Below are 44,459 nucleotides of genomic sequence, written 5' to 3'. Positions count from 1 at the left end.
AGCGACTTAGTCTGACGAGCAAGCTTAAGCCGGTAGGTGTAGGCGTAGCGAAAGCGAGTCTGAACAGGGCGTTCAGTTCGTCGGATTAGACCCGAAACCAAGTGATCTAGCCATGAGCAGGTTGAAGGTACGGTAACACGTACTGGAGGACCGAACCCATATCTGTTGCAATAGATCGGGATGACTTGTGGCTAGGGGTGAAAGGCCAATCAAACTTGGAGATAGCTGGTTCTCCGCGAAATCTATTTAGGTAGAGCGTCCAGCGAATACCCCCGGGGGTAGAGCACTGAATGGGCTATGGGGACTCACCGTCTTACTGATCCTAATCAAACTCCGAATACCGGGGAGTACTACTGGGCAGACACACGGCGGGTGCTAACGTCCGTCGTGAAGAGGGCAACAACCCTGACCACCATCTAAGGTCCCTAAGTTATGGCTAAGTGGGAAAGGATGTGAGGATCCCAAAACAACCAGGATGTTGGCTTAGAAGCAGCCATCATTTAAAGAAAGCGTAACAGCTCACTGGTCTAAATAAGGGTCTTTGCGCCGAAAATGTACCGGGGCTAAAGCCATACACCGAAGCTGTGGATGCACGTATGTGCGTGGTAGCGGAGCGTTCCGTAAGCCTGTGAAGGGACAGTCGTGAGACATCCTGGAGGTATCGGAAGTGAGAATGCTGACATGAGTAACGATAAAGGGAGTGAGAGACTCCCTCGCCGAAAGTCCAAGGGTTCCTGCTTAAAGTTAATCTGAGCAGGGTTAGCCGGCCCCTAAGGCGAGGCCGAAAGGCGTAGTCGATGGGAACCACGTTAATATTCGTGGGCCTGCAGGTAGTGACGGATTGCGTGTGTTGTCAGGTCTTATTGGATTGATCTGGCAGCGAAGCGGTTCCAGGAAATAGCTCCTGCATATAGACCGTACCCTAAACCGACACTGGTGGACTGGTAGAGAATACCAAGGCGCTTGAGAGAACTGCGTTGAAGGAACTCGGCAAAATGCACGCGTAACTTCGGAAGAAGCGTGACCTCCATTTAGGCAACTAGGTGGAGGTGGCACAGACCAGGGGGTAGCGACTGTTTACCAAAAACACAGGGCTCTGCGAAGTCGCAAGACGACGTATAGGGTCTGACGCCTGCCCGGTGCTGGAAGGTTAAGAGGAGATGTGCAAGCATTGAATTGAAGCCCCAGTAAACGGCGGCCGTAACTATAACGGTCCTAAGGTAGCGAAATTCCTTGTCGGGTAAGTTCCGACCTGCACGAATGGCGTAACGACTTCCCCGCTGTCTCCAACGCAGACTCAGTGAAATTGAATTCCCCGTGAAGATGCGGGGTTCCTGCGGTTAGACGGAAAGACCCCGTGCACCTTTACTATAGCTTTACACTGGCATTCGTGTCGACATGTGTAGGATAGGTGGTAGACTTTGAAGCAGTGGCGCCAGCCATTGTGGAGTCATCCTTGAAATACCACCCTTATCTATATGGATGTCTAACTGCGGCCCGTTATCCGGGTCCAGGACCGTGTATGGTGGGTAGTTTGACTGGGGCGGTCGCCTCCTAAAGAGTAACGGAGGCGCGCGATGGTAGGCTCAGAACGGTCGGAAATCGTTCGTCGAGTGCAATGGCATAAGCCTGCCTGACTGCAAGACTGACAAGTCGAGCAGAGACGAAAGTCGGTCATAGTGATCCGGTGGTCCCGCGTGGAAGGGCCATCGCTCAACGGATAAAAGGTACGCCGGGGATAACAGGCTGATGACCCCCAAGAGTCCATATCGACGGGGTTGTTTGGCACCTCGATGTCGACTCATCGCATCCTGGGGCTGGAGCAGGTCCCAAGGGTATGGCTGTTCGCCATTTAAAGCGGTACGTGAGTTGGGTTCAGAACGTCGTGAGACAGTTCGGTCCCTATCTGCCGTGGGTGTAGGAATATTGATAGGATCTGTCCCTAGTACGAGAGGACCGGGATGGACGTATCTCTGGTGGACCTGTTGTCGTGCCAACGGCATAGCAGGGTAGCTATATACGGACGGGATAACCGCTGAAGGCATCTAAGCGGGAAACCCACCTAAAAACGAGTATTCCCTATCAGAGCCGTGGAAGACTACCACGTTGATAGGCCGGGTGTGGAAGTGCGGCAACGCATGTAGCTTACCGGTACTAATAGCTCGATCGACTTGATCACTCTCATTTACAATATCCATCGAACGAAGTTCGATAGATATTAGTTTAGTTTATGTCCTTACGGCTGAGCGCCTGACTAACGTCAGGCTAGCCTGCGGACAGCACGCCGAAACATCGGCGACGGCCAGTCGGCCTTGCGAAGCTACGCTTCGAAACGTTTAAACTGATATCGTTTTATTATCTGCACGAAAGACAACCAGCTTCTCATATTTGTGTTCTTCGCCGACCTGGTGGTTATGGCGGAGCGGCTGCACCCGATCCCATTCCGAACTCGGCCGTGAAACGCTCCAGCGCCAATGGTACTTTGTCTTAAGACACGGGAGAGTAGGTCGCTGCCAGGTCTGCTAAGCACACAAATCAAATCATCTTCTCAAACCAATACAAAACAGATTAGTAAGCGCGATGCGCAAAAAATACCAAACCGGTTCAAAATAAACACCCTGGCGCGGGGTGGAGCAGCCCGGTAGCTCGTCAGGCTCATAACCTGAAGGCCGCAGGTTCAAATCCTGCCCCCGCAACCATCTTTACTTGCGATACCCCCGCAGCCTTACCAGCTGCGGGGTTTTTGCGTTCTGCCGCAATCGTCAGGATGCCAGCGAGATCGCCGCGAACGTCGATCTCGATCTTGCCATCCTTAGGCGTCAGGATGATGTCCTCAACCAGCGTGCGCAGAATGTCGGCCGCCTCGACCCGCTTCTCTTCTTCCTCGTGCTGCAAGGCTTCGTAGAGCTGCTGGACCCGCTTGCGGTATTGCACCGCCATCGAGGGATGCAAAAGAGGAGGTGGCTCCTCGGCTTCGGCCAGAAACGCCTTCAGCTCTGCTTTCCGAGCTTCCAGCTGTTTCATATCCTCCACTATGGCCTCGATCGGCCCGCCAGCCTTAATGGCGGTCAACAGCTTCGCCAGTTCACGGTCGGTCTTTTCGATCTCAGCCTCGGCCGAGGCGATGCCGGCGCGGCCTTCCATGCGCAGGCGGTTCATCTCCTGCGTGAACACCTCGCAGAAGCGGGCAAACATGACGGGATCGACGAGCTTGGTGCGCAGCGCGTTCAGCACGCGCGTCTCCAGCTCGTCTCGGCGGATGTTCACCCGGTTGGAGCAGGTACCCTTGTTGCGGGCCGTCGAGCAGCCGATTAGGGTGGCCGAGATCGCGGAATAGCCCCCGCCGCAGCAAGCGCATTTGGTCAGGCCCGAAAACAGATATTTGGGCCGGCGGCGATAGTTCATCGTTCGGACGTCGGCGACGCCGCTTTCGTTGCGCTCGGTGCGGTTCTCGCCCTGCCTCGCCTTCACGGCGTTCCAGAGATCGTCGTCGAGGATGCGAAGTTCCGGCGCTTCCTGAATGACCCATTCCGATTCCGGGTTGGGGCGGGCTTGTCGCTTGCCGGTATCGGGGTCTTTGACGAAACGCTGGCGGTTCCAGACGATCTTGCCGACATACATCTCGTTGTTGAGGATGCCGTTGCCACGCTTCGGATTGCCATTGATGGTGCTGAAACCCCAATCGCCGCCGGAAGGAGCTGCGATGCCGTCCCTGTTCAGGGCAAAGGCGATGGTCTTGGCGGACTTGCCGGCGGCATAGTCGCGGAAGATGCGGCGCACGACCTCGGCTTGTGCTTCGTTGATCGTGCGATCGCCGCGGATCGGTTCGCCGTTAGCGTCCAGCTTCTTCACCACGTCATAGCCGTAGGAATTGCCGCCGCCCGACTTGCCCGCCTCGACCCGGCCGCGTTGTCCGCGCCGGGTCTTGTCGGCCAGATCCTTCAGGAACAGCGCGTTCATCGTGCCCTTGAGCCCGACATGCAGATGCGAGACTTCACCCTCGGAGAGGGTGAACATTTTCACGCCGGAATAAGACATGCGCTTGAAGAGGCCCGCTATGTCCTCCTGATCGCGCGAAAGCCGATCCATGGCTTCGGCCAGGATCAGATCGAAACGCCCGCGCGTGGCGTCGGAAATCAGGGCCTGGATGCCGGGGCGCAGCAGAGACGAACCAGAGATCGCGTGATCGGAATACTCCTCGACGATATGCCAGCCCTGCTTCACCGCATGAAGGCGGCACATGCGGAACTGGTCGGCGATCGAGGCGTCGCGTTGATTATCGGACGAGTAGCGGGCGTAGATCGCGACCTTCAATGCACCTCTCCTTTCGGCATCAGGAGGTGCGCTTTCCCCGTCGCCTCGTCATCTTGACTTCTTCCGCGTAACATTCCCGTGCCGCCTGCCGCGCCAGAAGGTCGACCAGACGCAAAAGCCGCGGGTCGGGATCGCCCCTTGGAGTAAAGGTCAGTTCCGGCTCGTCGATGAGCAGGGATTCGAGCAGCGCTTCGCGCTCGTTCCTTGTCATCTTCGCCGACGCTTGGATTGATCGTGAGGTCATACATCCAAGCATTCACCCAAATATCAGTGTAAGCAATTGACATAACACGCGTATATTGGGCGGCAAATAGCCTGTTCTCGGCGGCTTCGGTGAAGTCTGGCGTATTCCCTCGTACCGCAGCATATGGAAAATACTGGCGCAAATGCACAGTATTCTTCTGCATTACCTCACTGCGGTGGGCGGCCCAAGGCATCGCTGACATCCCTTGTTTGCAAGGCCAATATCGGCTATATGTCAGGATATAGCACGGAGGCCCGTCATGAGCAATGCGGCACAGAAGAGAGCGATCGAAAATTACCGGGCACGCTTGACGCAGCGTGGCTTCAAGCGCTTCGAGGTCTTAGCACTGGAATCCGACCGCGAGCTAATCCGGTCGCTTGCTCGCCAACTGGCGGAGGAGGGGCCGGAAGCGGAAAAGGCGCGGGCTGCGGTCAAGGCGGCCCTTGTTGCAGGTGAGCCGCCAAAATCCGGTGGCATCCTGTCTGCCCTTCGCCGTTCCCCCCTTGTCGGCGCGGATCTCGATCTGTCGCGTCCACGCGAAGAAGGGCGCCGGGTCGATCTGTGACGCGTTATCTTCTCGACACCAACATCATTAGCAACATCGTCAAACCGCAGCCATCCGAAACCCTTCTGGATTGGATGGCTGCGCAGCAGGACGAGGATCTTTTCGTCACTACGTTGACCATCGCTGAGATCCGACGTGGCATTCTGGAAAAGCCGCGTGGGAAAAAGCGCGATGCGCTCGATGCCTGGTTCTCGGGACCGGAAGGGCCACAGGAACTGTTTGCCGGTCGCATTCTCTCGTTCGATGAAAAAGCTGCCCTCATCTGGGCGCGATTGATGGCGGAAGGGAAGGCGGCGGGTCGTCCACGAAGCGGACTCGATATGATTATCGCCGCGATCGCGGGAGCATACGACTGCGTAGTCGTCACAGATAACGAAAAGGATTTCAGGGGGCTTCAGATTGTCAACCCCTTGCGCCGTGGAGCAGAGGGGGAGGAGACATGACAACAGCGGCACCTGTGCCGATAGAATACCAGCTCATTGGCCTTACGGAGGGCGGCGGCGTTGGTGATCTGCTTTCCGGGCTTGATCAGAAGCAAGGGCGCATTCGTCTACAGGCGTTGATCTCGGAATGGCTGCGTATGGAGAATCTCGTCGTCCTGACGGGATCGGGCACCTCGGTCTCGGCAGGCGGCAAGACCATGGCCAACCTGGAGAAGGACGTTCTCGCAACCATTGAAGCGCTGCCCGACCTCCCGCCCTCGATCGCGCCCATCATACAATCGCGGAAGAATGCAGTGGCGTTTGCGGACATTCTCGGTGCACCAATCGGTTTTGAGGCATGGCTGTCCTTCGTCGCCAACGCCTTGGTCGTCGCCGAATCTGCAGGCGCACCGTTTTCTGCTGTCACTTGGCCAGAAACGCCGGCCCCAAATACCGCCGATTTGGGTTGGTTCGTTCGCCGCCTGCGGATCGCCATCTTCGCGGAATGTGCGCTATCACTGCCGGACACCACGTCCGCGACTTCGGCGAAGGGGATCGCACCCCAATTGGCGTTTCTATCAAAACTGGTTGCCCGCGATAGCAATCTCGGGCGAACCCATCTTTTCACCTTGAACTACGACACCCTATTCGAACAGGCGCTGGAACTTCTGGGCGTCCAGTACTTCGATGGGTTCACGGGGCGCGCGGCGGCGCGCTTCGATCCGTCCGTCTATGGGCTCGACATCTATTATCCCGGCGAGGTGGCGGAAGGCCGTGTCCGCCGTTTCGACAAGTTTCTGCATTTCTACAAGCTGCACGGCTCGATCCACTGGTTCGAGCAGGGCGATGAAATGCGCGCCCGTCATCCCGACCTGACGCCTTTCCAGTCCTATGCAGCGAAGAGTCCGGCGGACAAGGCGGCGGCACTCGTGCCACTGGCTGACAAGACGCCCTCGGTAGGCATCCTGCCCACCGCCAACAAGTTCGCGCAGACGCTGACCATGCCCTACGCGCATCTGTTCCGGTCGTTCCAGGTTCGACTCGGCATTCCCCAAACCTTTTTGCTCGTCCTCGGTTATGGGTTCGGGGATGAGCATGTCAGCCGGATCATCGAGAATGCCTTGATGAATCCTTCGCTGGTGATGCTGGTAATCGAACCCAATCCAGAAAGTCCGGTCATCGAACGCATCCGACGCTACAAGGATCTCGGCAAACGCGCCTTCGTTCTCTGCCCCACGACAGATGCTTTCGCCGCCGCGCCTTTCACACTAGCGACGTTCGACGACTTTGCGACCTCGGTGATGCCCGACGTGCAATGGCTCGACGACTTCCTGCGGCTGCGGCGTTTCGAGAAACAGATTGCCTCCTCTGAAACGCCAACCGATCCAAACGCCGGCGTGGGGGCTTAGATGGATAATCCTCGGCTTGTCGGCCATATCGTCTCGGTCCAGGGTTTTCGGGTCAAGGTGGAGTTGCTCCCCGAAACCCGTTCGGCGTTACGTGCCACTCTGGATGGCGTTCAGGTCGCGATCGCGATCAATGCTTACCTGACCTTCTCGCTCGGAGCGGGGGAGACCGTCATCGGCATCATCACCGATCTGGAGGCCCGCGAGGCCTTCGATCCGAACAGCGGCGATGATCTCAGTCTCGAACTGATGAAGCCGCGCCGCGTCGCCAGCGTACAATTGCTGGGCACCATCGAGCATGCGGACGATGAACTCTCCTTTAGCCCAGGCATTTCCGTTCTGCCGACGCTCGATACGCCGGCCGAGATCGGATCGCCCGACATATTACGGGCGGTCTTCGAGATTCCTCCCCGCCGCAATAAGCCGGAAGACTACGAAGATAAGGACTTCGACAGTGACCTCAGAATAGGCTTTCCGACTGGTCAGGCCCGCAACGTCGTGCGCGCTTCCTACAATGACCTGTTTTCGCGGCCCCTAGCTATCGTGGGTAATACCGGCTCGGGAAAGTCCTTCTCCGTAACGAGCTTGATTCAGAAAGCCATGAAGGCGCTGGATGGCGCGGCCGAGGAACCGCACGTCTTCATTCTGGATATAAATGGGGAATACGGCAAAGCCTTCCCAACGGCGGCAACGGCTGCGCGTTTGCCAGACCGTATCTATCTGAATGGCAAGGAGTTCAGTCTCCCTCTATGGTTCATGAATGCCGAAGAAATCTGTGCCTGGCTCAGTGCTGCGGAGCAGACCCAAGAGCCTGTGTTGAAAGATTGGTGGGCGATCGCCAAGGGCGGCGATGCCGCGGCCGCTGTCAACATGAACTCCCTCCAAAACGCTATGAGCGCGCTCGATCAGCTTCTCAGCGAGCTGACCAAGATCAAGAAAAAGGCAGCAGGTTCTCATTGTGATGCTGTGACAGGGCATCTGGCAGATACCGGCATTGATACCGTAGCCTTCGAGGCGCTGTTTCAGAGCCATCGCCTCGCCAACGACTTCAACACTGAGGTCATGAACAACCAAGCCGCAATTGCGGCCGAGGCGGAAAAGCTCAAGGACGCTATCCGCAGTAAGATTGTGGGAGGGAGCGCGACTGCAGAAGCCGGAGTGCGAACAGCCGACTCCCCGCTGCCAATTGGCCGGGCTACCCTGACCGATCCTTCCCTTATCAACCGCGCGGTCTCGAAGGAGGATACGTTTCGCGTTGACGCCCATCTGACGACGCTGAAACTGCGCCTCAAGACTCGTTTGGATGATAAACGGTGGCGGGTCTTTCTCAACTACGAGGATACCGACACGAAAATTGAGAATCTTTCAGGCTGGTTCCGGCGCTTCGGGCTTGGTGCGGCAATGGGACCAAAGGTTTCAGTTCTCGACCTCTCCATGCTCAGCAACGAGGTTCTGCCCTACGCCTGTGCGATAATCGGCCGTGTGTTGCTGGAGGCGCGTGAGCGGCTGCCGGCGGCTTCGCGCTACAGGAATCCCTGGGTTCTGGTGCTCGAGGAAGCACACAATTATGCTCGTCCAGCCAGATCCGATGAGGATCGGGGACATCGCCTTGCGCGTCTTACTTATGAACGGATCGCAAAGGAAGGACGTAAATTCGGTCTTTCGCTTATCATTGCCAGCCAGCGGCCGAGCGAGATCAGCCAGACCATCATCAGCCAATGCGCGAACTTCATCAGCCACCGGCTTCAGAACCCCGACGATATCGACCATTTCCGCCGGATCATCCCCATGCAAGCGCGGCGACTGTTGGATCAGGTGACCATCCTAGCCTCCGGTGAGGCGATTGTTTTCGGCAGTGCCTTCCATATCCCTACACGCGTACAGTTCGACCGGCCTGATCCGGGTCCGTACAGCCAGACTGCAGCTCCGTTCCATGAATGGTCAAAGAGTAGCACGCCATTTCCCCTCGATACCGTGATTGATGCGTGGGGCACCTGACCGGACATTTCGTCGGATAATCCACTGGGCGAGCGGTCAGTCGGGGCAGCACCCTTAGACGTTGATCTCCTCGGCATTTGGGGAGGGGAACGCCTTCCCCCTGGCCGGCGCTGCGGTCGCCGGCACACCCCCTTCTGCGGGGAGCCTCCCCGCAACGCCCCCCTAGAGTGAGAGTGCGGACGGGTTTTGCCGCGACGGGTTGAGGGCCGGAGGAGAGTCTTCCGGCGCCCGTCGCGGAGAAGCGCGATGTCCAGACATGATCGCAGCGTTCGCACCGGCTCGGACCGGACGAACCTCTATGACGAAATCACCACCAAAATCATAGCTGAGCTGGAGGCCGGTCGCGTGCCCTGGGTGCAGCCCTGGGGTACGTCGGCGGCCAAGGCGCCGCTCGGCCTGCCGAAAAACGCCGCTACCTCCCGCAGCTACAGCGGCATCAACGTGCTCATCCTTTGGGGCGCTGTCATCGAGAAAGGCTTTCCCTGCCAGGGCTGGCTCACATTCCGGCAGGCGCTTTCGCTCGGCGGCCATGTCCGCAAGGGCGAGCACGGCACCACGGTCGTCTATGCCGACCGCTTCACACCCGAGGACGAGAAGCGCCGCGCACGCGAAACCGGCGAGGAAGCGCATGCCATCCCGTTCCTGAAGCGCTTTACGGTCTTCAACGTGGCGCAATGCGACGGGCTACCCGACGACATCGCCACCGTGGCGCCGCCGCCACCGCCCGGCCTGATCGAGCCGAGGGTCGAGGCGCTCATCAAGGCGACCGGCGTCGATTTCCGCATCGGCGGCAACCGGGCTTTCTACGTCCCGTCGCAGGACTTTGTGATGGTCCCGCCGCCCCAGGCGTATTTCGAGCCGATCAACTGGCACCGGACGGCGCTACATGAACTCGGTCACTCCAGCGGCCATCACAGCCGGCTGAATCGCGACCTGACCGGCTCGTTCGGCTCGAAGAAATACGCCTTCGAGGAGCTAATTGCCGAACAAATTTCGGCCTTTAGCTGCGCCGCTCTCGGCATCGTGCCGACGGTGCGCCACGCCGATTACATCGGCAGTTGGCTGGAGGCCATGCGCGAGGATGCCCGCGCCATCGTGCGCGCGGCCTCCCAGGCGAGCAAGGCGGCCGACTGGCTGCTGTCCTTCCTGCCGGAAGACGAGCAGCGGCCTGCCACGCCCGAGACCGTTATCGACAGGAGGGCAGCATGATCCTCCTGCCGGACGAGCTGCGTGCGCAGCTTCTCGCCAATGGCCGCCAGCGCGACACCGATCATGTGCCGGTCGTCAAATTCTTCAACCCTCTCAGCGCCGGCGTCTGGCTGGCGACCGAACTCGATGCCGACGGCGACATCCTGTTTGGGTTGGCCGATCTCGGCGAGCCGGAACTTGGCTACTTCTCTCTGGAGGAGATGGCCTCGGTGCGCCTGCCTTTCGGACTCGGCATCGAGCGCGACACGCTCTTTTCCGGCGACTTTCCGATTTCGGTCTGGGCCGAGGCTGCACGGGAAGCCGGCAGCATCCGCCGCGCCGAACGGATCATCTATGCCGCGGCGCGTGCGCGGCGGGAGGGCGTCTGATGCGTTTCCGCCGCTGGCATAGACCCGAACCCTATGGTGACACGTCGCGCAAGCGTGCGGCGTTTCTTCGCAAGCAGCGCCTCGAACGGGAGGCGCTGCCGCTCTTCGCCGACCAGATCGCCGCCGGACAGCACGGCGTCGACGAGGAAATGGCCCGCCGCGCCGTCTGGTGGGACGAGGCCGAACGCGAACGTCGCGGCCAGCGGGCCGCGTGGTGGCGGAAGGGTCGCGCCCGGCTCTTCGCGCTGCCCGACAGGCTGCGCGCCCGTGTCCGCGAGATCTGGCGGACCTGCCCATATCCGGCCGACCCGGCGAGCTTCGCCGATTACCTGCACCAGATCGCGGTTGGCAAGCTCGATCCCTGGCGCCCGCCATGGCAGTTCCATCCGGAGCGAACTGCGCGGATCACCCGCGATCCGTCGACCTTCGGCGAAGCCTTCCGCCGGATCGGCGGCCGCAAGGCCGGCATCGGTTCGAGCGCGCCGGACGTGGACGAGTTGCTTTACTGCGGCAATCTCGGCTCCGGCATCCTGTTTCTCCAGTCGCGGCTGCGCCCGGTCGAAACGGGCGGGAACGTCCACATCGCCGCGTGTCATCACGCCAACGCCGCCCAGCGGCTCGAAATCGAGGTGCGCGGCGCGTGCTCAGATGCCGAGCTGGCGCTGATCGAGCGCCTGGCGCAGGCGACCGAGACGCGGCCCGTCGTGGTCCAGCGTGTCGTCATGGGAGGCCCGTCATGATCGGGCCGACGAAACGCGGACACAATGGCGGGCCGCCGCTTGACGAGCCCGTCGACCGGCGCTCCGGCCAGTGCAAGCACTGCATCCACTGGGACGCGCCGCCGGAAAACGAACAGCGCGCTTATGAATGGTTCCGTCTCGGCCTTTCTAGCCTCCGCGTGAAGCGCCCGTCCGGCACCTGTGATCGCGTGCTTCTGCCCGGTCGCAAAAGCCCCGTGTTCTCGGCCACCTCGGCCGAGTTCGGATGCCTTAACTTCGAGGCGAAGCCGCTCCCCGTCCGCTCGACCGGGGGCGGCTTCGTCACGATCTGGAGGAACGGCCGCATCGCCTGGCAGGGGCCGGAGGAGGATATCCCGCCGCGCTTCCTTCAGGACGTGCTCGATCTCGGCCCGCCTGATGAGGGAGGGCCGCGCGATGATGCCTCCTGATCGTCTGCTTTCGCTGCTGGCGCGCATGGAGGACGCGCTTGCGGATGCGCGGCGCAATCTCGGACTTGCGGAACGCGCACTCAGCAATCGCGCCGGAGGCGAGACGATTCGTCTCCGCCCGAAATCCCGGCACTACCACCGGCGCATGAGCCGGTGGACCGGCGCGGACGAGGCGGAATACCGGCGAGTGTTCGATCGGCTCCTGATGGTTGCGGGGCCGGATCTTGACCGGCTCCGGCGCAAGATCGACCGGCAGGAGGCGGCGATCCTGGCGTTGCGCCGGAAATACCGGGTGAATGCGGAGAGACCGCAGCGCTTCGACTGGTAGCGTCGCGCCCGCGGCCCGGTCGAGAGTGAGAGAGGGGCTCGGGATTTCGTGACGGGTTGGAAGGTCGAGAGAGGGTCTCGGCCGCCCGTCACGGAGAAACCACCATGGCCAAAGCTGCCAGGAAGTCGAAGAAGCCTGCCGTCGCGATGATCGTCTTCTCGCGCTCGCGTGACATTCCCTTCAATCGCATCCGCCTCTCGGACAGCAACGTCCGCGAAACCGACGTCGAGGCCGGTCTCGACGATCTCACCCACGACATCGACCGCCGCGAGGACATCGTGCAGGGCATCAATGTCCGCGCCATCCTTGATGCCGACGGCAACGAGACCGGCGATTTCGAGACCCCGGCCGGCGGTCGGCGCTTCCGGGCGATCGCGCGCCTGGTCGACGCCGGACGCTTTCCCGCCGATGGCCTCGTTCCCTGCCTCGTCAAGAAGACCGACGCCAAGACCTCGGCCGTCGACGACTCGCTCGCGGAAAACATGCTCCGGCTCGGCCTGCATCCGCTCGACCAGTTCCGGGCGTTCAAGCGCATGTTCGACGACGGCATGACGAAGGAGGAGATCGCTGACGCCTATCGCACCACGCCGCGCTACATCACGCAGCGTATGCGCCTAGCTTCGGTCTCGCCGGCACTTCTGGAAGTCTATGCGCGCAATGGCATGCCGCTGGCGATGCTGGAGGCGTTCACTGTCAATCCAGACCATGCCCGCCAGGAACAGGTCTGGGAGGCTGTCCAGCGCTCCTACAATGTCCAGCCCTGGCAGGTCCGCCAGCTCCTGACCGAGACCACCGTTCCAACCGATGACAAGCGCGTGCGCTTCGTCGGCGTGGACGCCTATGAGCAGGCCGGCGGCACAATGCTGCGCGACCTCTTTTCCGAGGACGATGGCGGCTGGCTCGAAGACCTGGCGCTTCTCGACCGCCTTGTTTCGGAGAAGCTGAAGGCCATTGCCGATGAAGTGGCAGCCGAGGGCTGGAAGTGGATCGCTGTCGATACCAGCCATCCCTACGGTTACGACAACGGCCTTCGCGAGATCACCGGCAGCTTCGCCGATCTCACCGACGAGGAGCGCGCCGCGCGCGAGGCATTGCGCAACGAGTACGACGATCTTGAATCGGAATATTCCGAGCACGACGAGCTGCCCGACGAGATCGATCGGCGCCTCGGCGAGATCGAGGCCGCTCTGGAAGGCTTCGAGAAGCGCCCCATCATCTATGATCCTGCCGAGATCGCCCGCGCCGGTGTCTTCATCAGCATCGACCGCGACGGCGAGCCTGTCATCGAGCGCGGCTATGTCCGGGCCGAGGACGAGCCGGTGGCCGATGCCGGGGACGGTGAGAACGAAAACACCATCGTCGCCGGCGGAAATGACGGCGACGTGCAGCGTGCCGTCATCACCATCGGCGGCCAGCCGGCCGAACCCGAAGAGGAGGATGACGACCACGGGATCAAGCCGCTGCCGGAGCGGCTCGTCATCGAGCTGACCGCCTATCGCACCGTCGCGCTTCAGGAAGCGCTCGCCAGCAACCCGCACGTCGCGATGACGGCGCTGCTCCACCGCATGGTGATGGAGCGCTATCATTACTCGGCGCCGACCGGGTGCCTGGAGGTTTCCGTTCGCCACAGGTATCTGTCTTCGCAGGGCTCCGATCTCGCCGACAGCCCGTCGGTCAAGGCGATCGGCGAGCGCTTCGACGCCTGGAAGGCCGATCTGCCTTCCGACGAAGCGGCGCTCTGGGACTGGATCGCTGCACTTGACGAAGCAAGCCGCATGGCGCTTCTCGCCCATTGCGTCAGCTATGGCGTCAATGCGCTTTATGAGCGTCCGAACCCCCATAGCGCCTCCGGCATCTCTCAGCATGGCCTTGATCGTCGCCTTGCCGGGGCCGACCGGATCGCCCGCGCCACCGGCTTCGACATGGTGGTCGATGCGGGATGGCGGCCCACGGTCGAGAACTATCTCGGTCGCGTGACCAAGACCCAGATCCTCGCTGCGGTGCGTGAAGGCGCGGGTGAACGGGCGGCGCAGCTTATCGACCATCTGAAGAAGGGTGACATGGCCAAGGAAGCCGAGCGCCTGCTGGCCGATACCGGCTGGCTGCCCGAACCGCTGCGCCTGGTCGACCTCGATGGTGATGCGGCCGCCGACACCAATGGCGACGTCGAGGCTTTGCCCGACTTCCTCGCCGGCGACGGTGACGACGAGGAAGCAGCGGCTGAAGAAGAGGAAGACCGGCAGCACCTCGTCGCTGCGGAATGACCGCATACGGGGCGGCGCAGGCCGCCCCGTACCGTTTTTCAACTCGCCCGGCCATCGCGCCGGGCATTTTTTATGGAGGCCGTCATGGCTGACCACATCGACATCGGCTTCATCTTTCGCGCCGATCGCGAAAATCCCCCGGACGAGCGGTCGCTGCCCTGGGAGGAGATGCGCGACGGTATCACCGTCGTCGTCGAGCCCAAGCCGCACTGGGCCGATGATTTGCGGGCCTTCCGCCTCGATGCCCGCGAATATTGTTACTATGCCGACTGGAGCCGGTGCGGGGCGCGCGTCCGGTTCTATGGCCATATCGATACCTGTGGCGATGACCTGCTGCTCAAGGCCCGCGCCCTGATCGTCCGCGAGATCGCCGAGGGGCATTGGAGCTGACCATCATCCCGGTCGCGTTTCAGTTTCACCAGCATCCGCCGTCCTTGCCATACCGTGTGGAGCTGGATTCCGTCTCTGGCCTGGAACACGTCGATCCGGTGAGACCGGCATGGGGGAAAGGCTGGCGGGGCGCGGCACCTGCGACGGGATTTCGGCATCCTGTCAGAGGCTGAACACCACCCCCGCTTCCATTCGCTGACCTTGGTCTGAGCCGTTTCCTTGTCAATCAACCCACGAGGGGTCGGCTTACGCGAGCGTGCCGCCCTCGCGGATTCGGACAAGCCGAACGCGCGAGGGTGATTGCAGACCCGTTCAGACACTTCGGGCGCCTGTCGCGCGGGGGATGGTCCCCCGCCTCCCAAGACAGGAGCCGGAACCGATGTCCTACGCAGATGCCACCGCCTTCGCCGCCAGCCTCGCCACCACGCTGATGATTTCGATCGTCGTGTTCCAGGCCGGAGACGGAACCCACGGCGCCTTGCCCGCCGACGAATTCGACGGCGACGACGAGATGGTGAAACTGGAACTCGACCCATGGAGCTGAGGCGCGCAAGCGCCTCGTTCCCGACGGCCCGGAACGCTCAGGTGGCGTCCGGGCCTTCCGCCTTGCGATGGGTTGGTCCATCGCCGGCAACATCGCCGAGGCGGACGCCTTCGGCAGATGAGAGGAAGAGGTTGGGCCCTTGGCCGTGACGGGTTGGATGCTGAGAGAAAGGCTCTCGGCGCCCGTCGCGGAGTGATCCCGATGACCTATGCCAGCCAATCCACCTTCGCCCCGATCGGGCAGGCTCTCGCCGACCGGGTGCTGCCTCGATTTCGGCGGGCGCAGAAGCTGCCGCTGCGCATCTCCTGCCTCGGCACCATCAGCTATGCCGGAGCCGCCGATGCCGATTATCGTGACCGCAGCGTCTCGCTTGGCGAGGCTGCTTCGCCGGAAGACGCCATCGCTCTTGCCGCGCTCCGCGTTTCGCGCGGCGATCTCGGCCCCGGCGGCGATACTGGCTTACGCTTCGAACCGCGCCTGATCGTCATTCAGGACAGCGCGCTCGGCCTTGTGCTCGCCGGGGAGATCCGTGCCGGGGTCATCCTCTGGCGGCAGCCGGTCGCCGGCGACGGCGAGGCCCGCCGCATCGTTATCGAAGCCAGCCGACAGCGCGGCTTGGCCTTCGCCGCCTCCGGCCGGGGCGATCATGCGTCGGCCCGCGTCCTGCGATTCGGAGCGGCGTTGCTGGAAGCGCGGCTGGTCGATCCGCTCTGGCGCGAGACCGCCGCTGAGCTGCTCCGGCTGCCGCAGGCGGCCTGATCCCATTTCCTTCCTTCAATCAGCCCGGCCTCGCGCCGGGCTTTGTCGTTTCAGGAGCCTGACATGGCCGAATACTTCACCCATTTTTCCTGCCTGCTCGATGTGGGGACGCCCGACAACGCTTCCCGCGCCCTCGATCTCTACAATCAATTTTCCGAGGAAGGCGCTTCGGAAGAGCCGCCGTCCGACGGTTTCCTCCTGTCGATCCAGCCCGAGCATGGCGGCACCAAACTCTGGATGCGCGATGACGTCACGGGCGACCCGGAGCGCCTGATTCAGTTTGTGAAGCGTTGCGCCGCAGAATTCGGACTGACCGGCCGCTGGGGGTTTCAGTATGCCAACGCCTGCTCGAAGCCGCGCGTCGACGGTTTCGGCGGCGGTGCTCATGTACTCGATCTCGCTACCGGGGAGACCGTCGCCTGGACCTATACCGACGGCTGGCTTGCCGCAGTGCTGAGTGGAGGTGATCCCAATGCCTGAGATCATCGAAACCACGGTCTATCGGCTCGACGAGCTTTCCGATGCCGCAAAGGACAAGGCCCGCGCCTGGTATCGTGAAGGCGGCTTCGACCATGACTGGTACGATTCCGTCCATGAGGATTTCCAGCAGATCGCGGAAATCCTTGGAATCCGCTTCAAGACCCGCGCGGTCCGCCTCATGGCCGGCGGCACACGTCAGGAGCCTCGTATCGCCTTTACAGGATTCTGGTCGCAGGGCGATGGCGCATCGTTCGAATGCTATTATTCGTATCGGAGGAATGCCACGGCCGAGATCCGATCCTATGCGCCGCGGGACAAGAAGCTGCACGAGATCGCCGACGCGTTGCTGGCGATCCAGCGCCGCAACTTCTACCAGCTTCGCGCCGAGACCAGCCATCGTGGGCACTACTATCACGAGTATTGCATGTCGATTTCAGTCGAGCGCGACAGCCCGACATATCAGGACATGACCGCCGACGCCGAGGAGATCGTCATCGAGGCGCTCCGCGATCTTGCCCGCTGGCTCTATCGCCAATTGGAGCGCGAATACGAATACCTGTCCTCGGACGAGGCGGTCGATGAGACGATCATCGCCAACGAATACACCTTTACCGAAACAGGTCGCCGGTTCGGCTGACGCCATTTGAGCGCCCCCTCTACAGGCGGGGCGCTCTTTTTGTGTCTGCCATGGTCCGGTCGGCAAGCAGGGCCGGCCATGTTGCCACTCGCCCTTCGGCCGCCAGGGGCCGCGATCGGCGGCTTTCGGCGATTTTGGCCGATGGCGTGAGAGTGAGAGCGAGGCCGGGACGGATGTGAGCCTGTGCGGTCAAGAGAGAGCGCTGCGCGGGCTCGATTCTGTCCCGCTCTCCCGAGGCTTCTTCCATGAACATGATCTCCGCATCCGCGGCGGCATCCGCCACCGCGCCGCTTTCGCTTGTCCCTTGCACCGACATTACTGCCGCCGTCTTCGCCGCGGCGCAGATCCTCGTGCCTCATATCGAACGCGGCCAGCGCGTCGATGCCGCCATGCTGCGCGGGGCGATGGAGGCTGCCTTCGGCGCCTCCGACGCGACCGGCCCGTGGAGCTGGAAAACCGCCTACGAAGCCTGCGAGGCGGCAACCGTTCTTTTCCTGCGCAAATACGGCAAGGCGCTTTTCCGTAAATCCACTTCTCCGGCAGCAGTCCTGCCGCAGCTCGCCAAGATCGCCGGCCTCCTACCCACGCATACGCGCCGCTCGGAGGAATCCCAGTCCTACCAGCAATTCTCGACGCCGATCTCGCTCGGCCTTGCGGCCGTGACGGCGGCGGCGATCACTCCGGCCGACCGCGTGCTGGAGCCGTCGGCCGGCACCGGGCTTCTCGCCATCCTGGCCGAGATCGCCGGAGGCTCGCTCGTTCTCAACGAACTCGCCGAAACCCGCGCCGGTCTCCTGTCTCTTCTCTTTCCGGCCCTGTCCGTCTCCCGCTTCGACGCAGCCCAGATCGACGATCATCTCGACACCGGCATTCTGCCATCCGTCGTGCTGATGAACCCGCCGTTCTCGGTCATGGCGAATGTTGAAGGCCGGATGGCTGACGCCGCCTTCCGCCATGTCGCCTCGGCGCTCGCGCGCCTTGCTCCCGGCGGCCGTCTAGTCGCCGTCACCGGCGCCAACTTCGCGCCCGAAGCGCCGGCCTGGTCCGCAGCCTATGGTCGGCTGCAGGAACGCGGTCGCGTTGTGTTCTCCGCCGCGATCGACGGTTCGGTCTACGCGAAGCACGGCACGACCTTTCCGACGCGCCTGACCGTCATCGACAAGGTGCCGGCGGAAGACCCGTCCATATTCCCAGCCGCGCCGGGCGTCGCGCGGGATGTGGCCACTTTGCTTGGATGGCTAGCCGAGCATCTCCCGGCACGCCTGCCGGTCGATCCGACCGTCTCCGTGCCTGTGGCTGCACCTCGCACCGTCCGCGCCTATGTCAACCGGGCGGCCAGGGCCGCGCCGGTCGTGGCACATGCCGAGCCGGAGGGCACTCCGCTCGACTACGAAACCGTCGACTGGAAGCCGGCGGATGCCGGTCGCCTTTCCGATGCGATCTATGAGGAATACGGCCTCCAGACCATCCGGATTTCCGGGGCTCAGGCACATCCGACCCAGCTTGTGCAGTCGGCGGCCATGGCGAGCGTCGCCCCGCCGAAGCCGAGCTATCGCCCGACGCTGCCGGCGAACGTCGTCGAACTCCTGTCCGATGCGCAGCTCGAAACGGTGATCTATGCCGGCGAGGCGCATTCTGATTTCCTCGCCGGTGCGTGGACGGTGGACGACACCCTCGACAAGCTGACCGCTGTATCTGAGGACGCCAAGGATGCCGTCCGGCTACGCCAGGGCTTTATGATCGGCGACGGCACCGGCGTCGGCAAGGGCCGGGAATCGGCTGCGATCATCCTCGACAACTGGCTTCAGGGACGACGCAAGGCGGTCTGGATCTCGAAGTCCGACAAGCTGATCGAAGATGCGCAACGCGACTGGGGTGCGCTCGGCATGGAGCGTCTGCTGGTCACACCGCTGTCGCGGTTCCCGCAGGGCAAGCCGATCACGCTGAGCGAGGGCGTCCTATTTTTAACCTATGCCACGCTGCGCTCCGATGACCGTGGTGAGAGGGTTTTGCGGGTCAAGCAAATCGTCGAATGGTTGGGCTCCGACTTCGATGGAGTGATCGTTTTCGACGAGGCGCATGCCATGCAGAACGCCGCTGGGGGCAAGGGAGAACGCGGTGACGTCGCAGCATCGCAGCAGGGCCGCGCCGGCCTGCGCCTCCAGCACGCGCTTCCGAATGCCCGCGTCGTCTATGTCTCCGCCACCGGCGCGACCACCGTTCACAATCTCGCTTATGCGCAGCGGCTCGGCCTGTGGGGCGGCGAGGACTTTCCGTTCGCCACCCGCGCCGAGTTCGTCGAGGCGATCGAGGCCGGCGGCGTGGCGGCGATGGAGGTGCTTGCCCGCGATCTTCGCGCCCTTGGCCTCTACACCGCCCGCTCGCTCTCCTTCGCCGGCGTCGAATACGAACTGGTCGAGCATGAGCTGACGCCCGAGCAGGTCCGCATCTACGATGCCTATGCCGGCGCCTTTGCCATCATCCATAACAATCTGGATGCGGCGATGCAGGCCGCGAATATCACCGGCGGCGGCGAAGGCGGCTCCGGCACGCTGAACAGGCAGGCGAAATCCGCCGCCCGTTCGGCCTTCGAAAGCGCCAAGCAGCGCTTCTTCGGCCATTTGTTGTGCAGCATGAAAGCGCCGACCCTGCTGCGCTCGATTGCTGCCGATCTGGAGGCGGGCCATTCGGCCGTCATCCAGATCGTGTCGACCGGCGAGGCGCTGATGGAACGGCGGCTGGCGGAACTGCCGACCGAGGAGTGGAACGACGTGCGCGTCGACATCACGCCGCGCGAGTACGTTCTCGACTATCTTGCCCATTCCTTCCCGGTGCAGCTTTACGAGCCCTTCACCGATAGCGAGGGCAACCTGTCGTCGCGGCCCGTCTATCGCGACGGCCAGCCGGTCGAAAGCCGCGAAGCCGCCTCGCGCCGCGATGCACTCATCGCAAAGCTCGTCAGCTTGCCGCCGGTTCCCGGCGCCCTCGACCAGCTCGTCCAGCATTTCGGCACGGATATGGTTGCCGAGGTGACGGGCCGGTCGCGACGCATCGTGCGCAAGCGCGGCGGCAGCGTCACCATCGATCGGCTCGTGGTCGAGACGCGCACCGGCGCCGCCAATCTTTCCGAGACGCAAGCCTTCATGGACGACCAGAAGCGCGTCCTCATCTTCTCGGACGCCGGCGGCACCGGCCGCAGCTACCATGCGGAGAAGTCGGCGAAGAACGCGCGGCTACGCGTCCACTATCTGCTCGAGGCGGGATGGAAAGCCGACACCGCCATTCAGGGGCTCGGCCGAACGCACCGCACCAATCAGGCGCAGCCGCCGCTCTTCCGGCCGATTTCGACGAATGTGAAGGCGGAAAAGCGCTTTCTCAGCACCATTGCCCGCCGCCTCGACACGCTGGGCGCGATCACGCGCGGCCAGCGCCAGACCGGCGGCCAAGGGCTGTTCCGCCCCGAGGACAATCTGGAGAGCCACTACGCCCGCGACGCTCTCCGCCAGCTCTACATGCTGCTGGTGCGCGGCAAGGTCGAAGGCTGCTCGCTCCAGCGCTTCGAGGAAGCCACCGGTCTGAAGCTGATGGACTCGACCGGCATCAAGGACGAGCTGCCGCCGATCACGACATTTCTCAACCGGCTGCTCGCGCTCACCATCGAGCTTCAGGGCATCCTCTTCACAGCCTTCGAGCAGCTCCTGACCGCCCGCATCGAGGGTGCGATTGCGTCAGGCACCTATGACGCCGGGCTGGAAACGCTGCGCGCGGAAAGCTTCGTCGTCGTCGATCGCCAGACGATCTACACCCATCCGCGCACCGGTGCGGAAACCAGCCTGCTGACGATCAACGAGCGCAGGCGCAACCGGCCGGTGACGCTCGACGCCGTGCTGGCCGAACTCGGCGATCCGCGCGCGAAGCTTCTCGTCAACGAGCGCTCGGGGCGCGCTGCCGTTCAGATCCCGGCCAGCAGCATCATGCTCGACGATGGCGAGATCGAGCGCCGCGTCCGGCTGATCCGGCCGACGGAGGCGCACAATATCCCGGTGAGGATGATGGGGGAGACCCATTGGGTCGAAGCTGATCGGGAGACCTTCGCGTCGGCCTGGAACGCCGAGATCGCCGACGTGCCGGAATTCACCGATGCGACGCTTCACATGGTCACGGGCTTGCTTCTGCCCATCTGGAAGCGGTTGCCGAACGATTCGACCCGCGTCTACCGGCTCCAGACCGACGATGGCGAGCGCATCATCGGCCGCAAGGTCTCGCCTGCCTGGGCCGCGAATGCGACCGCAACCGGCGCGGCCGCGATCACGCCGGATGATGCGTTCACCGCCCTGATGGACGGCCGCACCATCCTCGACCTCGCTGAAGGACTTCAGCTTCGCCGTGTCCGCGTCATGGGCGCGTACCGCATCGAGCTGTCCGGCTTCGACGACACGATGCGCGAGAGCCTCACGGCCTACGGCCTGTTCCACGAGATCATCTCGTGGAAGCTGCGCATGTTCGTGCCGATCGATGCCAATGGCCCGGCGGTTCTCGCCAGGGTGCTCGACCGCTGGCCGATCGAGCGCATCGGCGAGAAGGAGGCAGCGTGATGGCCCGTCACGACGCTTCCGAACTGGCATCCCGTCTCGGACGCAATGCCGAGGCGGTATGCCGCCACTACCTGTCGTCCGGCCACCGCGCTGGACGATACTGGGTCGTCGGGAACGTTCAGAACAGCCCCGGCCGCTCGATGTTCGTGCGGTTGACCGGGCCGGAATCCGGCAAGGGAGCTGCCGGAAAATGGACCGACGCATCGACCGGCGAGCATGGCGATCTCCTCGACGTCATCCGCGAAACGCTCGACCTCATCGACTTCAAGGACGTAGCCGAGGAAGCGCGCCGCTTCCTCGCTCTCCCGCATCCCGAACCGAAGAAGACGAGGACTCCGACCGGCAGGACGTCGAACATCGCTGTTTCGCCCGAAGCGTCGCGGCGGCTTTTCGCCATGTCGCAGCCGATCGGCGGCACACTCGCGGAAATCTACCTCAACGGACGGGCGATCACCTCCCTCGCGGGAACCACCGCGCTACGCTACCAGCCGCGATGCTACTATAAGCCGGACGAGCATTCGCCCACCGAGATCTGGCCGGCGATCGTCGCTTCCGTCACCGATCTTCACGGCAACCAGACCGGCGCCCACCGCACCTGGCTTGCCCCGGACGGTTCGGGCAAGGCGCCGGTCGAGTCACCGCGGCGGGCGATGGGCGACCTTCTCGGCCACGGCGTCCGTTTCGGCGTTGCCGGTGAGGTGCTCGCGGCCGGCGAAGGCATCGAGACCGTGCTGTCACCCCGTCAGGTTCTGCCCCACATGCCGATGATGGCGGCGCTCTCCGCGGCTCACCTCGCTGCCATCCTGTTCCCGGCGACGCTGCGCAGGCTCTATGTCCTCAGAGATCGCGACCCGGCCGGGGACGGCGCAAGAGACAGCCTGGTCGCCAGAGCAAGGAGCGTCGGGATCGAGGCGATTTCGGTGTCGCCCACGCGTGAGGACTTCAACGAAGATCTGCGCTGGCGCGGCATCGACGCCCTCCGGGCGACCCTGATGGAGCAGCTTCATCCTGATGACGTCCGCCGTTTCGTGGAAGGGTGAGGGATCGGCGGGAAACAAGGCGCGGTCGAGGCGTCTCCACCTGCCGTCTCCATTCATTATCGGGAGATCCTTTGAAGTCGGAGTGAGCGGCGCCCACGGCCTTCTGAGAGGGCGATCGGCCCACAAACGGTCCGGACAGGCAATGGCCGCGTTCGGGCTATTTTCCGCCGGCGGGGGCGAGCCCCACCTTTGCATCGCGAAAGACAAAATAGCCCGAACCCGGCCATCGGAGCCCTCGCGAGGGCGCGAGGGTGCCAGTCCAGTCCGCCCATGGGCTTCCGACGCCTGCGAAGGCCGCGATGGACGCGGTCTCCAGACAAAGGACGCTCCCGATGACAAACGAAGACGAAAATGCAGGCTTCGAGCCGATGCACACCTCGTCCCCCACCGATCATCTCCTCACCGAACTCCAGCTCTATGGCTGGCGGCCATATCAGGACGAACCTGATCCGAGGCCGCTCCCGGAGGGCAACGCCGTCGCCGCCGCTGTCGCAGATATCTTCGACGCCCTCGTCGCGACGCTCGGCGACACCCGCCTCGAACCCGACCTCGACGAATTGCTCTGGGGAACCGTCAATCTCTTTCACCGCGCCGCGAGCCGGGTCGAACGCGATCTCGACGACAACGAGCAGGCGCAGCGCCGCCTCCAGCGTGAACAGGACGGCAGCGAGGTGAAGTCGGTCGAGCTGGAGCGCCTCACGGCAGAAGGTCAGACCCTGATTGAGCGGCGCAACAGCATGGAACTCTTCCGCGACGTCGCCTCGGAAGCCTTCGAGCACCACACCGGCAGCGCCTGGCGACCCCGTACCGGCTCGATGGTCAACCATCGCAATCTCACCGCCGCGATGATCGACAGCCGCGATTTCCTCGCCGCGAAACACCGGGCCGAGACCGAGGTGATGCTGCCCGCCGGTCCCAAGGTTGCCTTGACCGGAGGCGCCGACTTCAATGATCACCGCCTGATCTGGGCAAAGCTCGATCAGGTCCATGCAAAACACCCCGACATGGTGCTGATGCACGGCGGCACGCCGAAGGGCGCTGAACTGATCGCCTCCCGCTGGGCAGATAGCCGCAAGGTGGCTCAGGTCGCCTTCCGGCCCGACTGGACGAAGCACGGCAAGGCCGCGCCCTTCAAGCGCAACGACGCGATGCTCGACGTCCTGCCGGTCGGTATCCTCGTCTTCCCCGGCACCGGCATTCAGGAGAATCTTGCGGACAAGGCTCGCAAGCTCGGCATCCCGGTCATGAAGTTCGACGGCGGCGCGTAAGCGCCGCCTCTGGCTGTTCCAGCCGCCAATACTTGACTATCGGAGAGGTTGACGGCTCTTATGAAACATCCTTGCAGAACCGGAACAGTAGCATAGTCGCAGGCGGAGCGTATCTACAGGCAGCCTGTCGTGATCCTCAACCGATCATGTGGAGGCTTCCATGTCGCTCATCCTGCTCGCCATCTCTTTAACGATCGCGTTCTGCATCTTTGCCTACAATCTTGCGATCTACGCTTTACCGTTCATGGTTGGGCTGTCCGCTGCCCAATATACCTGGGGCGCCGGAGGTGGCATCCTCCTGTCGGGACTGGCCGCCATCGGCGCGGCGTTGGTTTCGATCGGCCTGGTCATCGCAGTTCTCGGCTTCGCCAGGAATCCGGCTCTGCGGCTGATCGCTCTCGCCGTCTTTGCCGTACCGGCCGTCATCGCCGGATATGCGCTCATCCACGGCGTAGCGAAGAACGCCATCGATCCCGGCCTGATGCTCTACTTGCTTTCCGGCAGCGCCGGCCTGTTCATCGGCATCGCGGCAATGATCAATCTGAATGCCCTCGGCGTGTCCTTGTTTTCACGCTGATCGGGCAGCGCGATCGGGCGCAAACTGAAAAACCCGGCGGCTCGCGCCGCCAACCCCGGTTCCCCCAACAAAAGGCTGTAGCGCCGCCGCTGCGCTTTGCATCCTCCGCCTCCAGTCTACTTCGCCCGGCCGAGGATGTCGGTCATCGGCGCCAGATCCGCGGATCGTGGGCTGTCAATGCTCGCTGCGACCTCCACTTCCTGTAGTGAATGCGAACGCAAAAACCGCACATGCCTTTTCGCAAATCGTCTGGATCGCGCCTTCCACCGCCGAAACGGCGACACGGTGCTGTTCCATGCCTCGGAACCCGATAGCCGCACCATTCTCGTCCCGCCCAGCCTGTCCGGGAGATGACGCGGGGTGGCCGGAAGGGGAGAAGGTCGGGAGTCGCCCCGAACTGCGCAGGTCCGTGAGCCTGCCTGGTCGCTGTTACCGGCAAGGACGATGGTTCTGCTGCGCGTCCCCGTATTCATGCTTTCAAAGGCACCAATCCCTCCGACTGACTGATCCCCTAAGTCCGTTCTGTTTCCTCCAGCAACCCCGGCGGCTCCCAGCCGTGTTGCCGCGCAAGCGCGACTGCCCGCCCCACCTGGGGCCTTAGGGGCAAGCTGCCGAAAGGTTCGGCAGTTGCGGGAGTCTCCCGACGGCCTTGGCCGGGTCTCGTCGGAGGGATGGTCCCTCCGAGAAGCAACGGAGACTTACAATGCAGAACATCGTCATTCTCGCCGGCAACATCGGTCAGGCCCCCGAAACCCGCACCACCCAGGGCGGCACCCGAATCACCCACTTCACGCTGGCCACCTCGCGCCCCCGCTACTCGGACGGCAAGGTTGTCCGGGACGAAAGGGGCTACCGGGTCCAGGATACGGAATGGCACCGCATCACCGCCTTCAACGGCCTCGGCAAGACGATCCAGGAGTATTGCGAGAAGGGAATGAAGGTTCTGGTTCGCGGCCGCATTCACTACACGAAGTGGACGGACCAGCAGGGCAACGACCGCTACGGATGCGAGATCATCGCCGAGACGGTCGACTTCCTGAGCCGGGCGAAGCAGACCGAAAGCGAGGACGGCAAGTTCATCGACGACGATGACATCCCGTTCTGAGCGGGAAACCGGAAGCCCGGCGGCGCGAGCCGCCGGGTTTTTACGCCTAATCACGGCGGAAACATCTGGCCACCGGCCGCCCGACGGGCGGCAGCTATTCGCGGCGACCGAATCAGCCGTCATTCAAAGAGCTGTTTGTACAGCCAATCAGCCATTTCATGCTGGCGAACAGAGTGAAGAACGACTAAAATAGTCGTAGTTCTGGAGTGCGCGTAGGTCCGAGTGGGAGGTGATCATGCATGATCACCGCCCGACAATCACGGGCCGCACGCGCGTTGCTGGGTTGGACGCAGGAGACGCTCGCTGACAAGGCCCGAGTAGCACTGACCGCATTGAAGCGCCTCGAATCCGAAAACGGCCTCGAGGTGTTCGAATCGACGCGCGATCAGGTGCGCCGGACGCTCGAATCGGCTGGGATCGTTCTGCTCTCGACGGACAAGGGCGAAGGGGTGTTGCTCCTGCACGACAGGATCGACTCTCCCCGCCGGTAGGGCGGGACACCGAAATTACCAAATCCTTGTCAAGAAAAGAGTCTATCTCCTGCGGTAAGATAGTTAACGAACGTAATGCGCGTGACTATGGTGGCTTGATGGGACAGGCGACAGACACCTTTCTGGACGAACCACCGTTCAGCGAAACGCTTACATCTTATGATCGCGAGCACATGAAACTCTACATGCGGCTGCTCGATGCCGACCGCGATGGCGCAGACTGGCGCGAGGCGGTTCATGTCCTCTTTGGCCTTGACCCCGACCGCGATCCCAAGCGCTGCCGCTCGATTCATGATGCACATCTCGCACGTGCCCGCTGGATGACCGAACACGGCTATCGCCAACTGGTTCGTGAAAGCCAGCGCGGGCCTCTATAGTGATGCGCAGGGCGCATCACCTGTTGAGGCGCGACTGACTTCCGCAGATCAACCCAAACGGGAATCGTGATCTTCCCAAAGACTTAGACAGATACTTGGGAGTATCGGCGATGACACCTGATGCATCGACCTGGCGTTCTTCGGAATATGACCATCTGGATAAGCTGACCGCGTCCGATCTGGCTTGGGAATGGCTCCGCCGTAACGACGCCTACGACGCGGATTTTGAGGCTTCGGCCTCCGCTCGCGAAGTGCCCGAACCACCGACCGAGCGAATCCGACAGCGGTGGGGGTTGCGATTTCCCGGTCGATCCCCTGATACCGCCGCCGGAAGCTCCGGTTTTCTGGCTCCCGCAGGAGGATACAAGCATTATCGTGCTGACCGAGGCGCCGCTTGATCTTGGCTCACGCATCTCAAGCGTTTTCCCCGAACCATGGCGACGCGATCCGCCATTGGCAGATGACGACGCGGCGTTTCGCTTCGGTCTCGCGAACGGGCAATCGCTCCAGATCATTGACCGCGCCATTGACGGGCACACGCCTTCTGTTGCCGCGATCCCTCTCGGCATTGAGGGCTTCGACCGGATCGAAGCCGTGTATCGCCTTCTCTCGGCTTTGCACGGCCGGGCCATTCCCCCCGACACGCGGCTGACGCGACAGATGCGCTCCCGCCAGCGCCGAATGCTGCGTGCCTTTGACGGATACCGGGCCGGCGCGACGCAGCAGGAAATCGCCGAGGTCATCTTCAGTATCGATCGTCTCGACCGCGACGCATGGCAGGCGTCGGAGGCCCGTCACAAGATCAAGACCCTTCTGCGCGATGCTAAAGCCATGATCGCGGGCGGATATCGAAAACTCCTTCGTCATCGCCGACGACCCTAGCGCGGTCTCGCCCCCTTTGTGGCGGGCGAATTTGATGCCCCCTAACTTCGCCCTGCAACTCGCCGGCTCTCCTCCGCCACCGTGGTCGTTGTCCGCCGCTGATCCGCGACGGCTCTCACCGACACCACGGAGGCTCGATCCATGCCACATGATCCCGTCGTTCTCCCGCCGCGCTTCCTGCGCACCAAGGAAGCCGCCGAGTTTCTCAGCCTTTCGGCGCGCACCCTCGAAAAGCACCGGACCTACGGAACAGGCCCGGCCTATCGCAAGCTCGGCGGCCGCGTCGTCTATGCCATCGACGATCTCGAAACCTGGGCCGCTCGCGGCGCGGTGACGTCGACATCTGATCCGCGCGGCTCCGTGCTGCCGGCGAAGCGCCACGTCATTCACTCCGGGCCGCAGCTCGGCCGCTACGCACGCTGACCGCGGCCGGCTTTCTTCATGGCGGTGCGGCGTCGATCCCTTTCGGAGCGCGGGCAGCTCGATCTGTTCCGCGCGCTTCCCGGCGACTTCGCGCCACGAGACGCGCAGGATCTCATGGCCTATCCCTTCTTCTCCCTATCCAAGACCCATCGCGTTGCTCCGATCGATTTCGTCGCCGGCAACGTGACGATCCGGGTCGAGGCGGTCCCCGATCATGGCATGGCCACGATCTGGGACGCCGACATCCTGATCTGGGCGGCGAGCCAGATCGTCGAAGCCCGCGATAACGGGCTTCGCACCTCGCGGCTGATGGCCGCCACGCCCTACGAAATCCTCACCTATGTCGGCCGGGGCACCAGCTCGCGCGACTATCAGCGCCTGAAAGCCGCCCTCGACCGCCTGCAATCGACCACTGTTTCCACCTCGATCCGACAGCCTGCCGAAGGCCGCCGTCATCGCTTCTCGTGGATCAACGAGTGGCAGGAACGCACTGACCGCAACGGCCGCCCCGAGGGCATCGAGCTGATCGTGCCGGACTGGTTCTACCAGGCCGTCCTCGATGACGCGCTCGTGCTCACGATCGACCGGACCTATTTCGATCTGACCGGCGGCCTAGACCGCTGGCTTTACCGCCTGGTGCGCAAGCACGGCGGCCGCCAGCGCGATGGATGGCGCTTCGACTTCCGTCACCTTCACCAGAAATCCGGCAGCCTGTCGCCGTTCAAACGCTTCGCCTTCGAGCTGCGCGACATCATCCGGCGTCAGCCGCTGCCCGGCTACAGGCTCTTTCTCGAAGCCGAGATCGGTGGGCGCCTGCTGCTCGCCTTCGAGCCGTCTCCGGCCTGTGGACAACCTGTGGATAGCCTCGTGCTATCGGGAACCCGGACTATCGTGCTATCGGGAACCCGAGGCTCGTGCTATCAGGAACCCAAACAGGGTTTAACGCACGGAAACTCCACACGAAATCGCGCCCTTAACTTAGAGTCTAACAAAGACTCTAACCTTAAAGCGCGCGCGCGCGATGTGGAAAACCTCATCCGCGACGCCGCGAGAAGCCTCAGCGCTACCGCCAGGAAGAGCGCGCCAAGCGCGCCAGCCGAGCCGCCACAGACGGCTACAAGCCGCCCCGGTGGGGCCTCTCCATCCACTGATCCCGATACGTCCCGTCTTCCTCTCGATCCACCGGGAGGACGCCGATGATCGTCGCGCTTCTCAACCAGAAAGGCGGCGTCGGTAAGACGACGCTCGCGCTGCATCTCGCCGGCGAACTGGCGATGCGCGGCAAGCGCGTGACCCTGATCGACGCCGACCCGCAGGGCTCGGCGCTCGACTGGTCGCAGCAGCGCTCGCGCGAGAACCTGCCACGCGCCTTTGGCGTCGTCGGCCTGGCACGCGACACGCTGCATCGCGAGGCACCCGAACTCGCGCGAGACGTCGATCACGTTGTCATCGATGGCCCGCCGCGTGTCGCCGGCCTCATGCGCTCCGCGCTGCTCGCCGCCGACCTCGTGCTGATCCCGGTGCAGCCGTCACCGCTCGACGGCTGGGCCTCCGCCGAGATGCTGGCGCTCCTGGCGGAGGCGCGCATCTACCGGCCCCAGCTCACCGCCCGTTTCGTGCTGAACAGCTGCGGCGCCCGCACCGTCATCGCTCGCGAGACGGCCGAGACCCTGGCTGATCACGATCCGCCAGTGCTCGCCACAACGATCGGCCAGCGCGTCGTCTTCGCCGACGCCGCGCAGACCGGGCGGCTCGCGTCAGACATCGACCGGCGTTCGCCCGCCGCGCGCGAGATCGCGGCACTGGCGGCCGAGGTCGAGCGTCTCGGCATCGGGAGGACCGCGACATGACGGTTCTCCCCGAAATCATATTGTCCGGAGACTGCCGCGATCGCATGCCGGCGCGGGGCCCGTTCGACATGATCCTCGCCGATCCCCCTTACGGGGAGACATCGCTCGCCTGGGATCGCCGCGTCGAGGGCTGGCTGGCGCTCGCGCGCGGCGCGCTTGCCCCGACCGGCTCGATGTGGGTCTTCGGTTCGCTGCGCAGCTTCATGGCAACCGCCGACCGCTTCGCCGACGCCGGCCTGCGGCTCGCCCAGGAGATCGTCTGGGAGAAGCAGAACGGCACCGGCTTCCATGCGGACCGCTTCAAGCGGGTGCATGAACTGGCCGTTCAATTCTACCCCGCCGAGACGCCATGGCGCGCGATCTACAACGACCCACAAACCACGCCCGACGCGACGGCCCGCACCGTGCGGCGCAAGCAGCGTCCGCCCCATACCGGCCAGATCGACGCTGGCCACTATGTCAGCCACGACGGCGGGCCGCGCCTCATGCGCTCGGTCATCTACCTGCGCAACTGCCACGGCCGCGCGATCCACCCGACTGAAAAGCCGTCGGCGCTCCTCGAAATCCTGATCCGCACGAGCTGCCCGGAAGGCGGCCTGATCGGCGATTGGTTCGCCGGCTCCGGCTCCGCGGGCGAAGCCTGCCGGCTCTCTGGCCGCCGCTATATCGGCTGCGAGATAGACCCCACGATGGCCGACCGCGCCCGCGACCGCATCGCCACCGTGCTGCCGTTCCATGACGGAGGCGCGTCATGACGGCCCCCGCCGAAAAGCGCGGGTTCGCGCAACGTCCTGCCGATCCGGACGGCTGGATCAAGGCAGGCGACACGCCTCCGCCACGCAATGGTGCAGCCGTGACCTTCACGGCCCGGCTCACCATCGACATTACACCTGAGCTCCGCGGCCGGATCAAGATCGCCGCCTTCAGCCGCGGCGTCACCGTCGCCGACATGCTGCGCGAGCTGCTCGAGCGCGAATTCCCCGACACCCAAGGAGATACACCATGACCGGCAATGCGGCGCTCCGCATCGGCGGTCGTCTGTTGCCGGACGGTCCCGCCGCTTTCACCACGCTCGTCGAGCTCACCTGGATCGAAAAGCGCATCGAGAACTGGATCAGGTTCGGCCGCGAAAGCTACGAGCAGAAACTCGACCGCCGGCACAGGGTGGTCGGCTTCGCGCCCGGCACGGTCTTCTGCCTCGTTCGCTGGGCAGCGAACGAGTACGGAACGATCATCTCGCGCCTGGACATCGTCCGCGCGGTCGATCGCGGCGAGCCGTTCCAGACGCTGCCCTTCGTGCGTCCTGGCGGCGAAATCCTGCTGAAGGTCGAAAGCTGGCCCAAGGTCGAGGACGTGCTTCGCCATGTCGACGGCATCGAGGCCCTCGGCATCGATCCCGCCGACGCCGATCCCGATCACTGGCGGCACGTCGCGCACTGGATGAATGCCGGCGAGACGCCGCGCCCGTACACGGCCGAGCGCCACCAAGCCTGGCTCCGACGGCGGGAGTTCGGACGATGACGCGGCTCGGCTATCTCGCGGCGACATCCGTCGCCGTGCTCGGCATCGCCGCGGCCGGCGCCATGCCGGTGCCGCTGAAACTCATCTGGAATGCGACGGCGAGCGCGCCGATCGGCTTCTACACGATATCGCCGGCCGAGCGGATCGAAGTGCCGGATCTCGTCGCCGTCATGGCGCCGAAGCCGTTCGCCTCCTTCATGGTCGAACGCGGCTATGTCGCCCGCGACGTGCCGATCCTCAAGCACGTCGTTGGCCTGCCGGGTCAGCGCGTATGCCGCAACGGCCGCGCCGTCACGGTCGACGACGTTCCGCTTGGCGAGGCCCGCGACCGCGACAGCCCTGGCCGCGACCTGCCGGTCTGGCGGGGCTGCCGTGTCATCGCCGGCGACGAACTTTTCCTCATGAACCTCGAGGCCGCCGACAGCCTCGACGGTCGCTACTTCGGCCCATTCCCCGCCGCGGCGGTGATCGGCCGGGCCACCCCGCTTTTCACCGACGAGGACGGCGACGGCCACTTTGTCTGGCGCGCGCCGACGCGGTGAGCGCGCGCCCTTCGCCACCCCACCGCAGCATAGGAGACCACGACCATGGCCCAGATCGGACAGTTCACGCGCACGGAAACCGGCTTTGAAGGCGAGTTCCGGACGCTCGGCATCAAAGAGGAAATGACCCTCGTTCCTGCCGAACCCTCGGAGACTGAGAACGCCCCGAAATACCGCGTCCTGCTCGGTGACGAAGACGGCCTCGACATCGGTGCGGGCTGGACGCATGTCGGCGAGCGCGCCGGCGAGTTCGTCTCTGTCACGATCTACAGCCCGCTTCTCGGCGGCACGTTTCGCGCAAATCTCTTCCGCACCGGCGACGACGGTTCCGCCTGGGTGTTGAACACCGTCCAGCCTCCCAAGAAGCGGCAGGAGGACTGAATGGTGGCGCCCCGAGACCGCGCGCCCGCCGGACGCACTTCCGCCGTCCGGCGCTCCGCGCTCCTCTTTCTTCTTTCCGGCCTGATCTTCGCCGCAGCCGCACCGCCGACGGCTCTGGCGCAAGTCTCGTCGCCGGTGCGTGCCGCGGCTGGGCATCCACATGCCGCGCATATCGCCGAGGCATCGCGCCGCTTCGGCATTCCGCCTGCATGGATCATCTCCGTCATGCGCGCCGAGAGCGCGGGCGATGTGCGCGCCGTCTCCTCGGCGGGCGCGATGGGTTTGATGCAGGTCATGCCGGACACATGGGCCGAGCTTCGCGTCCGCTACGGCCTCGGCCGCAATCCTTATGATCCGCGCGATAACATCCTCGCGGGCACGGCGTACCTGCGCGAGATGTGGGATCGCTATGGCGACATCGCCGCCATGCTCGGGGCCTACAACGCGGGGCCTGCGCGCTATGACGAACATCGCTCGAAGGGTCGTCCGCTGCCCGCCGAGACGCGGGCTTACGTCGCTTCGCTCGCGCCCGCGCTGCGCGGCGAGCGCCCTTCGAAGAGCGGTTCGGCGATCGCCCGGCCGCTCGACTGGCGCGAGGCGGCAATCTTCGTCGGGCGCGATGACGGCGCTTCACCCGTCAATTCCGCGTCTCCGGATCGCTCGCCGGGCGACGCCCGTTCACCCGTCACGGCGACACCGCAGATGCTTATCGCGGCACAGCCGGACGGGCTGTTCGTCGCTCGGAATGCCACCGGAGGCCGGCCATGAGCGGCTCGGCGGCAATTCGCATCCCACCGTGCGCTGGCGTGTTCTGGAGAGCGCCGTGGGTGGCGGCAGGCGCAGCAACCGAACGATGGCAGGATAAAAGGGCGCACGGTGCGCTTCGGTCGGGCGGTTGTTTTTGTTCATATTTTTGGCGCGTTCCGCACCGTGCAGCGCCTTCGCGCACCGTGCGCTCCGCGCCCATCTTCCTGATTTTCTGGTCCTTTTTGCACCGTGCGGGGTCACGTCATGTCCGATGACCACGAGTTCCGCATCCGTCCGGGGCGCATCCGATCGACCCGCGCGCAACAGAGCCGGCCTTTCGTTGCGCAGGCGCTCGCCGCAGCGAAGAAGGCAGGCGGCGGCGTCTCGCGCTCCGGCCGCGTCACCTCTGGCAATCGCTCACGCTTCGGGCGTGGCCAGCGCGCCAGCATTCAGGCCAACCGCCTCATCACGTCGCGCACCCGCGGCGCCGTCGTGAAGGCGCGTGTGGTCCGCCACTCCCCCCGGTCCGCACCGCTCGGAACCCATCTCGATTATCTGCGCCGCGACGGCGTGACCCGTGATGGGGAGAAGGCGCGGCTGTTCGGGCCGGGAACGGAGAATGCGGATGCCCGCGCCTTCGCAGAGCGCTGTGGTGATGACCGGCACCATTTCCGCTTCATCGTCTCGCCCGACGACGCGCCCGACATGGCCGATCTCAGATCCTTCACTCGTGATCACGTCGGCCAGATGGAAAAGGATCTCGGCACGAAGCTCGACTGGGTGGCCGTCGATCACTGGAACACCGAGCATCCGCATGTCCACCTGATCGTGCGGGGCGTGAGGGACGACGGCCAGGACCTCGTGATCTCGCGCGACTACATCAAGGAGGGCATGCGCGACCGGGCGCGCGAGCTCATCACCCAGGAGTTGGGACCGCGCACCGATCTCGATATCCGCCGCACCCTCGAGAGCCAGATCGAGACGGAGCGCTGGACGCAGCTTGACCGGCAACTCGTCCGCGACGCGGGCAAGTCCGGCATCATCGACCTCGCGCCGCGCGCCGACCGACAGCCGGACGAATTCCACGCCTTGAAGGTCGGCCGGCTGCGGACGCTGGAAATTCTCGGCGTCGCCGGACAGGTCGGCCATTCGCAATGGTTCATCAGGCCCGAGGGGGAGAGTGTCCTGCGCGAACTCGGCGAGCGCGGTGACATCATCAAGCGCATGCACCACACGCTCACCGAACGCGGCATCGAGCGCGGCTCGGCGAGCTATGTCCTGGCCGGCGAAAGCCTCGACGTGCCCGTCGTCGGCCGCCTGCTCGAACGCGGTCTCGATGACGAGCTGAAGGGGACGGCCTATGCCGTGGTCGACGGCGTGGACGGGCGCACCCATCACATCAAGCTACCGCCTATGGACGCTGCCGGCGACAGCCCGCCGGGCTCGATCGTCGAGCTGCGCGCCTACGAGGATGCGCAAGGCCAGCGCCGCGTCGCGCTCGCCGTCCGCTCCGATCTGGATATCCACGCGCAGGTCGACGCAACGGGTGCGACCTGGCTCGATCGCCAAGCCGTTGCTCGCGAACCGATAGCCCTCTCGGAAGGCGGCTTCGGCGCCGAGGTGCAGCAGGCTCTTGACCAACGGGCCGAGCACCTCATCGGTGAGGGTCTAGCCGAGTGGCAGGGCGGGCGTGTCGTCTTCGCCCGGCGGCTGCTCAACACGCTTCGCCAGCGCGAGGTCGGTGCGCTGGGCGAAAAGCTCGCCGCGGAGACCGGCCTGTCATTCAACCAAGCCGGCGGCGGCGAATATGTCGCCGGTTCCTATCGCCAGCGCCTCGCGCTCGCTTCCGGCCGGTTCGCCATGATCGACGACGGCCTCGGCTTCCAGCTCGTTCCCTGGTCGCCGTCTCTCGAAAAGCAGATCGGTCGCCACGTCTCCGGCGTCGCCCGCGACGACGGCGGCATCGACTGGGACTTCGGCCGCAAGCGGGGGCTCGGTCTCTAACGCTCGTCAGAAAGGAGCCTCGCCATGTCAGGCACCAAGATCCTCTGGGGACAGATCCTGATCGTGTTCCTCATCGTCCTCACCACCACCTGGGGCGCGACGCAGTATGTCGCCTGGAGCCTCGGCTATCAGGCGCAGCTCGGCGAGCCGTGGTTCACGCTGTTGGGCGTGCCGATCTACTTTCCGGCAGCCATCATGTGGTGGTGGTATTTTTACGACGCCTATGCGCCGGGTATCTTCGCTACCGGCGGTATCATCGCGGCATCAGGCGGGTTCATCGCCATCGCGGTAGCTATCGGCATGTCGGTCTGGCGGGCGCGCGAACAGAAGAACGTCGCCACCTATGGTTCGGCCCGCTGGGCAGAGAAGCCCGAGATCGAGGCTGCCGGTCTGCTCGATCCCGATGGTGCGGTGCTGGGCCGATACGAACGCGAATATCTGCGTCATGACGGGCCGGAGCATGTGCTGTGCTTTGCGCCGACGCGATCGGGCAAGGGTGTCGGATTGGTTGTGCCCTCACTTCTGACATGGCCGGGCTCGGCCATCGTGCATGATATCAAGGGCGAGAACTGGCAGCTCACATCCGGCTTCCGTTCGCGCCACGGGCGCGTACTGCTGTTCGACCCGACCAACCCAAAATCCTCCGCCTACAATCCGCTGCTCGAGGTCCGCCGCGGCGAATGGGAGGTGCGCGATGTCCAGAACATCGCTGACATCCTGGTCGATCCCGAAGGGTCGTTGGACAAGAGGAATCACTGGGAAAAAACCAGCCACTCGCTTCTCGTCGGCGCGATCCTTCATGTCCTCTATGCCGAGCCGGAAAAAACGCTCGCCGGCGTGGCGAACTTCCTTTCCGACCCGAAGCGCCCGGTGGAGTCGACGCTGCGCGCCATGATGAAGACGGCGCATCTGGGCGAGGTCGGCCCCCACCCTGTCGTCGCGAGTGCCGCGCGCGAGCTGCTCAACAAATCCGACAACGAGCGATCCGGCGTTCTCTCCACCGCCATGTCGTTTCTCGGCCTCTATCGCGATCCAGTGGTCGCGGAGGTCACGCGCCGTTGCGACTGGCGGATCAGCGACATCGTCGGCGGCGAGCATCCGACGACGCTCTACCTCGTCGTGCCGCCCAGCGACATCAACCGGACCAAGCCGCTGATCCGCCTGCTGCTCAATCAGATCGGCCGTCGCCTGACCGAAGAGCTCCAGGCGAAGACCGGGCGCCATCGTCTCCTCCTCATGCTCGACGAGTTTCCCGCGCTCGGCCGCCTCGACTTCTTCGAGACCGCTCTGGCCTTCATGGCGGGGTATGGGTTGAAGAGCTTCCTGATCGCGCAATCGCTGAACCAGATCGAGAAAGCCTATGGGCCGAACAATTCGATCCTCGACAACTGCCATGTTCGCGTGAGCTTCGCGACGAACGACGAGCGGACGGCCAGGCGCGTCTCGGACGCCCTCGGGACGGCCACCGAGATGAAGGCCATGAAAAACTATGCCGGGCACCGTCTGTCGCCCTGGCTCGGCCACCTGATGGTGTCCCGCTCGGAAACCGCCCGCCAGTTGCTCACGCCGGGCGAGATCATGCAGCTTCCGCCCACCGACGAGATCGTCATGGTTGCCGGCATTCCGCCGATCCGGGCCAAGAAGGCCCGCTACTATGAGGATGCCCGTTTCCGTGAGCGCCTGCTGTCGCCGCCCGACCTGAAGCGCCCGGATCAGGTTCGCCCGGACGACTGGAGTAGCCTGCCGATCCCGGCGCGGCCGGAAGCGCTCGATGCGCAGCCGGCAGGCCGATCCGACGACGAGGATCCGACCGAATCCGAACGGCGGCTGCAGCACGAACTGCACCGGGTAAAGCCGGTAAAGAAGAAGGCGCCGATCGAGAATGAGTTCGAGATCGAGCCGCCGGATGATATTGATGAGGAGGCAATTCGCAACCGGCGCATGCTCCGCCAGATGCAGGGTGTCGCGCGGCAGGTCTCGCTCGATCCGAATGACGGCATGGAGCTGTAGGCGCCATGACCACTCGCCGAAAGAAGATAAAGACGACGATCTATCTCGACCCCGACGTCGAGAAGGTACTGGCGGATTTCGCCGCGCGCCGCGACCAGTCGCAGTCTATGATCGCGGAGGCGGCCATCGCGTCGTTCCTCTCGCCGGACGATGCGGAGCGACGCGAGGCGGTGGTTGCCAAACGCCTCGACCAGATCGACCGCCGCATGACGCGCCTGGAACGGGACGTCGGCATCGCCGTCGAGACCCTTGCGGTGTTCATCCGCTCATGGCTTCTTACGACGCCAGCCTTGCCCGAGCCGGCAGCGCAGGCAGCGCGTGCCAAGGCCAGCGAGCGTTATGAGGCGTTCATCACGGCCCTCGGCCGTCGTCTGGCGCAGGGGCCGAAGCTGCGTCAGGAGATTTCCGAAGATGTGGCTGGTCCCGACGCGCGTGAATGATCTCTTCGTGCATTCTCCTAAAACCGGATCGGAGTCGCATACCGCCAAAATAAGGTTTGAGCCATATCTGGGCGAGGGGCATCTCGATGCGAGGCAGGTGCAATGGCGGCTTCCGGCTTCAAACCGGTTGTTTCGCAGCGTTTCCGAAAGTCTCAACACCATGCGCATCGGCCGATTCTCCAAAAAGCATTCGGGAACAGGTGTTGGGCAAGCGGTGTCGTTCAAGTAGTACGCTCGCAGCTCGGAAGGCACCGCCTCATTCGAATCTTCCGATCGGAGCGGCCACGTTGCGGCGAACGATCCGACCGGTGAAGGGGCCGAGGTCGGTTATTACGCGACCTGCGCGGCAAGCGTTACGGCGTCCGCGCCGGCCGGGATGCGAAACGGAGAAGACGCATCGGTCACGGCCTGCCAGACCGCTTCCGCCACGTCACTTGCGGTGGTGATTTCGACGAGCTGCGGCGCTGCGGAGAACACCTGTCTGGCCCACGCAGCATAGGCTTCGGGTATGCCGTTCTGCGAGCGGGCACGGGCGGTCGCGCTAAAGGGCGTTTCCGGCGCGCGGCCGGGGACGACCAGCCGCACACGCACACCGAAGGGCTCCACTTCCAAAGCGAGGTTTTCGCTGAATACCTCTACGGCTGCCTTGCTGGCCGTGTAGGCGGACAGCAGCGGCAACGGCTTGAGCGTCACGGCGGACGACACGTTGACGATCACGCCCGACCCTTGCACCCGGAAGCCGGGCAGTGCGGCTCGCGTCATCGCCATGGTGCCGAACGTGTTCAGCTCGAAAAGCTGGCGCGTTGCGTCGATCGACACGCCTTCCAGCGCACCCATCAGACCGGCACCGGCGTTGTTGACGAGGGCGTCGATCGGCCCTGCTTTATCCAGAGCACTGGTGATGCTGGCAGCGTCGGTCACATCGAGTGCAACGACGCGCAGACGTTCGGATGCTGGCAGCACATCCTCACGAGGCGTGCGCATTGTGGCAATGACGGTCCAGTCGCGATCAAGGAAATAGCGGGCAGTCTCAAGCCCGAAGCCGGACGAGGTGCCGGTGATGAGAATCGTGTTCATGCAAAACTCCTGTTTGTGGTGATGGCGTAGCGCGGCCGCGGATGGGGATGGACGCGGGTTACGCGGGAGTGGGAACAGGCGTGTCCGATTACTTCGTCTCGACGCTGCCTTCCGGCGCGGCATCGGCTGCCAGTGTCGCGACCGTTTCGGAAAATGCGGGATCGCCGGGATAGAGCGCGCTGCGGAGGAAGGCGGTGGAAAGACGCTGGATCGCGGCGACCCGCTGCGGCCGTTCGTCCGTCGTCTCGCGTGCCTCGTAGCCGGGGATGCCGCCAAGAGCATGCTCGCCGCCAAAGGCCGTAAATAATACCTTGGGTGAGGGGCTCAAATCGTATGCATCACGCCACCACTCGGCGCCATGTGTCGAAAGTCTGCCGACATCGCGGTCGCCGACGATGACCAAGGTCGGCGCCGTCATGGTCGAGAAATCTGGATACATGAATGGGTAGGTATGGGCCGCATATTCGGTCAGGCCATTGCCTCTACCTGGCGGCGCCAGCAGCACGCCCGCTTTCACGCGGTTGTCCTTCCTATTGACCATCGATCCGTCGTCGGGATCGGGATGGGTGGTGCCAAGCAAGGTACTGGCGGTCTGGGCGCCCCATGAATGGCCGGCAACCGCGATACGAGAGTGGTCGAGCCGCCCCCGGATCAGCGATGCTTCGTTCTCTATGCGATCAAGCCCGTCGAGGACGGTGGCTAGGTCTTGCTCACGAAAGCGCCAGAATTGGGGGCGGCGAGGATCGTTCGCGGCAAGGCCGACCATCCGCGAATCCAGATGTGTCGGCTGGATTACGGCGAAACCATGCGCTGCCCAATAATCGGCAAGGGGGCCATAGGCGTGAAACGACTGGCCATTGCCGTGCGAGAAGATGATGACGGGCAGCGTGTGGCCTGAGATCGGTAAGGAAACCCGAACGTGCAGATCAACGCCTCGTCCCGGTGACAGTAAGGTAATGGGAGAGATGGAAACAACGGCGGGTAATCCGGCAGTGCGCGCGCGGGTTTCTGCGAACGGGTTGGACATGAGACTGCGAACCTCCGAACTGGAAACCGGATCAATGATCCGTTATACTATAAATACGGATCATTGATCCGTTTATCAAGAGGGATCGCAAAAATGTTGTCGACTGAACTCCGGAATGCAGGCGAGGCCGCGTCACCGGCTCTTGGCGATGCCGAAGCACCCGCACCGCGAATGCGTGCTGATGCTCGCAGAAACGAGGAAGCCGTTTTGGAAGCGGCCAAGATCGTGTTCGCCCGTTCGGGGGTGGATGCGCCCATCCGGGAGATTGCGACGCAGGCGGGCGTTGGGCTGGGTACGCTCTACCGCCGTTTCCCGACACGTGCCGATCTGGTGGCTGCGGTGTTTCGCCGGGAGGTTGATGCCTGCGCCGGTGCGGCGGCGATGCTTGCCGCTGAGCATGGGCCAGCCGATGCTCTGGCAGCTTGGTTGAAGCGCTACACGCGCTTCCTCGCTACCAAACAGGGGTTGGCCGCGGCGCTCCATTCCGGCGATCCGGCATTCGCCACCTTGCCGGACTATTTCCGAAGCCGATTTGAACCGGCTCTGTCGATGCTGCTGAATGCTGCTGCCGCTGCGGGAGAAGTCCGAGCTGACATTGCGCCCTACGATCTGCTGCGCGCGATCGGAAACCTCGCCGTGGCTTCAGGGGAGGATGGGCCGGCGCACACCGAACGAATGCTCATGCTGCTGCTGGATGGCCTGCGTTATGGCGCGGCGAAGTCGAAATAGCCGCGACTGCCAAGAAGACGCTCGATAGGGCCGATACCGGACTCCATCGCCTCTCGGGGGAACGACTCTCGCCGATGGAAGCTTTCGCCACTCCCCTTCCCACAAGAAGCCTTACTGGTTTCCCCCCCTCGTCGCCTTTGTAAGGATCGCCGAATCGCCGACCGGATTTTCACGCGCAATCGGCGAACAATCGCAGCAAGTAATCCGTCAATATGAGGCCCTCTCCGCCGTTCTCCTGTATTTGCACGCTACACTACTACTACGACCGAAACTTGTTGAATCGGCCTGATTCCGGGCTCTTTTAATAATCCCCGATCCGGGGATCATCTGTTGCGTCCCCACGAGAAACGGGGACAACATGGCATCCACCCACCACAGACAGGAAGCGATCCAGCGCGGAGCGCGCATGCTGCGCACCGCGCTCGGAGCGGCAATCGCGCGGTTTCTGGAAGACCCGGCCGTGGTCGAGGTGATGCTGAACCCCGATGGGCGCATCTGGGTGGATCGGCTTTCCGAAGGGCTGGCCGACACCGGCGAGACGATGACGGCCGCCGATGGCGAGCGCATCGTGCGTCTGGTCGCGCACCATGTCGGTGCGGAGGTCCACGCCCGCTCGCCGCGCGTCTCGGCCGAGTTGCCGGAAACAGGTGAGCGTTTTGAGGGCCTGCTTCCACCAGTCGTAGCGTCACCCGCCTTCGCTATTCGCAAGCCGGCTGTCGCGGTCTTCACGCTCGACGATTATGTGGCCGCCGACATCATGACGGCCGATCAGGCAGTGAAGCTGCGCGCAGCGGTCCAGTCCCGCGCCAACATACTCGTCGCTGGGGGCACTTCCACCGGCAAGACAACGCTGACCAACGCGCTGCTCGCCGAGGTGGCGAAGACAGCAGATCGTGTCGTCATCATCGAGGATACCCGCGAGCTGCAATGCGCAGCGCCGAACCTCGTCGCCATGCGGACCAAGGATGGCGTTGCCACGCTCTCCGACCTTGTTCGCTCATCGCTTCGCCTGAGGCCCGACCGCATCCCCATCGGGGAGGTACGAGGTGCGGAAGCTCTCGACCTCCTCAAAGCCTGGGGCACCGGCCACCCGGGCGGCATCGGCACAATCCATGCCGGCTCCGGCATCGGCGCCCTACGCCGTCTTGAGCAACTCATCCAGGAAGCCGTCGTCACCGTCCCGCGCGCGCTGATCGCCGAGACCATCGATCTCATCGCCGTCCTCTCTGGGCGCGGCTCGTCCCGACGGCTGGCCGAGATCGCGCGCGTCGACGGCATCGATCCCGCCACCGGCGACTACCGCATCACCCCCGCAACCACCTCGAATGGAGAAGCTGAATGAATTCGCCCGTCATTCCGAATGTGTCCAATCCGCCCGTCCTGTCCACGGTGCCCGTTGACCCGGAGCTGCCCGCCGGCTCGATCATGCGTGGCAGCTATAAGCGTCTCGCCAGTTCGACCGCGCTCTTCACCATCATGATGCTGGCCGCCACGCCGCCAGCCCATGCCTCCGGCTCCTCCATGCCGTGGGAGCAGCCGCTTCAGCAGATACTCCAGTCGATTGAGGGGCCGGTGGCCAAGATTGTGGCGGTGATCATCATCATCGCCACCGGCCTGGCGCTCGCCTTCGGCGACACAAGCGGCGGCTTCCGCCGCCTGATCCAGATCGTATTCGGTCTGTCGATCGCCTTCGCGGCCAGCTCGTTCTTCCTCAGCTTCTTCAGCTTCGGCGGCGGGGTGCTTGTCTGATGGCGGCCGTCCTCGAACAACTCGACGCGGTGCCGGGGTTTACGGTGCCTGTCCATCGCGCCTTGACCGAGCACATCCTGCTCGGCGGCGCGCCGCGTTCCATCGCGATCATGAACGGCACGCTGGCCGGGGCCGTGGGCCTCGGCCTGCGCCTCTGGCTCGTCGGCCTCGCCATTTGGGCGATCGGTCATTTCGTGGCCGTCTGGGCGGCCCGTCGCGATCCGCTCTTTGTCGAGGTCGGGCGCAGGCATCTGCGCATTCCGGCTTTCCTGGCGGTGTGAGGAGCGCGATCATGATGAATCTCGCCGAATACCGCCGCTCCGCCGCCCGCCTTGCCGACTATCTGCCCTGGGTCGCTCTGGTCGCTCCCGGCATCGTGCTGAACAAGGATGGCTCTTTCCAGCGCACGGCCCGCTTTCGGGGTCCAGATCTGGATTCCTCCGTCGCGGCCGAGCTGGTTGCCGTTGCGAGCCGCATCAATAACGCTTTCCGCCGCCTTGGCCTGGGCTGGAGCATTTTCGTCGAGGCGCAACGGTACGAGGCCGCCACCTATCCCGACAACATCTTTCCCGATCCCGCGTCGGCTTTGGTCGATGCCGAACGCAAGGCCGATTTCGAAGAAGCCGGCGCGCATTTCGTATCGAGTTATTTTCTGACATTCCTGTTTCTTCCGCCGGCCGAGGAAGCCGCGCGCACCGAGTCCTGGCTTTACGAAGGCCGGGAGCGCTCGGGCGTCGACCCGCACGAAATCCTGCGCGCCTTCACCGACCGCACCGATCGCGTGCTGGCGCTGCTCGATGGCTTCATGCCCTCCTGCGGTTGGCTCGATGACAGCGAGACGCTGACCTACCTGCATTCCTGCGTGTCGACAAAACGCCACCGTGTCCGTGTGCCGGAAACGCCGGTCTATCTCGACGCGCTGCTCACCGACCAGGCGCTTACCGGCGGTCTGGAGCCGCGTCTTGGCGACCAGAATCTGCGTGTGCTGACCATCGTCGGCTTCCCGACGGCGACCACGCCGGGCCTGCTTGACGACCTGAACCGGCTGGCTTTCCCGTATCGCTGGTCGACGCGCGCGATCCTGCTCGACAAGACCGACGCGACGAAGCTGCTGGCCAAAATCAGGCGGCAGTGGTTCGCCAAGCGAAAGTCGATTGCCGCGATCCTCAAGGAGGTGATGACCAACGAGCAATCGGTGCTCGTGGACACTGACGCCGCGAACAAGGCAGCCGACGCGGACATGGCCTTGCAGGAACTCGGCGCGGATGTCGCCGGCATGGCCTATGTCACCGCGACCATCACGGTCTGGGACGCCGACCCGCGCATCGCCGATGAAAAACTGCGGCTGGTCGAGAAGGTCATCCAGGGCCGCGACTTCACGGCCATGATCGAGACGGTGAACGCCGTCGATGCCTGGCTCGGCAGTCTGCCCGGCCATGTCTACGCCAATGTGCGACAGCCGCCGATCTCGACGCTCAATCTCGCCCACATGATCCCCCTCTCTGCCGTGTGGGCGGGGCCGGAACGGGACGAACACTTCGATGCGCCCCCGCTGCTTTACGGCAGAACCGAAGGTTCGACCCCGTTCCGGTTGTCTTTGCATGTCGGCGATGTCGGCCACACGCTCGTTGTCGGCCCGACGGGCGCGGGCAAATCCGTGCTGCTCGCGCTCATCGCTTTGCAGTTCCGCCGGTACCTCCGCAGCCAGGTCTTCGCCTTCGACTTCGGCGGCTCGATCCGTGCCGCCGCGCTCGCCATGGGCGGCGACTGGCACGATCTCGGCGGCGGACTGACCGAAGGATCGGACGCCTCGGTATCGCTCCAGCCGTTGGCCCGCATTCACGATACCTATGAACGCGCCTGGGCCGCCGACTGGATCGTCGCGATCCTGATGCACGAAGGCATCAAGATCACGCCGGAGGCAAAGGAGCATATCTGGACGGCGCTCACCTCGCTTGCCTCGGCGCCGGTCGGCGAGCGCACGATCACTGGCCTCAGCGTTCTTCTTCAGTCCAACGATCTCAAGCAGGCGCTCCGGCCTTACTGTGTCGGCGGTCCTTACGGTCGGCTGCTGGATGCCGAAGCTGAACATCTCGGCTCGGCGGACGTACAGGCATTCGAGATCGAGGGGCTGGTCGGGACGGGCGCAGCCCCGGCTGTGCTCGCCTATCTCTTCCATCGCATCGGCGACAGGCTCGATGGGCGGCCGACGCTGCTCATCATCGACGAGGGCTGGCTGGTGCTCGACGACGAAGGCTTCGCCGGCCAGCTCCGCGAATGGCTGAAGACGCTCCGCAAGAAGAACGCCAGCGTCATCTTCGCCACGCAGTCGCTTTCCGACATCGACAATTCCGACATTGCTCCGGCCATCATCGAAAGCTGCCCGACGCGACTGCTCCTGCCGAACGAGCGCGCGATCGAGCCACAGATCACGGCGATCTATCGCCGGTTCGGTCTCAATGATCGCCAGATCGAGATCCTCGCGCGGGCGACGCCAAAGCGGGACTACTACTGTCAGTCACGCCGCG

The 44,459-nt window shown here is 63.8% G+C and carries 44 protein-coding genes, 1 tRNA gene and 2 rRNA genes (2 of these 47 cut by a window edge); 44 read left to right on the top strand and 3 right to left on the bottom strand.

The features are described 5' to 3' along the window. The 3 genes from CES85_RS20395 to CES85_RS20385 all read left to right on the top strand — a co-directional run. Positions 1-2,179 (top strand): 23S ribosomal RNA (locus CES85_RS20395); it begins 730 nt to the left of the window's first position. A gap of 225 nt (positions 2,180-2,404) precedes the next feature. Next, positions 2,405-2,519: ribosomal RNA gene (rrf, locus tag CES85_RS20390) — 5S ribosomal RNA — on the top strand. Positions 2,520-2,622: 103 nt separating this feature from the next. Further along, a tRNA-Met gene (locus CES85_RS20385) sits at positions 2,623-2,699 on the top strand. Here the strand turns inward: CES85_RS20385 and CES85_RS20380 are convergent. Next, positions 2,656-4,314, bottom strand: coding sequence for a recombinase family protein (locus CES85_RS20380; protein ID WP_095447994.1), 1,659 nt, complete (start codon positions 4,312-4,314; stop codon positions 2,656-2,658). The genes CES85_RS20385 and CES85_RS20380 overlap by 44 nt on opposite strands. Before the next feature lie 503 nt (positions 4,315-4,817). Between CES85_RS20380 and CES85_RS20370 the strand changes: the two genes are divergently transcribed. The 36 genes from CES85_RS20370 (at position 4,818) to CES85_RS20185 (ending at position 37,349) form a co-directional block, all read left to right on the top strand. After that, positions 4,818-5,123, top strand: coding sequence for a hypothetical protein (locus CES85_RS20370; RefSeq protein ID WP_075657396.1), 306 nt, complete (start codon positions 4,818-4,820; stop codon positions 5,121-5,123). Continuing rightward, complete coding sequence (locus tag CES85_RS20365) at positions 5,120-5,566, top strand: PIN domain-containing protein (protein ID WP_075657397.1); 447 nt, start codon at positions 5,120-5,122, stop codon at positions 5,564-5,566. Before CES85_RS20370 ends, CES85_RS20365 begins: the two co-directional genes overlap by 4 nt. Further along, the gene (locus tag CES85_RS20360) at positions 5,563-6,954 is read left to right on the top strand and encodes an SIR2 family protein (protein WP_095447532.1); all 1,392 of its coding nucleotides are present in this window, start codon (positions 5,563-5,565) and stop codon (positions 6,952-6,954) included. Before CES85_RS20365 ends, CES85_RS20360 begins: the two co-directional genes overlap by 4 nt. Beyond that, positions 6,955-8,949, top strand: a complete 1,995-nt coding sequence (locus CES85_RS20355; protein WP_095447531.1) for an ATP-binding protein — start codon at positions 6,955-6,957, stop codon at positions 8,947-8,949. 246 nt (positions 8,950-9,195) lie between these two features. After that, positions 9,196-10,158, top strand: coding sequence for an ArdC family protein (locus CES85_RS20350; protein WP_095447530.1), 963 nt, complete (start codon positions 9,196-9,198; stop codon positions 10,156-10,158). Next, positions 10,155-10,526 carry a DUF2958 domain-containing protein gene (locus tag CES85_RS20345; protein WP_095447529.1) on the top strand — a complete coding sequence of 124 codons (372 nt, stop codon included), beginning with the start codon at positions 10,155-10,157 and terminating at the stop codon, positions 10,524-10,526. Before CES85_RS20350 ends, CES85_RS20345 begins: the two co-directional genes overlap by 4 nt. Continuing rightward, on the top strand, positions 10,526-11,266 hold the full coding sequence (locus CES85_RS20340; RefSeq protein ID WP_095447528.1) for a hypothetical protein: 741 nt from the start codon (positions 10,526-10,528) through the stop codon (positions 11,264-11,266). The genes CES85_RS20345 and CES85_RS20340 overlap by 1 nt, the downstream gene beginning before the upstream one ends. Beyond that, a complete protein-coding gene (locus CES85_RS20335; RefSeq protein WP_095447527.1) occupies positions 11,263-11,694 on the top strand; it encodes a hypothetical protein in 432 nt (143 codons plus the stop codon). The genes CES85_RS20340 and CES85_RS20335 overlap by 4 nt, the downstream gene beginning before the upstream one ends. Next, positions 11,681-12,022 carry a hypothetical protein gene (locus CES85_RS20330; RefSeq protein ID WP_095447526.1) on the top strand — a complete coding sequence of 114 codons (342 nt, stop codon included), beginning with the start codon at positions 11,681-11,683 and terminating at the stop codon, positions 12,020-12,022. The genes CES85_RS20335 and CES85_RS20330 overlap by 14 nt, the downstream gene beginning before the upstream one ends. A 104-nt stretch (positions 12,023-12,126) precedes the next feature. After that, positions 12,127-14,286: a ParB/RepB/Spo0J family partition protein gene (locus CES85_RS20325; protein ID WP_095447525.1), complete on the top strand. Its 2,160-nt coding sequence runs from the start codon at positions 12,127-12,129 to the stop codon at positions 14,284-14,286. 84 nt (positions 14,287-14,370) lie between these two features. After that, positions 14,371-14,676: a hypothetical protein gene (locus CES85_RS20320; protein ID WP_095447524.1), complete on the top strand. Its 306-nt coding sequence runs from the start codon at positions 14,371-14,373 to the stop codon at positions 14,674-14,676. A gap of 379 nt (positions 14,677-15,055) precedes the next feature. Further along, positions 15,056-15,220 (top strand): hypothetical protein, encoded by a 165-nt coding sequence (locus tag CES85_RS20315; RefSeq protein WP_167388305.1) that lies wholly within the window; start codon positions 15,056-15,058, stop codon positions 15,218-15,220. A 201-nt stretch (positions 15,221-15,421) separates the two neighbouring features. Continuing rightward, positions 15,422-15,979, top strand: coding sequence for a hypothetical protein (locus CES85_RS20310; RefSeq protein WP_095447522.1), 558 nt, complete (start codon positions 15,422-15,424; stop codon positions 15,977-15,979). 63 nt (positions 15,980-16,042) lie between these two features. Continuing rightward, on the top strand, positions 16,043-16,459 hold the full coding sequence (locus CES85_RS20305) for a hypothetical protein (protein WP_095447521.1): 417 nt from the start codon (positions 16,043-16,045) through the stop codon (positions 16,457-16,459). Next, a complete protein-coding gene (locus CES85_RS20300) occupies positions 16,452-17,096 on the top strand; it encodes a DUF8835 domain-containing pootine (protein WP_095447520.1) in 645 nt (214 codons plus the stop codon). Before CES85_RS20305 ends, CES85_RS20300 begins: the two co-directional genes overlap by 8 nt. Positions 17,097-17,341: 245 nt before the next feature. Continuing rightward, a complete protein-coding gene (locus tag CES85_RS20290) occupies positions 17,342-21,691 on the top strand; it encodes a strawberry notch-like NTP hydrolase domain-containing protein (protein ID WP_095447518.1) in 4,350 nt (1,449 codons plus the stop codon). Next, positions 21,691-22,731 carry a DUF7146 domain-containing protein gene (locus tag CES85_RS20285; RefSeq protein ID WP_075657401.1) on the top strand — a complete coding sequence of 347 codons (1,041 nt, stop codon included), beginning with the start codon at positions 21,691-21,693 and terminating at the stop codon, positions 22,729-22,731. Before CES85_RS20290 ends, CES85_RS20285 begins: the two co-directional genes overlap by 1 nt. Before the next feature lie 332 nt (positions 22,732-23,063). Beyond that, entirely contained in the window at positions 23,064-23,999 is a 936-nt protein-coding gene (locus CES85_RS20280; protein WP_075657402.1) for a DUF2493 domain-containing protein, read from the top strand. 160 nt (positions 24,000-24,159) lie between these two features. Then, positions 24,160-24,576, top strand: a complete 417-nt coding sequence (locus CES85_RS20275) for a hypothetical protein (RefSeq protein ID WP_075657403.1) — start codon at positions 24,160-24,162, stop codon at positions 24,574-24,576. A 703-nt stretch (positions 24,577-25,279) separates the two neighbouring features. Beyond that, positions 25,280-25,681, top strand: coding sequence for a single-stranded DNA-binding protein (locus tag CES85_RS20270; protein WP_075657404.1), 402 nt, complete (start codon positions 25,280-25,282; stop codon positions 25,679-25,681). A 239-nt stretch (positions 25,682-25,920) separates the two neighbouring features. Next, on the top strand, positions 25,921-26,172 hold the full coding sequence (locus CES85_RS20265) for a helix-turn-helix domain-containing protein (RefSeq protein ID WP_075657405.1): 252 nt from the start codon (positions 25,921-25,923) through the stop codon (positions 26,170-26,172). 98 nt (positions 26,173-26,270) lie between these two features. Then, positions 26,271-26,549 (top strand): DNA -binding domain-containing protein, encoded by a 279-nt coding sequence (locus tag CES85_RS20260; RefSeq protein WP_075657406.1) that lies wholly within the window; start codon positions 26,271-26,273, stop codon positions 26,547-26,549. Positions 26,550-26,659: 110 nt separating this feature from the next. Then, positions 26,660-26,947, top strand: a complete 288-nt coding sequence (locus tag CES85_RS20255; protein ID WP_075657407.1) for a transcriptional regulator domain-containing protein — start codon at positions 26,660-26,662, stop codon at positions 26,945-26,947. Continuing rightward, positions 26,925-27,431, top strand: coding sequence for a DUF2285 domain-containing protein (locus tag CES85_RS20250; RefSeq protein WP_235911234.1), 507 nt, complete (start codon positions 26,925-26,927; stop codon positions 27,429-27,431). The genes CES85_RS20255 and CES85_RS20250 overlap by 23 nt, the downstream gene beginning before the upstream one ends. Positions 27,432-27,572: 141 nt before the next feature. Continuing rightward, positions 27,573-27,854, top strand: a complete 282-nt coding sequence (locus CES85_RS20245) for a helix-turn-helix transcriptional regulator (RefSeq protein WP_075657408.1) — start codon at positions 27,573-27,575, stop codon at positions 27,852-27,854. A gap of 18 nt (positions 27,855-27,872) precedes the next feature. Further along, on the top strand, positions 27,873-29,054 hold the full coding sequence (locus tag CES85_RS20240) for a replication initiator protein A (protein ID WP_075657409.1): 1,182 nt from the start codon (positions 27,873-27,875) through the stop codon (positions 29,052-29,054). After that, entirely contained in the window at positions 29,051-29,704 is a 654-nt protein-coding gene (gene parA / locus CES85_RS20235) for a ParA family partition ATPase (RefSeq protein WP_075657410.1), read from the top strand. The genes CES85_RS20240 and parA overlap by 4 nt, the downstream gene beginning before the upstream one ends. Continuing rightward, a complete protein-coding gene (locus CES85_RS20230) occupies positions 29,701-30,459 on the top strand; it encodes a DNA-methyltransferase (protein WP_095447517.1) in 759 nt (252 codons plus the stop codon). The genes parA and CES85_RS20230 overlap by 4 nt, the downstream gene beginning before the upstream one ends. Further along, positions 30,456-30,710, top strand: coding sequence for a ribbon-helix-helix protein (locus CES85_RS20225; RefSeq protein WP_075657412.1), 255 nt, complete (start codon positions 30,456-30,458; stop codon positions 30,708-30,710). The genes CES85_RS20230 and CES85_RS20225 overlap by 4 nt, the downstream gene beginning before the upstream one ends. Beyond that, on the top strand, positions 30,707-31,225 hold the full coding sequence (locus CES85_RS20220) for a DUF2840 domain-containing protein (protein ID WP_075657413.1): 519 nt from the start codon (positions 30,707-30,709) through the stop codon (positions 31,223-31,225). Before CES85_RS20225 ends, CES85_RS20220 begins: the two co-directional genes overlap by 4 nt. Then, the gene (locus tag CES85_RS20215; protein WP_095447516.1) at positions 31,222-31,767 is read left to right on the top strand and encodes a S26 family signal peptidase; all 546 of its coding nucleotides are present in this window, start codon (positions 31,222-31,224) and stop codon (positions 31,765-31,767) included. The genes CES85_RS20220 and CES85_RS20215 overlap by 4 nt, the downstream gene beginning before the upstream one ends. 45 nt (positions 31,768-31,812) lie before the next feature. Then, positions 31,813-32,148 carry a DUF736 domain-containing protein gene (locus tag CES85_RS20210; protein WP_075657415.1) on the top strand — a complete coding sequence of 112 codons (336 nt, stop codon included), beginning with the start codon at positions 31,813-31,815 and terminating at the stop codon, positions 32,146-32,148. Beyond that, on the top strand, positions 32,149-32,916 hold the full coding sequence (locus CES85_RS20205) for a lytic transglycosylase domain-containing protein (RefSeq protein WP_075657416.1): 768 nt from the start codon (positions 32,149-32,151) through the stop codon (positions 32,914-32,916). A 243-nt stretch (positions 32,917-33,159) separates the two neighbouring features. Beyond that, on the top strand, positions 33,160-34,899 hold the full coding sequence (locus tag CES85_RS20195; RefSeq protein WP_095447514.1) for a relaxase/mobilization nuclease domain-containing protein: 1,740 nt from the start codon (positions 33,160-33,162) through the stop codon (positions 34,897-34,899). A 24-nt stretch (positions 34,900-34,923) separates the two neighbouring features. Then, positions 34,924-36,909, top strand: coding sequence for a conjugal transfer protein TraG (locus CES85_RS20190; protein ID WP_095447513.1), 1,986 nt, complete (start codon positions 34,924-34,926; stop codon positions 36,907-36,909). A 5-nt stretch (positions 36,910-36,914) separates the two neighbouring features. Continuing rightward, positions 36,915-37,349, top strand: coding sequence for a CopG family transcriptional regulator (locus tag CES85_RS20185; RefSeq protein WP_095447512.1), 435 nt, complete (start codon positions 36,915-36,917; stop codon positions 37,347-37,349). A gap of 330 nt (positions 37,350-37,679) precedes the next feature. On the opposite strand, the gene CES85_RS20175 is transcribed toward CES85_RS20185, so the two are convergent. After that, on the bottom strand, positions 37,680-38,426 hold the full coding sequence (locus CES85_RS20175; protein ID WP_095447510.1) for an SDR family oxidoreductase: 747 nt from the start codon (positions 38,424-38,426) through the stop codon (positions 37,680-37,682). A gap of 88 nt (positions 38,427-38,514) precedes the next feature. Beyond that, positions 38,515-39,453 (bottom strand): alpha/beta hydrolase family protein, encoded by a 939-nt coding sequence (locus tag CES85_RS20170; RefSeq protein WP_095447509.1) that lies wholly within the window; start codon positions 39,451-39,453, stop codon positions 38,515-38,517. Between the two features lie 93 nt (positions 39,454-39,546). Here CES85_RS20170 and CES85_RS20165 point away from each other — a divergent pair, with 93 nt between their 5' ends. The 5 genes from CES85_RS20165 to trbE form a co-directional block, all read left to right on the top strand. Next, positions 39,547-40,182 (top strand): TetR/AcrR family transcriptional regulator, encoded by a 636-nt coding sequence (locus CES85_RS20165; RefSeq protein WP_095447508.1) that lies wholly within the window; start codon positions 39,547-39,549, stop codon positions 40,180-40,182. A gap of 358 nt (positions 40,183-40,540) precedes the next feature. Then, a complete protein-coding gene (gene trbB, locus CES85_RS20160) occupies positions 40,541-41,524 on the top strand; it encodes a P-type conjugative transfer ATPase TrbB (protein ID WP_095447507.1) in 984 nt (327 codons plus the stop codon). A gap of 83 nt (positions 41,525-41,607) precedes the next feature. Further along, positions 41,608-41,931, top strand: coding sequence for a TrbC/VirB2 family type IV secretion system protein (locus CES85_RS20155; RefSeq protein WP_095447993.1), 324 nt, complete (start codon positions 41,608-41,610; stop codon positions 41,929-41,931). Beyond that, positions 41,931-42,212: a VirB3 family type IV secretion system protein gene (locus CES85_RS20150; RefSeq protein ID WP_095447506.1), complete on the top strand. Its 282-nt coding sequence runs from the start codon at positions 41,931-41,933 to the stop codon at positions 42,210-42,212. The genes CES85_RS20155 and CES85_RS20150 overlap by 1 nt, the downstream gene beginning before the upstream one ends. Before the next feature lie 11 nt (positions 42,213-42,223). Further along, on the top strand, positions 42,224-44,459 hold the 5' portion of the coding sequence (gene trbE / locus CES85_RS20145) for a conjugal transfer protein TrbE (RefSeq protein WP_095447505.1). 221 nt of this gene lie beyond the right edge of the window; 2,236 of the gene's 2,457 nt are visible here — the first part of the coding sequence; the start codon lies at positions 42,224-42,226; its stop codon lies off the right edge, out of view.

The sequence above is a fragment of the Ochrobactrum quorumnocens genome, assembly GCF_002278035.1.
Taxonomy (GTDB): Bacteria; Pseudomonadota; Alphaproteobacteria; order Rhizobiales; family Rhizobiaceae; genus Brucella; species Brucella quorumnocens.
The sequence above is the reverse complement of the archived record's forward strand: the minus strand, read 5'-3'. Positions and strand labels throughout refer to the sequence as shown.

What these genes read in the sequence shown, in the direction of transcription:
- CES85_RS20370 (WP_075657396.1), top strand. Translation starts at nt 4,818, where the DNA reads ATGAGCAATGCGGCACAGAAGAGAGCGATCGAAAATTACCGGGCACGC.
- CES85_RS20360 (WP_095447532.1), top strand. Translation starts at nt 5,563, where the DNA reads ATGACAACAGCGGCACCTGTGCCGATAGAATACCAGCTCATTGGCCTT.
- CES85_RS20355 (WP_095447531.1), top strand. Translation starts at nt 6,955, where the DNA reads ATGGATAATCCTCGGCTTGTCGGCCATATCGTCTCGGTCCAGGGTTTT.
- CES85_RS20350 (WP_095447530.1), top strand. Translation starts at nt 9,196, where the DNA reads ATGTCCAGACATGATCGCAGCGTTCGCACCGGCTCGGACCGGACGAAC.
- CES85_RS20345 (WP_095447529.1), top strand. Translation starts at nt 10,155, where the DNA reads ATGATCCTCCTGCCGGACGAGCTGCGTGCGCAGCTTCTCGCCAATGGC.
- CES85_RS20340 (WP_095447528.1), top strand. Translation starts at nt 10,526, where the DNA reads ATGCGTTTCCGCCGCTGGCATAGACCCGAACCCTATGGTGACACGTCG.
- CES85_RS20335 (WP_095447527.1), top strand. Translation starts at nt 11,263, where the DNA reads ATGATCGGGCCGACGAAACGCGGACACAATGGCGGGCCGCCGCTTGAC.
- CES85_RS20330 (WP_095447526.1), top strand. Translation starts at nt 11,681, where the DNA reads ATGATGCCTCCTGATCGTCTGCTTTCGCTGCTGGCGCGCATGGAGGAC.
- CES85_RS20325 (WP_095447525.1), top strand. Translation starts at nt 12,127, where the DNA reads ATGGCCAAAGCTGCCAGGAAGTCGAAGAAGCCTGCCGTCGCGATGATC.
- CES85_RS20320 (WP_095447524.1), top strand. Translation starts at nt 14,371, where the DNA reads ATGGCTGACCACATCGACATCGGCTTCATCTTTCGCGCCGATCGCGAA.
- CES85_RS20315 (WP_167388305.1), top strand. Translation starts at nt 15,056, where the DNA reads ATGTCCTACGCAGATGCCACCGCCTTCGCCGCCAGCCTCGCCACCACG.
- CES85_RS20310 (WP_095447522.1), top strand. Translation starts at nt 15,422, where the DNA reads ATGACCTATGCCAGCCAATCCACCTTCGCCCCGATCGGGCAGGCTCTC.
- CES85_RS20305 (WP_095447521.1), top strand. Translation starts at nt 16,043, where the DNA reads ATGGCCGAATACTTCACCCATTTTTCCTGCCTGCTCGATGTGGGGACG.
- CES85_RS20300 (WP_095447520.1), top strand. Translation starts at nt 16,452, where the DNA reads ATGCCTGAGATCATCGAAACCACGGTCTATCGGCTCGACGAGCTTTCC.
- CES85_RS20290 (WP_095447518.1), top strand. Translation starts at nt 17,342, where the DNA reads ATGAACATGATCTCCGCATCCGCGGCGGCATCCGCCACCGCGCCGCTT.
- CES85_RS20285 (WP_075657401.1), top strand. Translation starts at nt 21,691, where the DNA reads ATGGCCCGTCACGACGCTTCCGAACTGGCATCCCGTCTCGGACGCAAT.
- CES85_RS20280 (WP_075657402.1), top strand. Translation starts at nt 23,064, where the DNA reads ATGACAAACGAAGACGAAAATGCAGGCTTCGAGCCGATGCACACCTCG.
- CES85_RS20275 (WP_075657403.1), top strand. Translation starts at nt 24,160, where the DNA reads ATGTCGCTCATCCTGCTCGCCATCTCTTTAACGATCGCGTTCTGCATC.
- CES85_RS20270 (WP_075657404.1), top strand. Translation starts at nt 25,280, where the DNA reads ATGCAGAACATCGTCATTCTCGCCGGCAACATCGGTCAGGCCCCCGAA.
- CES85_RS20265 (WP_075657405.1), top strand. Translation starts at nt 25,921, where the DNA reads ATGATCACCGCCCGACAATCACGGGCCGCACGCGCGTTGCTGGGTTGG.
- CES85_RS20260 (WP_075657406.1), top strand. Translation starts at nt 26,271, where the DNA reads ATGGGACAGGCGACAGACACCTTTCTGGACGAACCACCGTTCAGCGAA.
- CES85_RS20255 (WP_075657407.1), top strand. Translation starts at nt 26,660, where the DNA reads ATGACACCTGATGCATCGACCTGGCGTTCTTCGGAATATGACCATCTG.
- CES85_RS20245 (WP_075657408.1), top strand. Translation starts at nt 27,573, where the DNA reads ATGCCACATGATCCCGTCGTTCTCCCGCCGCGCTTCCTGCGCACCAAG.
- CES85_RS20240 (WP_075657409.1), top strand. Translation starts at nt 27,873, where the DNA reads ATGGCGGTGCGGCGTCGATCCCTTTCGGAGCGCGGGCAGCTCGATCTG.
- parA (WP_075657410.1), top strand. Translation starts at nt 29,051, where the DNA reads ATGATCGTCGCGCTTCTCAACCAGAAAGGCGGCGTCGGTAAGACGACG.
- CES85_RS20230 (WP_095447517.1), top strand. Translation starts at nt 29,701, where the DNA reads ATGACGGTTCTCCCCGAAATCATATTGTCCGGAGACTGCCGCGATCGC.
- CES85_RS20225 (WP_075657412.1), top strand. Translation starts at nt 30,456, where the DNA reads ATGACGGCCCCCGCCGAAAAGCGCGGGTTCGCGCAACGTCCTGCCGAT.
- CES85_RS20220 (WP_075657413.1), top strand. Translation starts at nt 30,707, where the DNA reads ATGACCGGCAATGCGGCGCTCCGCATCGGCGGTCGTCTGTTGCCGGAC.
- CES85_RS20215 (WP_095447516.1), top strand. Translation starts at nt 31,222, where the DNA reads ATGACGCGGCTCGGCTATCTCGCGGCGACATCCGTCGCCGTGCTCGGC.
- CES85_RS20210 (WP_075657415.1), top strand. Translation starts at nt 31,813, where the DNA reads ATGGCCCAGATCGGACAGTTCACGCGCACGGAAACCGGCTTTGAAGGC.
- CES85_RS20205 (WP_075657416.1), top strand. Translation starts at nt 32,149, where the DNA reads ATGGTGGCGCCCCGAGACCGCGCGCCCGCCGGACGCACTTCCGCCGTC.
- CES85_RS20195 (WP_095447514.1), top strand. Translation starts at nt 33,160, where the DNA reads ATGTCCGATGACCACGAGTTCCGCATCCGTCCGGGGCGCATCCGATCG.
- CES85_RS20190 (WP_095447513.1), top strand. Translation starts at nt 34,924, where the DNA reads ATGTCAGGCACCAAGATCCTCTGGGGACAGATCCTGATCGTGTTCCTC.
- CES85_RS20185 (WP_095447512.1), top strand. Translation starts at nt 36,915, where the DNA reads ATGACCACTCGCCGAAAGAAGATAAAGACGACGATCTATCTCGACCCC.
- CES85_RS20175 (WP_095447510.1), bottom strand. Translation starts at nt 38,426, where the DNA reads ATGAACACGATTCTCATCACCGGCACCTCGTCCGGCTTCGGGCTTGAG.
- CES85_RS20170 (WP_095447509.1), bottom strand. Translation starts at nt 39,453, where the DNA reads ATGTCCAACCCGTTCGCAGAAACCCGCGCGCGCACTGCCGGATTACCC.
- CES85_RS20165 (WP_095447508.1), top strand. Translation starts at nt 39,547, where the DNA reads ATGTTGTCGACTGAACTCCGGAATGCAGGCGAGGCCGCGTCACCGGCT.
- trbB (WP_095447507.1), top strand. Translation starts at nt 40,541, where the DNA reads ATGGCATCCACCCACCACAGACAGGAAGCGATCCAGCGCGGAGCGCGC.
- CES85_RS20155 (WP_095447993.1), top strand. Translation starts at nt 41,608, where the DNA reads ATGCGTGGCAGCTATAAGCGTCTCGCCAGTTCGACCGCGCTCTTCACC.
- CES85_RS20150 (WP_095447506.1), top strand. Translation starts at nt 41,931, where the DNA reads ATGGCGGCCGTCCTCGAACAACTCGACGCGGTGCCGGGGTTTACGGTG.